Annotated in this window: 59 protein-coding genes and 2 tRNA genes (1 of these 61 cut by a window edge); 21 read left to right on the plus strand and 40 right to left on the minus strand. The window is 50.0% G+C overall.

The window, feature by feature from the left end:
* The first annotated feature begins 50 nt into the window (after positions 1-50).
* Positions 51-127, plus strand: a tRNA-Asp gene (locus tag WBJ47_RS10480).
* 88 nt (positions 128-215) lie between these two features.
* On the opposite strand, the gene WBJ47_RS10485 is transcribed toward WBJ47_RS10480, so the two are convergent.
* From WBJ47_RS10485 to WBJ47_RS10520, 8 genes are all read right to left on the minus strand, one after another.
* Positions 216-1,349 carry an ATP-binding protein gene (locus WBJ47_RS10485; RefSeq protein WP_422243020.1) on the minus strand — a complete coding sequence of 378 codons (1,134 nt, stop codon included), beginning with the start codon at positions 1,347-1,349 and terminating at the stop codon, positions 216-218.
* Positions 1,350-1,435: 86 nt separating this feature from the next.
* On the minus strand, positions 1,436-2,677 hold the full coding sequence (locus WBJ47_RS10490; protein WP_422243021.1) for an MFS transporter: 1,242 nt from the start codon (positions 2,675-2,677) through the stop codon (positions 1,436-1,438).
* Positions 2,649-3,809 (minus strand): metal-dependent hydrolase, encoded by a 1,161-nt coding sequence (locus WBJ47_RS10495; protein WP_422243022.1) that lies wholly within the window; start codon positions 3,807-3,809, stop codon positions 2,649-2,651. The genes WBJ47_RS10490 and WBJ47_RS10495 overlap by 29 nt, the downstream gene beginning before the upstream one ends.
* On the minus strand, positions 3,797-4,933 hold the full coding sequence (locus WBJ47_RS10500) for an MFS transporter (RefSeq protein WP_422243023.1): 1,137 nt from the start codon (positions 4,931-4,933) through the stop codon (positions 3,797-3,799). Before WBJ47_RS10500 ends, WBJ47_RS10495 begins: the two co-directional genes overlap by 13 nt.
* A gap of 126 nt (positions 4,934-5,059) precedes the next feature.
* The gene (locus WBJ47_RS10505) at positions 5,060-5,563 is read right to left on the minus strand and encodes a peroxiredoxin (RefSeq protein ID WP_422243024.1); all 504 of its coding nucleotides are present in this window, start codon (positions 5,561-5,563) and stop codon (positions 5,060-5,062) included.
* Positions 5,564-5,732: 169 nt separating this feature from the next.
* Positions 5,733-6,206 (minus strand): universal stress protein, encoded by a 474-nt coding sequence (locus tag WBJ47_RS10510; protein ID WP_422243069.1) that lies wholly within the window; start codon positions 6,204-6,206, stop codon positions 5,733-5,735.
* A 92-nt stretch (positions 6,207-6,298) separates the two neighbouring features.
* On the minus strand, positions 6,299-6,643 hold the full coding sequence (locus tag WBJ47_RS10515; protein WP_422243025.1) for a TIGR01244 family sulfur transferase: 345 nt from the start codon (positions 6,641-6,643) through the stop codon (positions 6,299-6,301).
* Positions 6,644-6,681: 38 nt separating this feature from the next.
* Positions 6,682-7,419 carry a formylglycine-generating enzyme family protein gene (locus WBJ47_RS10520; protein ID WP_422243026.1) on the minus strand — a complete coding sequence of 246 codons (738 nt, stop codon included), beginning with the start codon at positions 7,417-7,419 and terminating at the stop codon, positions 6,682-6,684.
* A 99-nt stretch (positions 7,420-7,518) separates the two neighbouring features.
* Here WBJ47_RS10520 and WBJ47_RS10525 point away from each other — a divergent pair, with 99 nt between their 5' ends.
* The 4 genes from WBJ47_RS10525 to WBJ47_RS10540 are packed head-to-tail and all read left to right on the plus strand — an operon-like array spanning position 7,519 to position 10,487.
* Complete coding sequence (locus WBJ47_RS10525) at positions 7,519-8,130, plus strand: glutathione S-transferase family protein (protein ID WP_422243027.1); 612 nt, start codon at positions 7,519-7,521, stop codon at positions 8,128-8,130.
* A 4-nt stretch (positions 8,131-8,134) separates the two neighbouring features.
* Positions 8,135-9,382 carry an MFS transporter gene (locus tag WBJ47_RS10530; protein WP_422243028.1) on the plus strand — a complete coding sequence of 416 codons (1,248 nt, stop codon included), beginning with the start codon at positions 8,135-8,137 and terminating at the stop codon, positions 9,380-9,382.
* Positions 9,379-10,245, plus strand: coding sequence for an alpha/beta fold hydrolase (locus WBJ47_RS10535; protein WP_422243029.1), 867 nt, complete (start codon positions 9,379-9,381; stop codon positions 10,243-10,245). The genes WBJ47_RS10530 and WBJ47_RS10535 overlap by 4 nt, the downstream gene beginning before the upstream one ends.
* A gap of 23 nt (positions 10,246-10,268) precedes the next feature.
* Positions 10,269-10,487, plus strand: coding sequence for a SlyX family protein (locus tag WBJ47_RS10540; RefSeq protein ID WP_422243030.1), 219 nt, complete (start codon positions 10,269-10,271; stop codon positions 10,485-10,487).
* Here WBJ47_RS10540 and WBJ47_RS10545 read toward each other — a convergent pair whose 3' ends face one another.
* The 7 genes from WBJ47_RS10545 to WBJ47_RS10575 form a co-directional block, all read right to left on the minus strand.
* Positions 10,488-11,096 (minus strand): glutathione S-transferase, encoded by a 609-nt coding sequence (locus tag WBJ47_RS10545; RefSeq protein ID WP_422243031.1) that lies wholly within the window; start codon positions 11,094-11,096, stop codon positions 10,488-10,490.
* A 15-nt stretch (positions 11,097-11,111) separates the two neighbouring features.
* Positions 11,112-12,194 carry an amidohydrolase family protein gene (locus WBJ47_RS10550; protein ID WP_422243032.1) on the minus strand — a complete coding sequence of 361 codons (1,083 nt, stop codon included), beginning with the start codon at positions 12,192-12,194 and terminating at the stop codon, positions 11,112-11,114.
* 50 nt (positions 12,195-12,244) lie between these two features.
* Positions 12,245-12,721 (minus strand): ureidoglycolate lyase, encoded by a 477-nt coding sequence (locus WBJ47_RS10555; protein WP_422243033.1) that lies wholly within the window; start codon positions 12,719-12,721, stop codon positions 12,245-12,247.
* Positions 12,718-13,980 carry a PrpF domain-containing protein gene (locus tag WBJ47_RS10560; protein ID WP_422243034.1) on the minus strand — a complete coding sequence of 421 codons (1,263 nt, stop codon included), beginning with the start codon at positions 13,978-13,980 and terminating at the stop codon, positions 12,718-12,720. Before WBJ47_RS10560 ends, WBJ47_RS10555 begins: the two co-directional genes overlap by 4 nt.
* A gap of 96 nt (positions 13,981-14,076) precedes the next feature.
* Complete coding sequence (locus tag WBJ47_RS10565; RefSeq protein WP_422243035.1) at positions 14,077-14,352, minus strand: EF-hand domain-containing protein; 276 nt, start codon at positions 14,350-14,352, stop codon at positions 14,077-14,079.
* Between the two features lie 112 nt (positions 14,353-14,464).
* A complete protein-coding gene (locus tag WBJ47_RS10570) occupies positions 14,465-15,163 on the minus strand; it encodes an alpha/beta fold hydrolase (RefSeq protein ID WP_422243036.1) in 699 nt (232 codons plus the stop codon).
* The gene (locus WBJ47_RS10575) at positions 15,160-16,383 is read right to left on the minus strand and encodes a pyridoxal phosphate-dependent decarboxylase family protein (RefSeq protein WP_422243037.1); all 1,224 of its coding nucleotides are present in this window, start codon (positions 16,381-16,383) and stop codon (positions 15,160-15,162) included. Before WBJ47_RS10575 ends, WBJ47_RS10570 begins: the two co-directional genes overlap by 4 nt.
* Positions 16,384-16,512: 129 nt before the next feature.
* Between WBJ47_RS10575 and WBJ47_RS10580 the strand changes: the two genes are divergently transcribed.
* Positions 16,513-17,565, plus strand: coding sequence for a glycosyltransferase family 4 protein (locus WBJ47_RS10580; RefSeq protein ID WP_422243038.1), 1,053 nt, complete (start codon positions 16,513-16,515; stop codon positions 17,563-17,565).
* On the opposite strand, the gene trxC is transcribed toward WBJ47_RS10580, so the two are convergent.
* From trxC to WBJ47_RS10595, 3 genes are all read right to left on the minus strand, one after another.
* A complete protein-coding gene (gene trxC / locus WBJ47_RS10585) occupies positions 17,554-17,979 on the minus strand; it encodes a thioredoxin TrxC (protein WP_422243039.1) in 426 nt (141 codons plus the stop codon). The genes WBJ47_RS10580 and trxC overlap by 12 nt on opposite strands.
* A gap of 61 nt (positions 17,980-18,040) precedes the next feature.
* Positions 18,041-18,946 (minus strand): DUF2950 domain-containing protein, encoded by a 906-nt coding sequence (locus tag WBJ47_RS10590; protein WP_422243040.1) that lies wholly within the window; start codon positions 18,944-18,946, stop codon positions 18,041-18,043.
* A 47-nt stretch (positions 18,947-18,993) separates the two neighbouring features.
* On the minus strand, positions 18,994-20,277 hold the full coding sequence (locus WBJ47_RS10595; protein WP_422243041.1) for a DUF3300 domain-containing protein: 1,284 nt from the start codon (positions 20,275-20,277) through the stop codon (positions 18,994-18,996).
* 214 nt (positions 20,278-20,491) lie between these two features.
* Here WBJ47_RS10595 and WBJ47_RS10600 point away from each other — a divergent pair, with 214 nt between their 5' ends.
* Together WBJ47_RS10600 and WBJ47_RS10605 are read left to right on the plus strand one after the other, a co-directional pair.
* Positions 20,492-21,442 (plus strand): hypothetical protein, encoded by a 951-nt coding sequence (locus WBJ47_RS10600; protein WP_422243042.1) that lies wholly within the window; start codon positions 20,492-20,494, stop codon positions 21,440-21,442.
* 70 nt (positions 21,443-21,512) lie between these two features.
* Positions 21,513-22,895: a TAXI family TRAP transporter solute-binding subunit gene (locus WBJ47_RS10605; RefSeq protein ID WP_422243043.1), complete on the plus strand. Its 1,383-nt coding sequence runs from the start codon at positions 21,513-21,515 to the stop codon at positions 22,893-22,895.
* A 31-nt stretch (positions 22,896-22,926) separates the two neighbouring features.
* Here the strand turns inward: WBJ47_RS10605 and WBJ47_RS10610 are convergent, their stop codons facing one another.
* From WBJ47_RS10610 to WBJ47_RS10620, 3 genes are read right to left on the minus strand one after another with little or no spacing between them, the layout of a single operon-like run.
* Positions 22,927-23,682, minus strand: coding sequence for a YdcF family protein (locus WBJ47_RS10610; RefSeq protein ID WP_422243044.1), 756 nt, complete (start codon positions 23,680-23,682; stop codon positions 22,927-22,929).
* A gap of 43 nt (positions 23,683-23,725) precedes the next feature.
* Positions 23,726-24,634 (minus strand): cyanophycinase, encoded by a 909-nt coding sequence (locus tag WBJ47_RS10615; protein ID WP_422243045.1) that lies wholly within the window; start codon positions 24,632-24,634, stop codon positions 23,726-23,728.
* A gap of 8 nt (positions 24,635-24,642) precedes the next feature.
* Positions 24,643-25,539 carry a LysR family transcriptional regulator gene (locus WBJ47_RS10620; protein ID WP_422243046.1) on the minus strand — a complete coding sequence of 299 codons (897 nt, stop codon included), beginning with the start codon at positions 25,537-25,539 and terminating at the stop codon, positions 24,643-24,645.
* A gap of 83 nt (positions 25,540-25,622) precedes the next feature.
* On the opposite strand from WBJ47_RS10620, the gene WBJ47_RS10625 reads away from it, so the two are divergent.
* The 3 genes from WBJ47_RS10625 to WBJ47_RS10635 all read left to right on the plus strand — a co-directional run bounded on the left by WBJ47_RS10625 (position 25,623) and on the right by WBJ47_RS10635 (position 28,461).
* The gene (locus tag WBJ47_RS10625; RefSeq protein ID WP_422243047.1) at positions 25,623-26,567 is read left to right on the plus strand and encodes a sodium-dependent bicarbonate transport family permease; all 945 of its coding nucleotides are present in this window, start codon (positions 25,623-25,625) and stop codon (positions 26,565-26,567) included.
* Positions 26,568-26,625: 58 nt separating this feature from the next.
* A complete protein-coding gene (locus WBJ47_RS10630; protein ID WP_422243048.1) occupies positions 26,626-27,204 on the plus strand; it encodes a TMEM165/GDT1 family protein in 579 nt (192 codons plus the stop codon).
* A 78-nt stretch (positions 27,205-27,282) separates the two neighbouring features.
* Entirely contained in the window at positions 27,283-28,461 is a 1,179-nt protein-coding gene (locus WBJ47_RS10635) for an ATP-binding protein (protein ID WP_422243049.1), read from the plus strand.
* Here the strand turns inward: WBJ47_RS10635 and WBJ47_RS10640 are convergent.
* From WBJ47_RS10640 to WBJ47_RS10655, 4 genes are all read right to left on the minus strand, one after another.
* Complete coding sequence (locus tag WBJ47_RS10640) at positions 28,438-29,583, minus strand: MbnH family di-heme enzyme (RefSeq protein ID WP_422243050.1); 1,146 nt, start codon at positions 29,581-29,583, stop codon at positions 28,438-28,440. The genes WBJ47_RS10635 and WBJ47_RS10640 overlap by 24 nt on opposite strands.
* A 4-nt stretch (positions 29,584-29,587) precedes the next feature.
* Positions 29,588-30,475: an MbnP family copper-binding protein gene (locus WBJ47_RS10645; protein WP_422243051.1), complete on the minus strand. Its 888-nt coding sequence runs from the start codon at positions 30,473-30,475 to the stop codon at positions 29,588-29,590.
* A gap of 9 nt (positions 30,476-30,484) precedes the next feature.
* Positions 30,485-30,991, minus strand: a complete 507-nt coding sequence (locus WBJ47_RS10650; protein WP_422243052.1) for a copper chaperone PCu(A)C — start codon at positions 30,989-30,991, stop codon at positions 30,485-30,487.
* A 66-nt stretch (positions 30,992-31,057) separates the two neighbouring features.
* The gene (locus tag WBJ47_RS10655; protein ID WP_422243053.1) at positions 31,058-31,444 is read right to left on the minus strand and encodes a DUF2946 domain-containing protein; all 387 of its coding nucleotides are present in this window, start codon (positions 31,442-31,444) and stop codon (positions 31,058-31,060) included.
* 119 nt (positions 31,445-31,563) lie between these two features.
* Here WBJ47_RS10655 and WBJ47_RS10660 point away from each other — a divergent pair, with 119 nt between their 5' ends.
* Entirely contained in the window at positions 31,564-32,547 is a 984-nt protein-coding gene (locus WBJ47_RS10660; protein ID WP_422243054.1) for a Bug family tripartite tricarboxylate transporter substrate binding protein, read from the plus strand.
* A gap of 126 nt (positions 32,548-32,673) precedes the next feature.
* Here WBJ47_RS10660 and WBJ47_RS10665 read toward each other — a convergent pair whose 3' ends face one another.
* Positions 32,674-33,327, minus strand: coding sequence for a glycosyltransferase family 2 protein (locus WBJ47_RS10665; protein WP_422243055.1), 654 nt, complete (start codon positions 33,325-33,327; stop codon positions 32,674-32,676).
* A gap of 149 nt (positions 33,328-33,476) precedes the next feature.
* Between WBJ47_RS10665 and WBJ47_RS10670 the strand changes: the two genes are divergently transcribed.
* The 6 genes from WBJ47_RS10670 to WBJ47_RS10695 all read left to right on the plus strand — a co-directional run bounded on the left by WBJ47_RS10670 (position 33,477) and on the right by WBJ47_RS10695 (position 38,709).
* Positions 33,477-34,832 (plus strand): acyclic terpene utilization AtuA family protein, encoded by a 1,356-nt coding sequence (locus WBJ47_RS10670; protein ID WP_422243056.1) that lies wholly within the window; start codon positions 33,477-33,479, stop codon positions 34,830-34,832.
* A 3-nt stretch (positions 34,833-34,835) separates the two neighbouring features.
* Positions 34,836-35,192 carry an AtuA-related protein gene (locus tag WBJ47_RS10675; RefSeq protein ID WP_422243057.1) on the plus strand — a complete coding sequence of 119 codons (357 nt, stop codon included), beginning with the start codon at positions 34,836-34,838 and terminating at the stop codon, positions 35,190-35,192.
* Positions 35,193-35,265: 73 nt separating this feature from the next.
* Complete coding sequence (locus WBJ47_RS10680) at positions 35,266-36,258, plus strand: Bug family tripartite tricarboxylate transporter substrate binding protein (protein WP_422243058.1); 993 nt, start codon at positions 35,266-35,268, stop codon at positions 36,256-36,258.
* 102 nt (positions 36,259-36,360) lie between these two features.
* Positions 36,361-37,311 (plus strand): amidohydrolase family protein, encoded by a 951-nt coding sequence (locus tag WBJ47_RS10685; RefSeq protein ID WP_422243059.1) that lies wholly within the window; start codon positions 36,361-36,363, stop codon positions 37,309-37,311.
* 76 nt (positions 37,312-37,387) lie between these two features.
* Positions 37,388-37,984: a YecA family protein gene (locus tag WBJ47_RS10690; RefSeq protein WP_422243060.1), complete on the plus strand. Its 597-nt coding sequence runs from the start codon at positions 37,388-37,390 to the stop codon at positions 37,982-37,984.
* Positions 37,981-38,709, plus strand: a complete 729-nt coding sequence (locus WBJ47_RS10695; protein WP_422243061.1) for an aspartate/glutamate racemase family protein — start codon at positions 37,981-37,983, stop codon at positions 38,707-38,709. The genes WBJ47_RS10690 and WBJ47_RS10695 overlap by 4 nt, the downstream gene beginning before the upstream one ends.
* Positions 38,710-38,719: 10 nt before the next feature.
* On the opposite strand, the gene WBJ47_RS10700 is transcribed toward WBJ47_RS10695, so the two are convergent.
* The 3 genes from WBJ47_RS10700 to WBJ47_RS10710 all read right to left on the minus strand — a co-directional run bounded on the left by WBJ47_RS10700 (position 38,720) and on the right by WBJ47_RS10710 (position 43,100).
* On the minus strand, positions 38,720-39,313 hold the full coding sequence (locus WBJ47_RS10700; protein ID WP_422243062.1) for a DUF4136 domain-containing protein: 594 nt from the start codon (positions 39,311-39,313) through the stop codon (positions 38,720-38,722).
* A gap of 31 nt (positions 39,314-39,344) precedes the next feature.
* The gene (locus WBJ47_RS10705) at positions 39,345-40,127 is read right to left on the minus strand and encodes a hypothetical protein (protein ID WP_422243063.1); all 783 of its coding nucleotides are present in this window, start codon (positions 40,125-40,127) and stop codon (positions 39,345-39,347) included.
* 174 nt (positions 40,128-40,301) lie between these two features.
* Positions 40,302-43,100, minus strand: a complete 2,799-nt coding sequence (locus WBJ47_RS10710) for an autotransporter outer membrane beta-barrel domain-containing protein (RefSeq protein ID WP_422243064.1) — start codon at positions 43,098-43,100, stop codon at positions 40,302-40,304.
* Positions 43,101-43,128: 28 nt separating this feature from the next.
* Between WBJ47_RS10710 and WBJ47_RS10715 the strand changes: the two genes are divergently transcribed.
* Positions 43,129-43,362, plus strand: a complete 234-nt coding sequence (locus tag WBJ47_RS10715; RefSeq protein WP_422243065.1) for a hypothetical protein — start codon at positions 43,129-43,131, stop codon at positions 43,360-43,362.
* A gap of 591 nt (positions 43,363-43,953) precedes the next feature.
* On the opposite strand, the gene WBJ47_RS10720 is transcribed toward WBJ47_RS10715, so the two are convergent.
* From WBJ47_RS10720 to WBJ47_RS10745, 6 genes are all read right to left on the minus strand, one after another.
* Complete coding sequence (locus WBJ47_RS10720) at positions 43,954-44,985, minus strand: hypothetical protein (protein ID WP_422243066.1); 1,032 nt, start codon at positions 44,983-44,985, stop codon at positions 43,954-43,956.
* 203 nt (positions 44,986-45,188) lie between these two features.
* The gene (locus WBJ47_RS10725) at positions 45,189-45,929 is read right to left on the minus strand and encodes a PaeR7I family type II restriction endonuclease (RefSeq protein ID WP_422243067.1); all 741 of its coding nucleotides are present in this window, start codon (positions 45,927-45,929) and stop codon (positions 45,189-45,191) included.
* Positions 45,930-47,630 carry an Eco57I restriction-modification methylase domain-containing protein gene (locus tag WBJ47_RS10730; RefSeq protein WP_424585360.1) on the minus strand — a complete coding sequence of 567 codons (1,701 nt, stop codon included), beginning with the start codon at positions 47,628-47,630 and terminating at the stop codon, positions 45,930-45,932.
* A gap of 409 nt (positions 47,631-48,039) precedes the next feature.
* A complete protein-coding gene (locus tag WBJ47_RS10735; RefSeq protein ID WP_422243456.1) occupies positions 48,040-48,462 on the minus strand; it encodes a hypothetical protein in 423 nt (140 codons plus the stop codon).
* A gap of 212 nt (positions 48,463-48,674) precedes the next feature.
* On the minus strand, positions 48,675-49,247 hold the full coding sequence (locus tag WBJ47_RS10740; protein WP_422243455.1) for a hypothetical protein: 573 nt from the start codon (positions 49,245-49,247) through the stop codon (positions 48,675-48,677).
* Positions 49,248-49,557: 310 nt separating this feature from the next.
* On the minus strand, positions 49,558-49,767 hold the full coding sequence (locus tag WBJ47_RS10745) for a hypothetical protein (RefSeq protein WP_422243454.1): 210 nt from the start codon (positions 49,765-49,767) through the stop codon (positions 49,558-49,560).
* Positions 49,768-50,230: 463 nt separating this feature from the next.
* Between WBJ47_RS10745 and WBJ47_RS10750 the strand changes: the two genes are divergently transcribed.
* Together WBJ47_RS10750 and WBJ47_RS10755 are read left to right on the plus strand one after the other, a co-directional pair.
* Positions 50,231-50,464 carry a helix-turn-helix domain-containing protein gene (locus WBJ47_RS10750; protein WP_422243453.1) on the plus strand — a complete coding sequence of 78 codons (234 nt, stop codon included), beginning with the start codon at positions 50,231-50,233 and terminating at the stop codon, positions 50,462-50,464.
* A 366-nt stretch (positions 50,465-50,830) separates the two neighbouring features.
* Complete coding sequence (locus tag WBJ47_RS10755; RefSeq protein WP_422243452.1) at positions 50,831-51,832, plus strand: hypothetical protein; 1,002 nt, start codon at positions 50,831-50,833, stop codon at positions 51,830-51,832.
* Positions 51,833-52,396: 564 nt separating this feature from the next.
* Here WBJ47_RS10755 and WBJ47_RS10760 read toward each other — a convergent pair.
* The 5 genes from WBJ47_RS10760 to WBJ47_RS10780 all read right to left on the minus strand — a co-directional run.
* Entirely contained in the window at positions 52,397-53,521 is a 1,125-nt protein-coding gene (locus tag WBJ47_RS10760; RefSeq protein WP_422243451.1) for a hypothetical protein, read from the minus strand.
* Positions 53,522-53,852: 331 nt separating this feature from the next.
* Positions 53,853-54,080, minus strand: coding sequence for a helix-turn-helix transcriptional regulator (locus tag WBJ47_RS10765; protein ID WP_422243450.1), 228 nt, complete (start codon positions 54,078-54,080; stop codon positions 53,853-53,855).
* A 75-nt stretch (positions 54,081-54,155) separates the two neighbouring features.
* Complete coding sequence (locus WBJ47_RS10770; protein WP_422243449.1) at positions 54,156-54,914, minus strand: hypothetical protein; 759 nt, start codon at positions 54,912-54,914, stop codon at positions 54,156-54,158.
* Entirely contained in the window at positions 54,911-56,104 is a 1,194-nt protein-coding gene (locus tag WBJ47_RS10775) for a tyrosine-type recombinase/integrase (RefSeq protein WP_422243448.1), read from the minus strand. Before WBJ47_RS10775 ends, WBJ47_RS10770 begins: the two co-directional genes overlap by 4 nt.
* Positions 56,105-56,266: 162 nt before the next feature.
* Positions 56,267-56,356, minus strand: a tRNA-Ser gene (locus WBJ47_RS10780); it runs 1 nt beyond the window's last position.

Here is a 56,356-nt window from a genome sequence, read left to right on the forward strand (position 1 = left end):
AGGGGACGCCAGTTTTTTTGGCATCACGTAGTTTTAGTTTTTACCGCTGCGGAGCGGTAGTTCAGTTGGTTAGAATACCGGCCTGTCACGCCGGGGGTCGCGGGTTCGAGTCCCGTCCGCTCCGCCAAGCACTCAATGATTAAGCGCCTCGAGAGGCGCTTTTTTGTTGTCTGTTAAAAAAGTTGTCCGTTAAAAACAATCGCTTGATCCCAAGCTCACGCCGACAACTCTGCGAGCCACGCCGCAGCTCCCGTCACGAGCACACCCTGTCTAGACTGAGCTTGCCTCAACTGTCCCACTAGCTGAACGGCAGTCGCCTCTGGAAACTCCCCTGCAAACCTTGCCAGTGCTGGATGCACACGATCATCCGTTGCTTTGCACTCAATCAAATGCGTCAACGCACGATCCTCGCTGATCGCAAAGTCCACTTCGGCACCGTCCTTGGTTCGAACATAATGCAGCTCTAGTTCACGCCCTGAACGATCTTGCAAAAAATGCACATGCTTTTGCAGCATCGTCGCCATTGCATTTTCAAGACGTACCCCCGCATCCCCTCTCACCAAGCCCGTGTCATAAAAATAAACCTTTGGAGTTTTGAGCAACCCTCTAGCTATATTTTTATGCCAAGGGCGGATCGTGAACACAATAAACAGGGCTTCCAAAATTTCCAGATAGGTCGCCAGTGTCGCAGGTGAAATCGCGAGATCACGTGCGATGGATGCCAGCGATAGGGGCGAGCCAACACGGTCACGCAAAAGTTCAACGAAAAGCCGCATGGCACCAACTTCTCGCAAACGCGAAAACTCGAGTACGTCGTCGCGAATCAAGCCAGTCAAATATTGTGAGCGCCAACGATTGGCATCCTCAATTGACTCGGCCATGCACGGCTCGGGAAATCCACCCCGCTCGATCAGATGAGAAAGCGCCACTGAAGGCTCCATACCCATCGTTGAGCAACATTCCTTGACGGAAAACGGATGCAAGCGATATGAATAAAAACGACCTGCCAAAGACTCTCCAGCATGTCGAAAAGTATCCATGCGCGCACTACCCGTCACCAATAAGGATTGCGTCTCAGGTCGACCATCCACGACGCCCTTGAGCCAGTTTTTCCAGAGATGCATTTTGTGAATCTCGTCCAGGATGAGTAGGCCGGCATCCTGTCGCCAGGCTTGATCGACCAACACGCGACGATCTTGAGCCACATCCCAGTTTAAATACTGTGCCAGCTCGAACTGCGGCATCAACTGCTTGGAAAGTGTCGTCTTGCCGACCTGACGTGGTCCAGTCACGATCACCATCTTGCGATGGAGATCCTTGAGAATGAGGTCGTCTAGGTAGCGTTTCATTCGACTATTTTACAGTGAATTGCAAAAAAGTCGCGACTATTTTGCAATTAACTGAATAAAAGTCGGAGTTTATAAAAGGCCTTCCTTTACCCGCGCACCGCATTCTTAGGCAACGTCATCGACACCAACGCCACCACAATCAGCAACCCACCCGACATGCCAAACGCGACCCAGTGCGTCCCAAAAGTCTCGAACCCCCAGCCGCCAAGCCAGGAGCTAAACGTCGCGCCAAACTGGTGACCGAGATACGCTAGGCCATACAACACGCCCACCAGCCTCACGCCATAGGTATCGGCCAATATCGCCGAGGACATCGCGATACTGCCCGCCCACACCAAGCCGCCAACAAAGGAGGCTGCGAAGAGCTCGACGTGTGTGCCCACCATCACCAACGCAAAAAAGCCCAGCCCGCGGACAAAATAAATCACGGCCAAAATACTGCGGCGCTCGAGCTTGTCTGCCACGCGTCCCAACAGCAACGTACCAAAAATCGCCACAATCCCGATGATGCTAATGCCCAGCGCGCTGGTTGCCGAATCAAATCCATGATCCATCAGCATTGGCATGCCGTGCGTACCCAAAAGATTCATACTAAAGCCGCAGGCAAATAGTCCAAGGCAGATTTTCCAGAACACGACTGTACGCACTGCATGAGAGAAAGTCATCGCAGAGGCCGCAGCGGCTCTTTGTTTGTTTTCAGCCGTAATCTGAGAAGGCAAAAGATCCGTATTTTCAGGTGCGGCATCATTAATAATGAAAAGTGCAGACGGGATGGTCAACAAGGCAAATACGATCGCAAAGCCCAGCAAGGTCATCTGCCAGCTATAGGTCTCAATCGCCCAGGTCATCAAGGGGGTCATGATGGCGATACCGGCCATCGAACCAGTAGAGAGATAAAACAGCGCCATGCCACGCTGGCGTGTAAACCAACGGCTAATCACGGGCGTCAACGCAACTGGACTGGTAAAGGCCAAACCAATCGACAGCAGTACGCCAAAAGACAACATGAACGACCAAGGTTCACGCGCCACGATGGCCCAAAGCACCGAGCCCATCACAATCACCGTCCCGAGCAATAGCACAACACGCGTGCCGAAACGCGCGATCAACATTCCCGCGACTGGCATGCCGATGCCATAAAAAACCATCCCCACAGCAATAATCGTCGCAAGCAAGGTCCGACTAAAACCAAGGTCCTCGGCCATAGGGATAAAAAATGGTCCGATGCCCAGCCTCATCCCGACCGTCAGCAGCGTGATAAACGTCGCGGCGGCGACAATATTCCAACCGAAATACCACTTACCTGGTCTTGCCTGCACCTGAGTCAAACTCGTCCCCTTTATTTTTTATTGGATACCCACAACGCTCTAACTGTATGTCTTGCTTGGATCGACCTGACAAGTCAGCCGCAGGCAGGGCCACATCATCGCCCTTTAGACGTGCCCACAACCAAGGCAAGGCGGTGGCGACATCAGGTCTTTGCCCAATCGCTCGCGACACAACCGCCCCTCCCTGACCTGCCACACGCTCGCCCGTTGCAACACCTGCGGTATCCCCCACAGGCCCCACATCAAAGCGGAAAAAATAATACGGCTCCTGGCCCATGCGTAAATCCATCACCGTCAAGCGTCCGTCTTGCTGACCCAAGCTATAAAAGCCATGGCTAAATTTAGCAATCGCCAACACACCGGCATTACTCAGAGCTGCCTGATTCAAGGCATCGCATCTTGGATACTGCCTCCAAGTAATCTGAGACTTATCATCCAGCAGGGAGCGAAACCCTTCGTAGTAGTACTCAGGCGTCATCGCCACCAAGCGCCACAAAATTGAATTAAACGCTGTGGGATTGATTAACAAGCGCTCAGCTTGAATGCCAGACTCTTTAAGAGAGGCTTCAGCGCTTTTAGTCATGTAAACCTGAACACCCAAACCCCAAGCCAGATAAAAAGCACTGAACACGAGACCGATTGCGTTCCATCTCAAGCCCCGTGCAGACTTCAACACGAGCGCAGCACCCAGCCCAATTAATAGGGGCAAGGTAAAGAGCGGATCGATAATAAACACACTGCCCAGACCAAAGGGGTGATCCGTAAACGGCAGCAACAGTCTCGTGCCGTACACGGTCATCAAATCCAGCAGCGGATGGGTAAAGAGCGCCAGCCACAGCGCAAAGGTCCATCTTCGCCACAACGCAGAATGCACCTCTGGACCGCGAACCTGTAGACGCGCCAAGCCCCAACCCAACAGAGGTGCCAGCAAGCTCAGATACAGCAGTGAATGGCTCTCAGCCCGATGATTCACCATATTCAAAATGGCATCACCGTGATTGATTACGACATCCAGGTCCGGCAACGTCCCTGCCAAGCCACCCCAAAGAGCAGCTTTCCAGACCGCTGTGCGTCGCCCCATGACGCTCACACTCAGTGCCGCCCCCAAAGCAAACTGACTTACCGAATCCATTTAGGCCGCCACATCAACAATACCAAGAGCAACGCACAGCTCGAGCTAAAGACATACAGCATGTTGGGTCCACCCGCACGCATCAACGCCCCGGCAATCATCGGTCCGATCGTGGCGCCTACGCCATAGGTCATCAATACGACAGCAGCCAAGCCCACGCGTTTTTCAGCACTCACACGATCATTCGCGAGATTAGAAGCGAGGGTATAAAAGGTGAACTGAATCACACCAAAGCCCGCCGCAAAAATCAGCATCACCCAATATGGCCAGCTCATCCAGCCCCACATCATCACGGCGATCACGGTAAAAATGACTGCGTTGTTGCGAATCAATTTTGCGCGATCCGTGCGGTCGGAGAGCCAACCCATCGGCCACTGCGCCACGAGGCCTGCAATCACACTCGTCGCCGTATACAAGGCGATCTGTGGCGTGCTCAAGCCTTGGCCTAGTGCGAAGACTGCGGCCAAGCCGTAAAACGATGCAGAAATATTGCCCGCTAAAAATACCGTAAACATCGCTTGCGGCGCGGCTTTGAAAAAATAGGGGAAATCGATGGGGGCAGGCAGCTGAGGGATGGGCAGCTTGCGTTGCGTCAACACAATCGGCAACAAGCTTAACGCCTGACAAAACGCGACAAAAATCAGTGGACGCAAATCGAGTGTCGGATACAGCGTGATCGCCATTTGTCCAAGTGCAGTCCCAGAACCGGACATCACCATATAAACCGACATGACGCGACCGCGATGACTATTTTCAGTTTGCTCGTTGAGCCAACTTTCAATCACGATGTACTGAATGGACATCGCCACACCCACGATCAGGCGCAACCCGATCCAGACAGGCAAAGAGTCAAACAAGCTCTGTGAAAGAACTGCGCAAATCGACACGATCGCGGCCGTTGCACAGGCGCGGACATGCCCCACACGGATAATCAGGCGATGCCCGATTCGAGCGCCAAACACCAAGCCCAGGTAATACGCTGAGATGAGCGTCCCAATCCAAAAGGCACTCACCGACTCTGCGGACAATTTCAATGCGATATACGTATTGAATAGCCCGGTACTTGCCAACATCAACAGAGTAGCAAGATACAGCGAGGGAAACGAACCGAGGGTTGAGATCATCAGAATATGAAAACATCCCGCCACCAAAAGACACAGTCCTAAGAAGGCGGGATGAGAGGCAACAAGAGCATGACAAAAAAGTCGGCCATGCTCAGCCTAAAACAATACCAGCAAAAAAACGCTGGCTTAGATCGCCTTGAGCATCGAAGCTGCGTCGCTGACTTCGTACTTGCCAGGACCTTCAACGTGCAGGACTTTGACCACACCGTCAACGATGTAGGCTGCGTAGCGGGTTGAACGAACGCCCATGCCGCGTGCAATCAGATCAAGTTCCAGACCGAGTGCTTTGGTCCACTCAGCCGAGCCGTCACCCATCATGCGAACCTTGCCCGCGACTTTCTGCTCACGGCCCCAGGCACCCATCACAAATGCATCATTGACCGAGACGCACCAGACTTCGTCAACGCCTTTGGCTTTGATGGCATCGAAATGCTCAACATAGCTCGGGACGTGCTTGGCAGAACATGTAGGAGTAAAGGCACCAGGCAAAGCAAACATCAAAATCTTTTTGCCCTTGACCAGATCGGAGACTTTGAAAGAGTTGGGGCCGACGGTGCAGCCTGCTGTTTCAGTTTCGATAAATTCTGTGAGTGTGGCATCGGGTACTCGATCGCCGACTTTGATCGTCATATTCGCTCTCCTGAGGCGTCACGGGCAGCGACGGCTGCCACACTTGAGCCTAGCGTGTGCTCTATCATAAGCCAGCCAGGAGACAAGCGGGAGGGTAAATCTTCAGCAACCACATGCTCTGGTGAGAATCTCCCCACAGAGCATATGGTCTTACGCGCTCAAGGAAGCATTACTTCACTGCTTTTGGTTCTTCTTTGACGCGATATACCAATACGGAGGTATGCGTCAGCGCCAACACCTTGGTCGTCACACTACCGAGCAACAGTCGCGACAAACCGCTGCGTCCATGGCTACCAATAAAAATCATGTCGCACTGATAATCCGTGGCGGCCTGAACAATGCCGTCAGCGATATTGAAGTTCGACACGGCATGCGCAGTCGCCTTCACACCTGCAGTCTCGGCGCGATCCACAACACCTTTCAGGTACTTTTTAGCCTGATCCGCATTGGCCTTGTCATAATCCTCGTCCGTGATCGCGTAAGCCGCCGACATCCCGTCAAAACCCATCGTCGCGGCAAAAGGTTGCGACACATGTAGCGCCACAACCTCGGCACCCGTTGAACGAGCAAATGAAATCCCGGCATTGGCAGATTGAGCTGACAAAGCGGAACCGTCAGTTGGAATCAATATCTTTTTAAACATCATGGCATTCACTCCAAAGAGAACTACATGACCGCATACTAGACCTTAATCTGCGACAGCCAAACAGACTTTGAGCAAATCATTGATCCAGATCAAGAATTTCCAGTCGCCGCGCGATACAACACGGTACAACGGGTGCCAGAGCGGCAATACGCCAAAATTGGCTTAGGCAAGGTCGCCAACAATTCAGTAAACCGGGCAACGTCCTGAGCCGTCATGCCGCCACTCACCACAGGCTGATACTCGACAGCTAGTCCGGCGGCCTGTGCCGCAGCGATGACCTCAGCCGCGGTGGGCTGATTGGGGCCCGACTCGTAATCGGGGCGGTTGATAATGACACTTTTGAACCCTGCGGCAGCGACGGCAGCCATGTCGCTCGGCTGCAATTGAGGGGCAACTGCAAAATCAGGATTCAAGGCACTAATGGGCGTGGACACGGACATCTCCTAAATATTCAAACAAGCTTAGATAAAGCTTAGTATACGCAGCGAAAACCAATATAAACCACGTAGACATCCTCAGGCTTGTATTGCATACCCTCCAAACGCATCTGCGAGGGGCCGTACCACCAAGAGCCCCCTGCCGTTAAATGGGTCTTGCCCTGCGTGTCTAATAACCACTCCCAAGCATTGGCCCCCATATCGAACAGTCCGTTGACTCCTGCGCGGGTGCGACCAACCGGGGCATGACGCACCCAACCATCCGCGTCACCCTTCACATTGGCCCCCTCCCCAGTGTCTCCAGTCGGATACTCGTAGGTTTTACCCTTTACAAAGGGCGCGGGAGGATTGTCACGCTGTTCTGTATAGGCCGCACGCTGCCATTGCGCCTTGGTGGGTAAATCCCCCCCCGCATCCTGGCAAAAGGCGCGCGCCTCGGACCACTTCACTTGCACCGCGGGCTCATCAGGTTGTGCGGGCTCACCAAAAGGCGAGCGCCAGTTCCAGCCTTTGCGCTTTTGCCAACCCATGACATATTCAAAACCTCCACCGCTGCGCTCGGCCTCCGTCACGATACCTTTGCGCTTTGCGTATTCGGCAAAACGACCAATACTGACCTCCGTCAGATCAATCTTGAAGTCTCCTAGGTCGACTCTCGGGCTCTGCGCAGTGGGTTGAGCGAACGCAACAGAAGAGGTAACCAATGCAATCGCCATGGCCAACCGGTTCAACTGTGTGCGAACAGCGAGTTTCTGGGGCATATTCTGTGACATAAATAGGATCTCTTGGTGCAAGGACAAATTTGAGCGATACTCGACTGTAAATCAACACAACCCAGCAGTACATAACATCCATATAAACCGGAGATAAAAATGATTTTGGTTGGCCGCTACGTTTCCCCCTTTGTCCGCCGCGTAGGCGTGGTTCTTCAAACGCTTGGTATTCCTTACGAGCACAAAAGCCTGTCAACCGCAAAAGACGTCGAGGCCATCAAGGCATTTAATCCAATCGCCAAGGTGCCCGTCTTGGTCTTGGAAAATGGCGAACATTTGGTGGAAAGCTCCGCCATCATAGACACCCTGCTTGAAATGAGCCCCGGTCAGACACTGCTGCCCGCGAGCGGAGCGCAGCGTCGCCACATCCTCCAGCATTGCGCCGTGATGACGAGTGGTCTCGACAAGGCGATTCAGATTTTGTACGAACCCCTCAAGCGTCCCGCAGAAAAAGTGCATCAGCCCTTCATCGACGGTCTGGGTGCACAAGTCCGCGCCAGCTTGGTCATGCTCGAAGCACTCGCAGCAAAAAATACCTTCCCCGGTGGCGACAAGGCACGTCTCGATTGCCTGACCGTCGCAGTCGGCTGGTTCTTCCTCAATAAAATGCTTCCAAAAGTTGCCGTTGCAGCCGACTTCCCTCACCTCGTGGCCCTCACGGCACGTTGTGAAGCCTTACCATCATTCAAAGCCTGCCAACTCGAGGCTTAAACCCATGCAGTGGGCAACATCAGCCATGAAATCAAACGTTTTTCATGGCTGGTGGATGGTCGCGGGCTGTATGGCAATCGCGACCGTTGCATGGTCCTTTGGGCTTTACGGACCCAGCGTTTATCTGCACACCATTAGCGACATGCACGACTGGTCGATTGGCCTGGTGTCATCTGCCCTGACTCTCGCCTTTCTTGTGAATGCCTCAGTCTTGAGCTTCGTTGGAAGCGCAATCTCCAAATACGGCCCGCAACGCGTCATGGCACTGGGTGCCACCGTCATGGCGAGCGGCTTTATCGCCATGGGTGGCATCTCACAAGTCTGGCATGTCTATGCGTGCTTTGCCTTGATGGGACTGGGCTGGTCTTGCCTGTCCACCACCGCTATCACCTCCTCGCTTGCCCCTTGGTTTGATCGCCATCAGGGACGTGCTGTCTCTACAGCCATGCTGGGTGCGAGCATCGGCGGAATGGTGGGGGTCCCTGTCTTACTGCTCCTGATCGGCTGGCTGGGCTTTTCTCATGCCATGCTGATCGTCGCACTGATTGTCCTCGCAACCGTCTGGCCCATCAGCTTTTTCATTTTGCGCCGCCGCCCTCAAGATCTGGGACTCCTCCCTGACGGCATTGCCGCAGCAGACTCAACACGCCCCACAACCGCCCGCACCTGGACACGCTCAGCAGCGCTGAGCACCACTGCTTTACGCACCGTCACGTTGGCCTTTGGCTTTGCGCTGATGGTGCAGATCGGCTTTCTAACACATCAAGTGTCACTACTACTCCCCGCCATTGGCGCCTCCGCCACTGCGCTATGCGTCACGATCGCCGCCGTCCTGGCTTTTTTCGGGCGGATTTTGCTGGCACGCTTTTCAGACCATCTGGACGTCCGACTCATCGCCTGTGGCGTCCTGATCAATGCTGCGATCAGCTTGAGTCTAGGCGCGCTGTTTCATGACTACACCTGGGCACTCATCATCGCCGTCTTAGGTTTTGGACTATCTGCGGGCAATATCACCACACTGCCACCTCTCATTGTGCGGCGCGAGTTTGGCGCCGCCTCCTTTGGAATCATCTTTGGCATTGCCGCAATGTTGATGCAGCTCATGTCCTCGCTAGGACCCGCATTTTTCGGCGTGTTATATGACCTCAGTGGCGGCTATCAACTCCCACTTGGCTTGGCCGCAGGCCTCAACTTTTTTGCCGCCTTCGTCATCATGCGCGGCCGTCACACATCCATCAAGGAGATTTCATGAGCTGGGCTATCACCAAAGACAATATTCGCCTGCACTACGAAGAAGCGGGTCAAGGCACTCCCATCGTATTCGTGCACGAATTCGCCGGCGATTGGCGCGCTTGGGAGCCACAGATGCGGCATTTTTCACGCCGCCATCGTTGCCTCACCTATTCCGCGCGTGGGTACACTCCCTCTGATGTGCCCAAGGACGTCAGCGCCTACTCTCAAGAAAACGCAGTACAAGACATCCTGGCAGTGATGGATGCCGCCAAGATTGAACGTGCGCACATCGTCGGCTTGTCGATGGGTGGTTTTGCAACCCTGCATTTTGGACTCACGGCTCCCGAGCGCGCCTTGTCCCTGACCGTTGCAGGCGCAGGCTACGCCGCTGAAAAATCGACCCAAGAACAGATGCGCGCCAAGTCACGCGCTACGGCGGATCAGTTTGAAAAAATCGGGGCCAAAGAGCTCTCCAAAACCTACGCCCTCGGCGCGACCCGCGTTCAGCTTCAAAATAAAAGTCCACGCGGCTGGCAAGAGTTTGCCACCCAACTCGGTGAGCACGATAGCCTAGGGGCTGCCAACACGATGCGCGGTGTGCAGGCTGCTCGCCCATCGATCTACGACTTTGAAGCGCAACTCAAAAACATGCATGTTCCTACGCTCGTCATCAACGGTGACGAAGACGACCAATGCATCGCACCTGGTATCTTTCTCAAAAAGACCCTCCCGGCCTGTGGTCTGCTCATGCTGCCCAAGACTGGTCACACCATCAATCTTGAAGAGCCCGACTGGTTTAATCTGTTTTTAGCGGACTTTATCGCAACGGTCGAAGCCAATCGTTGGACCGTCCGTGACCCTCGCTCCATGCCTCATGCCTGAGTGCACACCACGATGAGAAACCCATGAACACTCAGCCCTCCCTCGAGCAGCGCCTCACAGATCTGGAAATCAAAACTGGACTCGCTGACGATATGCTCGATCAACTCAACCAAACCATTTTTCGTCAACAGCAATTGATCGATGCCTTGGCGCGCGAGGTGAACGCCTTGCGCCAACAGTTACCCCAAGATCGCAATTCGGGCTTACAAAACCTGCGTGACGAACTGCCGCCGCATTATTAATTATTTGGCCATGATGCGTTTGAATAAATCGCTTTCCACCCAGCCGCGCAGCCATCGCCGCGTTGCTGGGTAGGGACTTGTCTCAAACCACGCCGCATCGACCGCAGCAAACTGTCGGACAAACGGAAACAGCGCCACATCACTCAACGCAGCCGTTTCTCCACCTAAAAAAGCGTGTTGAGACAATTGCTGCTCCAGCACCTCTATCTGACACGACAAAGCCTGCCCACGATAATAGGCCGCATCAAACTCTGGGTAACGCTCTGCGTATTTATAGCGATCGAGCCAGTGTTTAAACGTCGTGTCATTGCACGCAATTAAAGTCTCTTGTTGCGCATACGCCTCAGAGCCAGGCTGACAGCGCAACCAATGCAAAGGATCATTTTGCGCAAGCGCCCAACGCATGATGTCCAAACTCTGATCGATTACACGACCATCCGCACAATGCAACACGGGCACCGTCCCTTTAGGAGAAATCTCCAGCATCTCGGGCGGTTTATCGCGCAAACTAATCTCACGCACCTCGACGGCAATTTCCGCACAACGCAGCGCCATCCGCGCGCGCATGGCATACGGACAACGTCGATACGAATATAAAACAGCTGTCAAAATCAGAGCCCTTTTTTAAGACGAGACAGACAGTCGATATGCCTTGGCTGCCGTACCAAAAAACAACGCATGCTTTTCTGCAGCTGAATAAGGTGATGCGATACGTTTAAAGGCATTCCACAAGACGTGATAGTCGACCGAGTCTCGATCTGGAGGAAAGTTACTTTCAAACATACAACGCTCAGGCCCAAAGGTTTCAATACAAAAATTAAAGAGAGGGCCCCATGCCTCAGCCAACAGCTGAGAAGTTGACGGCCGCTCAAGCGCATCCATCCCAAAACCCAGATATGGCATGCCCAAACCACCGAGCTTGACGTATACATTGGGGCAGCGCGCCAACACGCGCATGGAGTCTTGCCAATGCGCAGTGGCTTTGGCTTCGTGCCCAAGATAGGTCCGAGTCTTGGCGATCAAGCCACCAATGTGATTGAGATTGATCGTCGTCTCAGGGAAAGCAGCCGCGAGATCGGCCAGCTCCGAAAGTTGAGGGTGATACACCATCGCATCAAAACTCAATTCACGCGCGGCCAATAGGGCAAAGCCCGCACGAAATTGCGGGTGACTCAACAAACCTGGTGGAATCACATACCGGCTATTGTTGAGCGCCTCATCCGCATCCCACTTCGTGATCAAACGAATCCCACGATAGCGCTTGGGTGCTGTCGCAAGCTGCGCATCAAGCAGCTCTGCGATCTCTGCACCAAAGGTCAAATCTGCCCCACCCACAATCCCCGCCGCCACAAGCGTGTTGCCATAGGCCTGACTGTCCGCAACAGCCGCCATCCCATTGGCAAACTCAACCTCACCGAGATGCTTCATCATCTCCGGCACACTTTTTCCGTAATAAGACCCGCCCTCGATATACACCGTGCCGCGAATATTGTGACCAGACTGCGCATCCGCAAAAAACTCACGGATCAAATACGTCTGACCCGGCTTGTCCCATAGATGGTGATGGGCATCAGTGATCGGACGTTCAGGATCGATGATCTCTTCGCGCAGCATGCCCCGCCAAGCAGAGTTGTCCTTGAGAACATGCACGGCTGCAGGAGAGCCGTCAGGATTTTTATTTTGTCTCACCTTCAATGCGGATGGCATGACTGAGCTCCTCTTGTAAAAGTGACGATTGATACAGCAAACGCGGCACTTCAGGCGCGCGACACCAGAAAAGGCGGCACCGTCACAAACTCCTCATCACCCGAGGTATTGTCCCGCCACATAAAAATATTAAATTTTCCAGGCGCATCAAAAACAGTCAGACCATGATGCCAGACGTTGGGCTTATACGTAATCCCCTGCGAGTCATTGGCCAGAAAAGCTTGCACGCGTTCCATGTCCGGCTTGCCCTGCGCATCATGAGGCGCAACCACAATCATCCAGACAGACACTTCCGCAGGCATAAAACTTTGTGATGAAAACTCGTGGCGCTCCAGAACCTCGACTTGAAAAGGCAAAGCAGGACTCGGCTCTTTAAAGGTCGTGGACAGAGATGCTGAGGCGTGGGGACGCAAGTTACCCAGCGCCTCTTGAAAATACACCCGGCTCGGCACCTTGGGCATATCTAACACGTCACCAAACGGCGCGAAATCTTTTGCATTTAAAGGTTTGGCAATAATGGTTTTCACTTCGACGCTCCCAAGAAAAAGTTCATCAACTCAGCTGAAGGTGTATAGATTGGCACATATCCACGCATAAACACCTGCGTATTACGCGTATAAGCTGCCCAAGGAATCGACGCACCCTCGCCTGACAAGGCTCCGCAAATGCGGGCCCGCAACACCCCGGCTGGATTTTCCATCTCGACGACGATTTCTCTTTCTTCTTTTGAAAACTCGGAAAGATGCTGCGCCATATCGTGCGCAACAGTTCCAGGTAATAAACAGGCCGTTGCCAGACAGCAGCCACCCGTGACGGCGAGAGAATTATGTGCCGACTGAGGCGTAAAGTATCTCACCGTGATGTGTCCAGAGTGCTTAGGTGGAGAGACCATGCAAATCTTGGGCACGGTTTCGCTGTTTTCCAGTTCTGTGCGCGTCATCAAGTCACCGCTGCGCTTCTTGAGTCCCATTTTCAGACCCGCTTCGACCCATATCTCACGTAGACGCGCAAGGAGAACAAGATCGCGATTCAGGACATCCGGCGTCTCATCGCCTTGCTGCCCCAACTCCGCAGCACTCACAATCACCATCGGCACTGCGACATCCAGACAGCTCGCGGTGACACCCGCAAAAACATCCTTGCGATTGCCCGTGGGAAAGAGCTTTCCCGTCTTGGCGCCAATCGGCGCTCTGAGACTGAGTTCAACGCCCGGAAATTCACCCATCACACCGGGAATCTCGGTGTCGGCGGGCACCATGGCATTCCCCTCGAGCGTACTCAACCGCGCATCGGTAATGACTTTGGTATTGGTATTGAATATACGCAGCTGCGTGAGAGGTTTTTGCGCCTGAATCAAACCCGTCTCTAAAGCGTAAATAGGCAACGCAGACGACATATTGCCGCAATTCACACTCCAGTCGATCGCCGACTTGTCCGCAGCAAGCTGTGCCAGCGTGCTGCTTAAGTCGGCCTCAGGACCTTCATGCATATTGAGCATAAACACTTTGTTACTCGTCGCCGGCCCACGGCCAAGGCCGTTAATTTGCTTATTACCTTTGGTTTCACCCGTGACTGGGACACCCATGACGCGTCGGATTAATTCTTCTTTTAATTCCAGCGATTGGGGTAAATGTGGCTCCCAAAGGACGATACCGGTGGACGTACCGCCACGCATGTAGTAAAGGGGAAAGTGTGCCACTCCGTTAAAAAGTCTAGGTGAAAAACTTTCAAAACCGGGTGGCTTGGGCGCGTGCTTGTTGGCATTGGACGCCTGGGTATTCGACATTTTCAGCTCTTTATGTGGGCGAATTCGGAAGAAAACTTTTGCCCATCATAGCTGCTGGTCGAGGCCAGCGCTATTGCGCCAGCCTAGAAAAACACTTTACTTGAGAATCATGACCTTGATTTCTTCAATTGTCACGAAACCATCGTTATTTGTGTCGATTTTCTTGAAATTTGAAGCAATGCGCGGCATACCTGCTTTGGCTTCCTCAAGCGTGAGCTTGCCATCAGCATTCTTATCTGTAGAGGCGAAGCGCTCCTCAGCATCTTTGATCTGTTTTTCCTGACTGGCAGTGGGGGTCTGTGCACTGGCCACTGTCGCAAAAACCAAAGCGGTTACAGTGAAAATGCTTGAAATCAGTTGACGAATAGTCATGAGATACATCCTGGTGAATCAATCCGCAAAAGTGCGGATCTGATGGGACTTTAGCACTAGCACCCTCTCTTGACCCCTCGACATACTGGCAAATACTGACACCTCACCAAATCTACCGCGATTGCCCGAGCGCACTAGAAATCCAAGGCAACACCATTTCAGCCAACTGCTCTGGCTCTTCCATTGGCATCATGTGACCACAATGCTCAAGGACCATAAGAGGTGCCTTCGCGGCTTCGGCCATTTCCTGGGCCTCTTGCATGGTCCGCAACCGATCCTGATCCGCAGTCACCACGAGCACCGGACATGGAATCGTGTGCATCTTCTCAAGATCTGACTTTCGCTGGAGTGCAGATAATCTAGCGAACACCTCTGCGCCAAGGCGTTCGCCCATGTCTTTGAGGCGCGCGATCAGGACCTCATCATTTTCTCGCTCAACGTGCACCGCACGCTTTAACGCGCTTCGACTCATGCCCCGGAACATTTTGGCGGCAGGTCCGTCCGTCACTGGCGGCACAGTCGGTCTGGTGGATGTTCCAATCAATATCAGCGCCTCTACACGCTCAGGCGCCTGATACACCATGTGTCGAGCGATATAACCTCCGAGCGAAAAACCCATCAGAATGAAACGCTCCGGACAACGCTGCAGATTACTCGCGGCCAACTCCTGCAACGTGGCGCCCTCTCTAAAGTCCGCATAGATGACGTTGTAATCTTTTAAAAAAGGAACAAAGTCACTCCACATATCGTAATCAGTCATAAAACCGGGTGCCAACACAATGGTGGGTCTAGTCGTTGTGTTCAAGTTCATGCCTCGTTCAATACCTTTCGAATTGTTTCAATCATCAGTGGCATATCCGCATTTGGATTGGCTGCAGTGTTGCGTAGCCACTTGTCTTGTCCAATGGTCACTGTGGACGTCATCCCGACTGGCAAGGCTTTTAATAAGTGCTCAAAGACAGGCTGACTGCGCGCACGCCACACAACGATACCTGTTGTTGGCAAAGCAAACAGTTCCAGCCGCGCCTCATTGCCAATATATTCAGCCAACTGATCTGCCATGTCCATGCAATGCTCGATACGTTGAGCCACGCCCTCGCGGCCCCAACTCATTAACATCGCGAGTAACGGAATCGCGGTCGCGCCATGCGAACCCAGCAGACCCACGTTTGGCTCAGTTAAATATGCACCACCAAAACTAATCGCTTCAGTCGCTTGAGCGGAATTGCGGAAAAACACCAACGCAGACTCTTTTGGCTGAAACAACCATTTATGAGAAGACACGGCTACAGAATCCGCCCGTACAATACCCGCTAAATGATCTGCATAGCGGGTCAGCCGCAACGGCCCTCCCCAGGCTGCATCCACATGCGTCCAAGCGGCTTGACCGATCAGCGTCAGTGGATCGAGCGCACCAACGCTCGTCGTACCCGATGTCAAGACCAAGGCAGCGCGGCTGAGGTCTTTGGGCAACGCCTCCACATTCAACACACCGCGTTCGTCTGTTGGAATCATCGTAAAACGCAAACCTAGAATATGCGCTGATTTTTTAATCGACAGATGCGCCGAATCAGAAGCCACCACTTCGGTCACGCCCGCACATTCGCGCGCAGCCCACAGCGCGGTGAGATTCGCCGCGGATGAGCCGGGCGTCATATGACCGCCTGTCATACCAAAATACGGGCACAGCCACTCAACTACTTTTTCTTCAAGCTGGCGCGCAACCGGTGCCGTAGCAGGATGTAACAGGTTTTGATTGAGCGATGCATTCCAAAGTGTGGTGGCCCATGTGATCCATGGCGTCGGAGGATCTTTGTGCGCAAACGCGACTGGCGATCCTAAGCGTGCTGCTTGGCCGAGCACGAGGGGAGCAAGCTGATCCAAGGTCGCCATCGACCCTAATCCTCTCTCTGGCAAATTTAAACCAAGGGAAAAAGCATCGCCCGAAACAAAGAACTGCTTCATCAACGCAACAGCATGCTCTAGCGCCTGGGCGTCAAGCAAAAATTCCTGATCAAGCTCACGCGACACGTGTTATCCACCTTGAAAATCAATTTATGTTTAAACATATTCAACTTTAATATTATCGCCGAGTCCGGTCAGAGATCGCTCTGCCCTATTTCTTGGCGTTGCTTCTGTGACCTCTGTTATCCTTTCTGTATGGAAATTCTTCAAATCAACCTTGAAAAAGGCTGGCGTGGCGGTGAGCGACAAACGCTTTTAACCGCTTGCGCGCAACGCGATCTCGGCCACAATGTCAAACTTGTTTGTCGGGCAGGTGCTGAACTTTCTCTCAAGGCTCGCGAGGCCGGCTTCACTGTGCACCACGCCCGCAGTGCCCTCTCCCTTGCAGGTTGGCTCGCGTTATATGGCGCACGTTTTGATATTTTGCATGCACAGACAGCGGGTAGCGTGACCGGAGCCGTTTTAAGCAAACCGTTTCATCGACGCCCTATTGTCTTTTCAAGACGGACAGACTTTCCTATCAAAACAGGCCAGTTTTTTACCCGACTCAAATGGCAATGTGTGGATCAACTCGTGGCAATCAGCCAGGCTGCAGCCTCTGAACCACGCAGATTAGGCATCACGCCCATTATCATTCCGAGCGCAACACTCACCATCACCCTCGATACTCACAGAATCAACAGCTTTCTTTCCACCCACGCACTTGCAGGCAAACGACTCATTGGTACCAGTGCAGTGCTCAAGCCTGAAAAAGATCCTCTCACCCTTATCGAAGCCGCCGCTCGCGTCTGTCAAAAGCATCCGGATGTTGTTTTTGTTCATTGGGGTGCCGACGGCCCATCCTCTATGGCTGCGCGTGCCCGCATCATCGAACTTGTACTTGAGAAAAAATATCTTCTTTTAGGTTTTCAAAAAAATCCCGAACAACTCTATCCGGTTCTAAGCGCCTTCGTTCTGTGCTCAATTTCTGAAGCACTGGGAAGCAGCATCCTAGATGCCATGTCCTTAGGTGTTCCCGTGATTGGCACGCGTACGGGCGGAATCAAAGAGGTCTTGGCTGAAGGTCGAGGCTTACTCGCACCAGTCGGTGACGCAGCTGCGATAGCTCAGCACATCGAATGGTTACTCAGTCATCCAGATTCTGCCCAAGAAATGGCTGCCAATGCCAAGCAGTATGTTAAGACCGAACATGATATGCACCAGATGGCTCAAAAATATCTAACGCTTTACGCTAAATTAAGTCGTTAGTGCTTGTTGGATAAACTGCTCAAGCGACTGAGCCGGCAGCGCACCGCTGACACGATTGACTTCCTTGCCACTCTTGTAGGTCGCGAGTGTCGGGATCGAACGAATATTGAGACGTTGCGATAAAGCCTGATTTTCTTCGGTATTGATTTTGATGTGCAATACCCGATTGGCGTGTTTAGCAGCACTTGCTTTAAAGGTCGGTGCAAACATCTGGCAAGGCCCGCACCAGACCGCCCAAAAATCTACCACGATGGGTAGGGGAGACTGTGACAACAGCTCATTAAAAGTCTGCTCATTCACATCTACAGGCGCCGTCAAAAGATCTTGCTTGCAGGCGCCACAAATCGGCGCGTTCGCGAGTCGGTCAACGGGGAGTTGATTGGTTTTCTGGCAGTGGGGGCAGGTCATCTTCATGTGTTTCTCCAAGACCGGTCACAACGTCGACCCCTACCTCACCACTTTGAATGATAGTGACTTAGAGATCGTCCTTCGATACCTTTTGCCATGAGCCATCTGGATTAAAAGATGTGATCTGTTTCGCCAATCGTTCCGTTGCTGGACCCAGATTCTTTTGATAAACCTGACCCGCTTGATTGACTATAAACGTCATGACACCAGATTGACCGTAGGTCACAGGCCATGCCAATAGGGCATATCCGCCAATCATACGTCCATTTGCCACATAGTTGAGTGCGCCGCCTAGTGCTGATGCACCTTGTGACGTTAGAACGCGAAACAAGTACCCATGAAAACCTCGCTCGTCGATGCCATCAACCGACTTGGACTCTGCGAAATACTCACCAATCGGGCTGCGCGGCTCATCTGCATTGGTCGGCCAGTACAAACCATCTTTGGTGCCAGGGGTACTTTGCAAGCGTTGCGCATATTGCAAGACACCATCACCCATGCGATCTTTCTCAGCATATTCCATCTGCGCATCACCGTAGGCTAGCATCGCTTTAATCGCAGCGATTTCATTCACACCGACCGTGCGCTGCTTCATCTCCTGTGCCGCCAGATCTAAATCAAAGCGCCAATCTGCTCCTTGTTTCACAAGAGGAATCGGTAAAGTCCAACCTTTTTCACCCACGCCAATGTGCGCGAGCTGTGGATTGTCCATCACGATTGAGTGAGACTTTTCCCATGCCGCCACAAAGCGTTGGTAGTCTTCTTTTGAAGGCGCAGGAATGTATGACTTGTAATCTTCTCCGAGCATCAGACGAAATAACAAATCATCTTTATTTTTTACCGCATAACCGAACTCCTCCATCGCAGCCTGCGGTGTTTTAAATACTTGCTGAATACGTTGTGCGTGGGTAGTGGCGGATGCCATCAACAACCCAAATGTCACAATCAATACCGAACCAATGCGTGCAATCATGATGATCTCAATCTAAGTCTAAGAAAGTTCGAACCCAACATGCGGCCTTAGCCGCGACCGTGGCCACGTCCACCACCGCCGCCACCTCCACCGCCTCCGAGTCGACCACCTCCACCACCGCCATGACCAACATTGGGTCGAGACGCTGCAGCCACACTTGCGCGTCCCCGATCAATTGACTGCCTTCCCGCATCGACACCTTTGAACGCATCACCGCGTGCGGCAGGGGCAGCCTGCGCCGCGCGATTTTGAACCGCATCACGTTGAGGAGCGGGTCGATTTTGCTCAATGTTTCTAGCAGGGGCTGCGGCAGCAGCATTTCGTACCGGAGCAGGTGCATTGCCAATATTGGCCGCGTTTCTAACGGGGGCATTGCCTGCATTGGCCGCACGTGCCGGCGCATGTCCACGTAAATCATTACGCGCACTCACCGCACCCGCATCGCGATTCGAATAACGCTGGCGTGATCCATTATCCCGGTATGCGACAGCACCACGATGCTGAGGATTATGTTTCCAACTGCTATTGCCTTGGCCTGAGTAAAAATTATTTCGGTTAATACGATTAAAGTTATTAACGTTGATGTTCACATCACGGTTATTCCAGTTAAAGCCACCAAATATTGCACCAGCTGCTGCAACGCCCGCTCCCCACATCAAGCCATTGACCACCGCCTGACCTGGATACCAGCTCATCACGCCTGGGTAGTACATAGGCGGATAGGCCGGGTAGGCCCACGCACCATACACAACACTTGGGTTGTAGGCTGGGACATAGATCACACTAGGCTGCGCAGGCGCGATAATGATTGTTTGACCTTCTGTCGAAACATTCTGCTGCGCATTTGAACTTAAATTCCCTGCCTTTTGAGCTTGAGCACGCAAACGCTGGACAGAGTCCATGACATCGCCCTGCTGCGCCAGAAATGCATCGCCAATTTTTTGTGTCCAATCGAGCTGGTCACTCATCATCGTCAATAATTTTGGAAATGCCACAAGCGATTGCACACTAGGATCCCAAGTCTGATCACTGACTTTGCTCAGCGCAGCATCTCCGCCTGTATTACCGGTGGATTTTGACCATCTTGCAGCTTGAACAATTTCTAGCGGATAAGTCGCTGCCATCAAGACTTGAGAAAGTAATGCATCGGGATAGAGCGCGATTGGCGCCACCATTGCATCAATTTCTTGCGCTGAAAATACCGGTGCATTGCTATTTTGAGTTTGAGCTGAGCCAGCACCTTCGCTGTCAGCTGACTGACCCATAGTGGGCGCCGCCCACGCAACGGTGAGCGCAACAAAAATCATCGACAAACGATAGGGGGTCTGCATAAGCCATCCAGAAAGGAATCAATTCTGAGAAATAGTGCAACGATCAAATCAAACGCCGCACCTTAATTTTGTAAATATTACAATTGTTGTCGATCGCATCCTGACTCGGAAAAAATTATTCTATTGATTGACTAAACAACCTCACTCAAAACAGATCCGGCGTATCCCAATTGGGCTAAAAAGTTGGCCAATACTGAAGTTTTTTAACAACATTATGCGCAGAATTTTTCTCCTCGCTCCTTCACTTGCTTTCACTTTATTGCTGCTCTGCTATCCCTATAGTCAGTCGCATGCACAAGGTCGAGGTCTGCTACCTGCTGCAAAAATTAAACAAAGTGCTGACGAAGTGCTGGCCATGATGTCCTATTCCGTTGTGCCCGACTTAACGAGTAGCTTTCTCTCAATCAGGGATGATCAAGTCGGACAAAACAAATTGTTTATGACACAGTTTGCTGGCGGAGAAACGGTCAGTAAAAGTGTGCCGGTTTATCTTGAAGGATCAGCGGCATTCATGCGCTTTGATCCAACCTTTGTGACCGAGGGTGACTCTCGCAGAGTGCCTTCACGGTGGAACTCGGTTGCACTATCCGGTGGCGTTGGCTACGACTTTCCGATCGCAAAAAACCTTGTACTACGCCCGATCTTCAATTTCTCACTTGCGCACCTTGAATCGGACGCCTCTCTGGCCGGCCGCTTGATCGATGATCGATTCGACACATCGCTGGACTTTCTAAAAAGAGGTCGCCTCAATGCCTATGGCCTAGGTGGCTCCATCATGCTTGATTACACTCTGGTTAAACCAGAGCACGAAATCGATCTAGAGTTGCGCTACACCAATATTCGGCTACGCACCTTTGACGCCTCAGCAACTGTCGGTGGCTCGGCCTCTGCCGAAGCCGCCAGTCTCTATGCACGCTATCGAGCCCCAACAGGTCTACAAATCATGGAGCGTCCGCTGCGCTATGTTTTAGAGGCCGCCAATACTGTCTACTTAGGTGACCAGCGTGGCTTACTCGGTTTTAACAACCTTTCCTCTGTGGGTGCTGGCATTGAATTTGACTCCAGCAAATATAAAGCTGTTGTGACACGCACGCGACTGGTTGCCCGTTACGCTTTTGGACAAAACGTTCGTGGCTTTGCCATTGGTTTAGCCGTGAGTTTTTAACCTTTAAGAGATATCATCGCCTAAATTGGCGCATAATGACCGATATGGCAATCATCTCGACACGGCTTTCATGACGTTTAGAAAAAATAAGAATCAAGATCCCTCCATCATTGTCCACTCCCTCAAGTCGCTGATTCAAGAGATCAGTGACTGGCGAAATTTATTCCGAACAGAATGGCCAATGCTGTTGCTACTGATCGGTGGGATCACCATACTTTTGTTTGCGTCAGAGCCCTTTCCACCTCGTAATATTTACCTTGCAGTCGGTCAAGAAGGTTCGAGTTTTGAACAACTTGGGAAAAAGTTCAAACCCTATTTCGCAGATGAAGGCATCACACTTAATTTGGTCAACACGAGTGGCTATACAGCGAGTATGCAAGCCATTAGCAGTCCAGAATCGACGTTGAATGCTGCATTTTCACTCGCAGGGATTGCACCCAAAGGACGCTATCCTAACCTGCAAACACTCGGCAGTATCGAGTACGTCCCCCTCTGGTTATTTCACCGCGGTATCAAACTTGATACCAGCACCGTCATGACCGCTTTTAAAAATGAAAAAATTGCGATAGGACCCGAGGGTAGCGGTACAGATATTTTAAGTAGTCGCTTGCTATCCCTCACAGAATTGAATGCAGATGACAATCCAAACTTTTTACACCTCAGCAATTTAGAGGCAACGGACAAGTTAATCAATGGTGAAATTTTTGGGATGTTTATTGCCGACGCAGAAAATAGTCCCAGCCTCAAGAAACTACTTAAACAAGATGACCTCAAAATTTTTAATTTTGAATACGCACAGGCGATTTCAAAAAAAATGCCTATCTTGAGCCCTGTCGTTTTACCAAAAGGCTCGCTTGACTTGCGGCATCAACGTCCCGCTCAGGACATCAACATGCTCGCCACCACTGCCACACTGATTATTAAAAAAGACACACATCCAGCCATTCAGCACATCTTCATGTCTGCAGCGGAACGTATCAGCCGAGACCTTGATCCTCTTTTTAGCAATCCAGATTTCTTCCCTGTTTATCTCGATCACAACCTCCCCTTGAGTCCGATTGCCTCGCGCTATTACGACAAAGGTGCGCCCGCGCTTGAAGGTAAAATGCCCTTGTGGGTTGTGAGTTACCTCGATAAAATTTGGTTGTTGTTAGTGGGTGCATTTGCGGTGATATTTCCGCTATTCAAGCTCTTTCCCAACTACAGACATACACGCGCCATCCTGCTCATTTCGAACGCCTACGAGGACCTTTTGCAAATCGAACGCGAAGCGCAAGAGACAACAGAAAGTCAAAAGCTTCTGACGCTGCTTGAGCGCTTACAAGAAGTTAACCTCGACACACTCAAAATTTCGATTCCTGCCGATGAGATGAATCGCTTGTATTCATTCAGGGGATCACTCAACACTGTCCGTCAACTCATTGCCAACAAAATCAAGGAGAATGAAAAATGAAAGAAGACACCTCCGGCACCTCAAGCAAGCGCTAATCTCCGCTGGGGCGCATCCAAGCGCTCAGTTGATAATAAAGCCGACCGATCCACTCGCGCACCACTACATCCGTTAACCCGAGCGCGCGTGGATCGGGCATTAAATCCATAGGTGTGAACGCATTCGCGCGCACTTTAAAGTCCACAGGAAATGCACTGACCTCAAAACCCTGACGTTCAAACTGTTGCTTGGCGCGAAGCATGTGAAAGGCTGAAGTGACTAGCAATATCTTTGAATCAGTCAGCATTGCTCTGACAGCAACCGCTTCTTGCGCTGTGTTTTGTGCATCCCCCGATACGCTAATACTTGCCTCAGGAATACCAAAACGTTGCGCATGCGCTTTAAGCACAGCCCCCTCACTTTGCGAGGTTTTTTCCCAAGGCAACACGCCGCCTGTAAAAATCAATCGAGGCGCTTTGCCCGCTTGATACAGATCAATACCCGCAAAAAATCGATCCGCATCACTCCATTCGGTCACCGGACCTGCAGCACCTTGCACGGGACTCATCATCCCGCTGAGCACAACAATCGCATCAGCGCGAGGGGCATCTTTAGCATCAGCTTTTAAACCTTTGCCTTCCAATTTTTCGAATAAAAAATCTGCTACGACAAACGTACTGGAGGCATATAACAATATCAAGCCTGCAACGCTGTAGCGCTTTTTATTTCTGAAGACCCCATAGACCACCAACAAGAGTGTGATGACAAGTGGTGAAAACAAAAAAGGCAAAATTTTATGCAAATAAATCATGTGTTCAATCACGCCTCCGATTGGAGCGCAAGCGCAGTGAGGGCTAATTTCGCCACGAACCTAACTGACCTAATTTTGGATCAAAGCGAGACCCGCGCGGCAACACATGCATTCTGATGCCTGATGCCCCGACCATGTCATTATCCTCATTCACAATATAGGCACGCCTCGCATCGTATATTTTGACGTGACCATTGCCCAATACGTCCCAACGCCCATCAGGACGGACAACCAAAGCGGTTTCCTCATCGATGCCCACGCCTAATAATTGCGGATGATCCAACACCGCACTCACTAGACGATTGTCGCGTGAGCGCCGACTAAAGTGTTGATCAATAATCGCGCCAGGCAACAGACCAAAGCCTAGTGTGACCTCAGTGCTACGTAACGCAACGGCATTGGGATCCTCGTTGATACGACCACTTGCTGTGCGACGCTCACCCGTCAGCATCGTTGCTGTCATCACCGCAGCTCCCGCTGAAGTCCCTCCGACCACCGCACCTTTTTCGTACTGAAATTCAATTGTTCTAAGCGCTCTCGTACCGAGCAATGACGCGGCCAATACGTTTTGGTCACCCCCTAAAAACCAATAGCCCGTAAAACCAGATAGCGTGGCATCCATTGAGCTCGATTGCGCTTGCTCTCGATTCATATTCAAAATAACGGTCTCTGCACCTAACCATGTGAATTCGGCAAGCACTTCGTCGGCCTCTTCATCATACTCAGTTGCAGCCATCGGAAAAATTGCAATGCGTGCGCGACCGGCTCCGCCTGCCAGCTCGACAAAACGCTTTTGAATCGTATACGGTGTATCTCCACCACCGACAATAATGAGCGAACCGCGTTTATGTTTCTCTATGTTAGCTTCGGCGTTCACTGCCGGTGCAACGAACGCCACAATGCAAAGCATTACACAAGCGAATAAAGCTTGCACATATTTATGCGTCGTCACTCTTTTTCTCATACGTAATGCCTTAATTCCTTGCGCATATGAAGCTTGAACTCAGTCGCAATCGGCGACAACTTTTTACTGGCAGGATGCACGATATGCCAATTAGAGAGAATCGGAAAGTCCAAGACATCGACCACTGCAACACCATGTTCTTTTTGCTGACCGTGCAAGGAATGACGAGAAACAATGCCAATCCCCAGACCTCCCGCCACGGCCTCCTTGATCGCCTCGTTACTCCCTAACTCCATCCTGATATCTGGTCTGAACTTATTTTTCTTGAAATACTGATCGACACCCATTCTCGTTCCAGAGCCCTGTTCCCGCAATATAAAGCGCTGCTCAGCGAGATTTTTTAATTCAACCCCTGCTTGCTTGACCAATATTGAGCGCGTTTCAGCAATCACGACGAGAGGATTTGCCATAAAAATCTCATCATTTAAATCCAAATCACTAGGCGGCTGAGACATGATGTAAATATCATCCAAATTTTCGCGCATACGCTGCACTACACCATCACGATTCAAGATTTCAAGCGACACATCGATTTCTGGGTATTTTTTGCAAAACGATCCGATCAAACGCGGCATAAAGTATTTGGCAGTACTCACCACAGCGACTCTGAGCTTGCCACGGGCGAGCCCCTTGACGCTATCCACGCCCTGTTCAAAAGCCTCCCATGTCTGAACGATCGCCCTTGCTGTCTGTGCGAGCTCACGTCCCATATCGGTGAGATGTACCTTTTTCGAAATCACCTCGAATAGTGAGACCCCTACGGACTGCGAGATCTCCTTGAGTTGCATTGAAGCAGTGGGCTGCGTCACATGCATCACCCTTGCCGCAGCACTCACACTCCCCGTCTCAGCAAGTGCGAGAAAAAGCTTGAGTTGTCGAAAAGTGATATTCATAGATTTTTATCTATATATTTATATATAAGAATCGATTTTACAACGAGCGGTCAGTCACACTAAGATTGCATGAAAGGACGCACATGCAAAATCTTCTCGACCCTGCCATTTTGTTTTTTATCTTCGGCGTACTAGCGGGTTTCGTCCGCTCCAATCTAGAAATCCCTCCCGCTATTTCCAGGTTTTTGTCTCTGTATCTATTGATGGCGCTTGGTCTCAAAGGCGGCTTTGCACTCGCGCAATCTGGACTCACTGCCGAAGTGGCCACGAGTTTGGGCGCTGCGATTCTGTTGGCTATCATTGTTCCGGCCCTAGGCTATTGGATACTCAAGCGCTTTCTCTCAGGGTTTGATGCGGCAGCCATTGCTGCCACCTATGGCTCTGTCAGCGCGGTCACCTTTGTCACAGCGATCCAGTTTCTAGAAAACCAAGAGATCGCATATGGCGGTCACATGGCTGCAGCCATGGCACTGATGGAGTCGCCCGCGATTATTTTGGCCGTCATCCTCGCCAACTCATTACGTCAACAAAAAGCGATTCCGATTGGAAAAATTCTGCATGAATCTTTTACGGATGGTGCACAACTGCTTTTACTCGGCGCCATGTTGGTGGGCCTCCTGACAGGTGACGCAGGCCAAGCCGACATGCAACCTTTTTCAGGCGATCTTTTTAAAGGCATGCTGGCGTTTTTCTTGCTGGATATGGGACTGATGACGGCACGCAACTTGCCTCAACTAAAGGGCATCTCACCCGCACTGATTCTCTACGCAGTGATTGGGCCACTTGTGCATGCCTCGATTGCACTTGGTCTAGCACTTCTACTCAATTTATCACCCGGAAATGCCACACTGCTGATGGTGCTGGCTGCCAGCGCCTCCTACATTGCCGTTCCAGCCGTACTGCGCTACGCCGTTCCCGAGGCCAACCCATGCTTGTATTTTGGTTTATCGCTCGGGCTGACCTTTCCGTTTAATTTGATAGTTGGAATTCCGCTTTACGCAAGGCTGGCTGAATATATCTTGGGCTGACACAAGTCCCTGTTAAGATTATGGTCTCTTCATTAGCAGCCGACTGACTCACCAACACATGGAATCCCTTCTCGTCTCAACAGGCGTTGTCGCGCTCGCCGAAATCGGCGATAAAACGCAGCTCTTAGCGTTCATCCTCGCCGCTCGTTTTAAAAAACCTGTACCCATCATTCTTGGCATCTTGGTGGCGACCCTGATCAACCACGGCCTCGCAGGAGCCCTCGGTGCTTGGATCACCTCAGCCGTGACGCCCGAAATCTTGCGCTGGGTGTTAGGTCTCTCCTTTATCGGCATGGCAATCTGGACCATGATTCCCGACAAGATCGAAGAGGAGGAAACCAAAGTTGCTCAAAAATTTGGCGTGTTTGGTGCCACACTCATCACTTTTTTCCTCGCCGAAATGGGCGATAAAACACAGATCGCCACCGTTGCCATGGCTGCCCACTACGCCGCTCCCCTCATGGTAGTGATCGGCACAACGCTCGGCATGCTCATCGCGGATGTACCGGCGGTCTTTCTTGGGGATAAATTAGCCAACAAGATCCCGATGAAGCTTGTGCACTCCATCGCCGCTGCGATCTTTGCCATACTAGGTATTGCGACCTTGTTTGGAGCCGGTGCGGGGTTTGGGTTTTAGAAAAACCATTTAAATCAAACATCTAAATCACTTTTGCCCTATAATTTACAAATCTAAAGTTGAAACTTGGATTTGTAAATGATCCCTCGTGATGCAGCACATACCCTGACTCGCCTCGCCAAGGGATTCCCTGTGATTGCGATTACCGGACCTCGTCAAGCGGGGAAAACTACGCTTGCACGCAATCTTTTCAAAAACAAACCTTATATTTCTCTGGAAAACCCAGATGAGCGGGATTTTGCGCTCACGGATCCAAAGCGGTTTTTGGCGCGCTTTCCTCAGGGTGCGATTCTGGATGAAGTTCAACGCTGCCCTCAATTACTGTCCTGGTTACAAGGTCTGGTCGATGAGCGACAACGCATGGGCGATTTTGTCCTGACAGGTTCGGCGCAATTCAGTTTGATCGAAAGCATCACACAAACTCTCGCAGGTCGTGTTGCGCGCGTTGAATTACTTCCCTTGAGCGCCTCTGAACTCGGACAAGTCAACAAGCTCCCAGAGACACTCACTCAAACGCTTTTTCAAGGGGGCTATCCGACACTGTATGACCGTCCTGTTAGCCCGCAAGACTGGTTCAGCAATTACGTCGCGACCTATGTAGAGCGCGACGTGCGTCAGTTGATCGCAGTGCGTGATCTAGGTCAGTTTCAAACCTTCGTCAAAATGTGCGCGGCCCGGACGGGGCAACTCCTCAACCTCACTGCACTAGGCGCAGACTGTGGCATTAGTGCCGTCACAGCCAAACAGTGGCTGACCGTACTCGAAACCAGTTATATCGTCACCTTGCTGCGGCCACACTTTCGCAACTACGGCAAACGACTCGTCAAAACGCCAAAACTTTACTTCTTAGATTCGGGTTTAGCGGCATGGCTCATGGGCATACGCGATGCCCAAACCTTAGAGACACACGCAGCGCGAGGCGCACTATTTGAAACATGGGTTGTCAGCGAGCTTTACAAACAACGTCTAAACGCGGGTCTCGCACCCGATCTCTATTTTTGGCGAGACAACTCAGGCCAGGAAATTGATGTCTTGTGCGAAACAACGCAAGGGCTTCAAGCCATCGAAATCAAATCAGGCAGCACCTACGCTTCAGACTGGGCACAGAGTCTCAAAAAGTGGCAATCACTCGCAGGCACAGAGTCCCTCGACTCGACCATACTGTATGGTGGAACAAACAACTTCGAACGCGACGCAATCACAGTATGGGGCTGGAAAGATGTCGCTCAAGCCTCACCGCTTCCACGGATCGCTTAATCGCTCATCCTGCAAAAAACCTTCATCCGTGAGGGCATGTAAAAACGCGATCAGGTCTTGCACCTCTTGTTCGTTTACCTGAAACCCCACTAATAATTCGCTTCGCTTCGGGCTCGGACCCGAGGGCTGTCCACCGGCACGCCCCCCGCGCGCGTAATGCGTGCGAATCACTGTCGCCAGATCCGGCACAGAGCCATCATGCATATAGGGCGCAGTTTTAGCAATATTTCGCAGAGTCGGTGTGCGAAACTTGCCCATATCCGAGGCTGCTCCCGTGAACTCTTCGATCCCCGTCTGACCTGTCGGATACGCGCCTTTTCCATCTACGTTGTAGAGACCCGTATTGTGAAAGCCAAGCTCCGGAAATGGCAGGCGTGCATGCTTGATATTGTCAGTAAAGTTCAGACCGCCATGGCAGTGATAACACTCCATTTTTTCACCAAAAAACAAAGCCTCGCCACGCTTAGCCTGTGGACTCAGTGCGGCCTGATCGCCTCCATAGCGAAACCGATCGTAGGGACTATCAAAGGACAGCAGTCTGCGTTGAAAACTCGCGAGCGCCTTGGTGACTGTTGAAAGGGAGTACAGCTGAGTCTCCCCGCCCTGCGCCTCTTTTGGAAAAGCGTCACGAAATAAACGCTGATAGACCGGCTCTGTTTTCAGCCGCTCAAACAAAAGTGCTTCCTTGCCCGCCATACCCATTTCAACCGGGTGCTCGCCGAAAAGCGGGATCAGCGCCTGGGCTTCCATGGAAGTCAACATCGGATTGGACCATGTCAACACAGGCAGATACGCAACATTTGTCAGTGACATTGCATTGCGAATCGCCGACTGCCCACTAATCCCTTTTGCAAACCGACGGCCATCTGTAAACGCCTTGTCTTGGTGATGACAGGTCGCACAAGACATCGTTTGATCTGCCGACAAACGTTGATCATAAAAAAGATGACGCCCTAATTCGACTTTTTTATCCGTCATAGGATTGTCGTCTGGCACCACAGGCACAGGGACCCATTGTGGAATATCCCACTGATAGGTCTGTGCAGCGACATTAAACTGTGCAGCACTTGCCATGATGCCTAAAAAAGACACCATGGCCAGGCGTAATAAACGCAATTTCATCGGCTTACCGTTTTATGATGAACTGCTGAGGACCCGAGGCAGCCTTGCCATCGTAGGGCAGACCCAGCACACTCATGATCGGCGGACAATCCGCATCCTTTGGAAAACTCATGCAGCCGGGCGAGGTTTTCGGTGCATTCACATCCACATTGGAACCGGCCAGGACTCGACCAATGTCCACCACCACCTGATTTTTCTTTAAGTCAAAGTCAGTCAGTGTCACGTCAATCCGGTTGGGATTCTGACAGGCGGTCGGTGCCTGCGTCCGTGATGGAGAGACACACATCGTGCTACCCAAGTGCACCGAAAAACCCGAGGCATTTCCACCACCGTGGGCGGCGGGCTTGGCAGACTGAATTGGGCGACCCGAGGTTGCCGTATCAAACTTGAGGAACTTGTAGCCGCCCTGCCAAATCCAGAACATGGCTGTCGAGCTCAACGGTGCAGGTGCAACTGTCGGGTCGCCATGGTTGCGCTCAAAGGGGACGCCCACGGTGAATTTGACCCCCGTATATTGTCCCGCAGGCGCGGTGCCTCGGACAACAGTATTCATCGGAGGCGTACCATTTCTGCAAGGACCCTGACCATTCTCAAAGTCCAGCAAAGCAATGCCTTCTAACTGCCAAGTATTGTCCTGAACCAACTGCACTGGGACAGCCTTTCCTTCTGCCGTCATCAAGTGCACTTGACTGACAAACATCCGAAAATCCGTCGGTGTCATCGTTGAGCGTGTCGTGCCAATATTTTTATAGGATTGACCACATTCAAACGACTGTCCGTTGACCTCTGCGACAAAGCGCAACTCAACGGGCCGAGTGGCAGTCTGTTGTGAAGGGACAGTCGAACATGCAACTAACAATGATGTTCCGACTAAAGCTAAATAATTTTTCATCTTTATTCCTTAATGTTTGTGATCGTGCTGAGGCGCTTGCGAGCCTCTGGGTGTCTGCACCCAGACCATGACTTTCTTTTCCCCTGCGTGACGAAACGTCAGCCAGATCGGAAAGCGATCGCCGTTTTTCAAAGGGGCGTTGAGATTGACCAATAACAAGTGATAACCACTTGCCGCATCGTGTCGAAAAGAAGGTCCTTTGCCACTCGGCAAATTCACTTCCTTGATGACTAGATCTTCCGGAACTGCGCTCCCCGGCTCAGTACGTCGGATATCAACACGTCCAGCAACATCGGCACGCGCGCCAATCAGCGCATCAGCATTTTTCCCGCCATTCTCAAGGGAGCGAAAATACACAGCACTATTTTTCTCGCCAGATGGAGTGGGCGTCGCATAGGGGTGATCGACTTTTAAACCGTCGGCTTTATAGGTGTGACCATGGACCACACCCATCGCAAAGGGCAGCGCCGCGACGCTTGCCAACAATGCGCGACGCACGAGTTGAACTCGGCTCATGACTTCTCCAAATATATAAACGCAGCTCCCCGCGCCTAAAGGCGAGAGGCTCTCTGGATTTAGAACTTAGGAGAGTACGGGTGGCGCTCTGGCGAGCTGAGGTGCCCAGACAAACTGGGACTGAGGTGCTTGATAAAAAAGCGGTGGGAAAAACGCAAGGACTCGGACATTCAGAAAAGTCTGCGCTGCAGGGGGTGCGAAGGGGGTGAGCTGAAGATGACAATAAGGACAGTCCTCAGCATGTGCATGGTGCTCCCCTGAAGAGTCTTGCGAAATCAACCCCGACTCCGAAAAACTGATTCGTTTGACACCCTCAGTCGTACAAATCTCAATCAACGCAGACTGCGCCCCCTCCATCACGATCACTTTGGAAATCGTGGGCGCAGAAACGGCCAACAACATCACCGCGAGGAGAGTTGTAGCAAGGCGTTTAAGTTGAGTGAGGCTAAACATAAGAAATAATTCTACTGCAATTGAACACTCATGACTTTCCCTTGATCGGCTTGCCTGACAGCCAAAAGTCAGAGTCATGCTGTATAAAAGCATTTCTTACAAAAATACCGGAGATTGACATGCGCATTATTTCGACCATGACCCGCGCCCTCGTCGCAGGCGCCGCCCTCGTCGCACTGGCGCATGGCACCGCCTCGGCACAAGCTGATTATCCAACGCGTCCCGTAAACGTGATCGTGCCCCAAGGCGCAGGTGGCGCTAACGACACCATTGCCCGCATTATTTCCGCCAAGCTCAGCGAGGTTCTAGGCCAACAATTTGTAGTTGAAAACCGTACAGGCGCGGGTGGCAACATCGGCACCGCCGCCGCCGCAAAAGCTAAACCAGACGGTTACACACTGATGCTGACGACCAACGGCGCTCAGGTCATCAACCCTTGGCTCTATAAAACCACAGGCTTTGACCCCATCAAAGACTTCACACCTGTTGGCCTCGTGGCCAGCGCTGGTTATGTGCTTGTCGCCAACGCCGCTTTTCCAGCCAACAATGTCAACGAACTGATTGCTCAACTCAAAGCTAACCCGGGCAAATACAACTATGCCTCGGCAGGCAATGGCACGCTCAATCACCTGATCATGGAAATGTTCAAACAGCAGGTCGGCCTCAACATACAACATGTGCCCTATAAAACTGCTTCTGCAGCAGCAGCAGATGTGGCAGGTGGAATCGTTCCCGTCTCAGTACAAAGTGCGCCCTCCTCCCTGGGTTTAATTAAAGCCGGAAAAATCAAAGCCTTGGCTGTCACGAACGAAAAACGTATCGGTGCACTGCCTGACGTGCCTTCCATCAGCGAAACAATCCCAGGCTTTGGCTCGACCCCCTGGTACGGCATTTTGGCCCCCGCAGGCACACCTGTCGCCATCGTCAACAAGCTCAACGCAGCCATTAAGACTGCCTTGGCTGACAAAGATGTCCAAGAGCGTTTGCTCAAGCAAGGCTGTGAGGCGCTTGAGAGCACACCTCAACAGTTCGCCACACTCATCAAAGATGATCTGGCCAACTGGCAGAAAATCGTTAAAAGCTCGGGCGCAAGCGTAGACTAAAGGACGCACAAGTTGGCTTGATCAGCTCTTGATCGAGCAATAAAAATGAGGCGGCTTCCCAAAAGGATTGCAGCCTCATTTGCATTTAAAACAGTCGCCTCTAGACTCAAACACTCACTCAAAGACTTACTGAGACATTTCCACATCTGGCGAAACAATTTGCTCACCATATTTCAAAAAGTTTTCTCGATGTCTTCTGTAAAACAATAAGCCTTCTTTGAGGCTTGCGACCGTCGCCCCTTGCTCCAGCATTTTGTCCCAGAGATTCCAATCCTCTTGCGGATGCCCAACGTGTTCGAATCTCCTCTGGTATCCCACACGTTGACCGAAATCAGTGCGATACATCATTGAGCCGTGGTGCTGCGCTTGGCGATCCCAATACAAGTCACCCAAATGCGGGCGCGTTTCGCCAGGCACGCGTGTCAAGATTTCTTCTTTGAGCTCACCGGTTACTACGATGTCATAGGTCACGATGTCCGTTGTCGCCATTGACAACAGCTCAATCGAATCAGACCTGAGCCAATTGTCTGCGCCAATAAAAAGCACATACTCAGTTTCTACCCTTGAGAGCATGTCTTGAAAGTTATTCACTGTGCCTAAATTTTTAGGCCTGAGAATATATTCAATATCCGGGTACAAGCTGGGGAGATGGCCGCAATCCATCCCGCCATCATCGACAAATAAAATTCTCGAAGGGGGGCTGGTTTGGGATAACAAAGACTCGATGCAATGTGCAGCAAGGTGTCCGTATCGATACGAAGCAATCACGACAGTAATCATAGTGGTGCGCAGTAGATCATGAAAGTATTCCCAAACCCGTGAAGACCACACCAAAGATGTGTGTGGTGCGCGCCATATATGTTGACGCAAGCGACTTTTACGTCAATGATTCATAGATAACAGTTAAAAAACCAAAGAGGAGCGAGACAATGAAAGAAACCATTCGCATCGGTTCAGGTGCTGCGTGGTGGGGGGATCGTGTCGAACCCGCCGCACAAAACGCAGCGCAAGGCGATCTAGACTACCTATGCTTTGAAACCATGGCAGAGGCTACTGTCTCAGCCGCACAAGTCAGGGCCAGACGCGACAAGTCCTTTCCGGGCTACGACACCTACCTGGATGACCGCATGAAGGCTGTCCTACCCGCCTGCATGAAACGCGGCACCAAAATCATTACCAATCAGGGATGGATTAACCCAGACGCCGCTGCGAGGCGTGTTGCTGTACTTTTACAAGAATTAGGTTACAGCGGTGTGAAAATCGCCTCGGTCAATGGCAGCCTCATCACAGAGCATGTGCTTGAGCTAACCGATACCATCATGGAAACGGGAGAAAAAACCTCTACGCTTAAGTCCACCTTGATCTCTGCCGAGGCCTATCTCGGGGCGGAGCCCATCGTCGAGGCCCTGAAAGCAGGCGCCCAAATCGTCATCACCGGACGGGTGGCAGACCCTTCGATCTTTATGGCGCCCATGATGTTCGAGTTTGGCTGGGATCCCTTAGATCACGTCAAGCTTGGCCAAGGTACTGGCATCGGCCACCTGATGGAGTGCGGCGCACAAGTCACCGGCGGTTATTTTATGGATCCAGGTTTTAAAGACGTACCTGAACCCTGGAAATTTGGCTTCCCCATCGCAATAGTGAGCCGTGACGGCAGCGCCATCATCACCAAAGTTGCCGGCACAGGTGGTGCGGTCACGTTACAGACTGTCAAAGAGCAACTCCTGTACGAAGTCCACGACCCTGCCAACTACCTCACCCCCGATGTCGTGGTGGACTTCACCGCGGTCAAACTCGAACAAGTCGGGCCAGATCGCGTGCGTGTGAGCCACATCAGCGGCAAGCCCCGCACACCCACACTCAAAGTCTCGATCGGTTGCACCGAAGGGCATATCGGCGAGGACATGTTTTTTTATGCTGGCCCTGGCGCTCTGCGTCGTGCCCAGATTGCCAAAAAAGTACTCGAAGAACGCTTCAAAATCGTCAAACTACAAGCCGAAGATCTCCGCATTGATTTTCTGGGCTTGAATGCCATCCATGGCGATGCCACCCCAGCAGATGCTCCTGAGCCCTACGAAATTGCGGTGCGCGTTGCTGCACGAACCAAAACGAAAGAAGAAGCCGCCAAGGTTGGACGCGAAATTGATGGCATGGCCGTTTCAGGCATTGCACATACGGGCAAGCGCGTGCCGCACCAGGACCGCACACGCGAAGTCATTGGCGTATGGTCCTCACTCGTCCCGCGCGAAAAAGTCCCTGCGTCTGTCACCTACATTGAGAGCTAAGCCATGAAAGTCAAACTACAACACGTCGCGCACACGCGCTCGGGCGACAAAGGCAACACATCCAATATTGCAGTCTTTGCTTACGCACCAGAGCTTTATCCACTGCTCAAAGAACAACTCACCGAAGAACGCTTCAAAAAATTCTATGGTGGCGCCATTACGGGTACCGTGACGCGCTATGACGTTGACAATATTCATGCGATGAACTTTGTCTGTCAGGGCGCTCTCGGTGGTGGCGTCTCCAGAAGCCTGTGTCTGGACAACTATGGCAAAGCACTTTCTGCCGCAGTGCTAGGCTTTGAGATCGAAGTGCCCGAGCATTTAAAAGCATTTCTTCAGGCCCCAGAGTTGATTACCTGATAGTGAGGCAATCCCTACTGACCTGACTAGACCGATCATGTAACAAAAAACCTCATAATAATTAGGAGACATCATGACTCATCCCACTCGTACTCACACACGTCGCACCACCCTCAAAGGTCTCGCACTCACCACGATCATCGCATGGTCTGCCCTCGCCTCTGCACAAACGACCGACAAGACCTTGCGTATCGTCGTGCCCTACCCTCCAGGCGGTACAACAGACCTCTTGGCACGCAACCTCGCGCCTGGCCTACAGCAACGCACCGGCATGACCGTCGTCATTGAAAACAAAGCGGGCGCAGGCGGCGTGATCGGTTCACAACAAGTCTCTAAAGCCGCCCCCGATGGTAAAACACTTGTCATGGGCACGATCGCCTCCCACGGCATTATTCCTGCGCTCCAATCACCACCTCCTTACGATCCCACCAAAGATTTTGTGCCTGTGACGCTTGTCGCCAGTACGCCCAACGTTTTATTGGCGAGCCCCGCGTTTCCTGCCAAGGACGTCAAAGAGCTCATCGCGATGGCAAAAGCAAAACCAGGCTCGATTAATTTTGGTTCAACCAGCCATGGTGGCTCGCCACATATGAGCGGCGAACTGCTCAAAACACTCGCACAAATCGATATCGCCCATATCCCTTACAAAGGCGGCTCGCCTATGTTGACCGACCTGATGGGTGGACAAGTCCAAATCGGCTTTGACAACCTGCCGTCATCAATGAGTCTGATTAAAGCAGGCAAAGTACGCGCGCTAGCCGTTACCACGAATACCCGTTGGCCTGCCGCGCCAGAGATTCCCACCTTGGCCGAAGCAGGTGTGCCTGGTTATGAAATGTCAGCATGGTTTGGCTTGTTTGCGCCGGCAGGAACGCCCAAACCACTCGTGGATGACTTAAACAAACACATCGTGGCAATTTTAAATACGCCTGAGATGCAAAAGAAACTACTAGAGCTGGGCGCGCAACCGGTCGGCGATACGCCTGAACAGTTTGCCGCCTATGTCCGAGCCGATAACAAAAAATGGCAGGATGTCGGCAAGGCCAACAATATCAAGCTCAATTAATCAAGGTAACCGTCGACGTCCTTTTGGTGGATACGTAGCTTGTCATCTCAGCACGTATCCACCGAGCATGTATTGACTAGTTCAGCATACAAAAAGAAGGTAATGAAATATTTAAAAGTAGTATCCGTATGTGGCTTGATTTTGTTTGCCTCCTTCAGTTTTGCTCAATCGCCTGACCCAAAGTCTGTCGCACTCGCAAAAACAGTTCCCATCGCAGACGTGCATTTGCACACATACTCCCGCAATGGGCCCGTAAGTGCGGACATTGTTCAAAGAATGAATGCCAACGGTGTCCGCTGGGGGGGTGGCGTCGGTGACCTGCGTCAAGATATTGCTGAAGCCTTAGGCAACCGACATATTCCTGCAGCAGGTCAACGAGAATTCGCCGAAAGTTTTTTTCGACAAGGACCTTCAACACTCGTTGCGACAGAAAACATCTATTTCCGTGATCTGTTTATGAATGCCCGTGGCATGTTTGCGTCTGGGACCATCAAAGGTTTTGGTGAATTACATACCAACAACGAGTCGAGCGGCCCGCAGCCCTTTCGCCGAAAAATAAAAACTGATAATCCTGCGATGCGAAAGTTTTATGAGATCGCGAACGATTATGGTGGCTTTATACAAATTCATTCTCAGCACAATCCAGAGTTCACCGAAGACCTCCTGCGCCTCTCTGCTGACTTTCCAAACACCATCACGATTCTTTCGCACTGCTTGCCGCTCGCGCAACCAGATGATCTCGTCAACCTCTTTAAGCAGCGCAAAAACATCATGTGTGAAATGTCGGCTTCGGGCGAACTGCATAATCGTTTAGCAAAAATCAATCGACCCGGTCGCGCCTATACAGCAGAGGGACTGCGTCCGAAATGGAAAGCACTGATCGAAGCCTACCCAGATCGCATCATGCTGGGCTCAGACACGTGCTGCGGCTGGGATGCCCATTATGACGAGGCCATCGCTGAAATTCGGACCAATCTGCTGCCCTATCTACGACCAGATGTGATCGAACAAGTCGCATATAAAAATGCTTTAAGGGTTTTTACACTTCAATAGCGTAGCGCCCTATAAACCATTGATATAGAAATACTTGCTAAAGTGTCGTCTACGCATTCAGTCTTAGGATATCAGCATGGCTCAGCACCTCAAGAACAATCCATTAACGCCGACAGAGATCGAAGCCTTTGATGAGTTTTTGTCCGAGTGTCACGGCTCAATCCAAAGCTTCGAAGCGCTTGATGGACTGTTTTGTGCCTTGATTTGTGCGCCCCACTTGGTGCCAATCGATCAATACCTCGCAGTCATCATGGATCAGACGGACACATTCAAGACTGAACAACAGTCCCGTGAGGTGCTGGAATGGATGATGCGTCACGGCAATACCATCGAGGACGAGCTCCGGAGCACCGTCAAGACAGATAATATTTACGTGCCTCCACTCATCATGGACGAAGAAGGCGTGACGCTAGGCAATGAGTGGGCCGCAGGCTTTATGTTGGGCGTGTCTCTGAGCGACGACGGGAGTTGGTCAGACCTCATGGATCATGAAACACTTAGCCAACTACTCGTGCCAATGATGATGCTCGCCCATGAGCATCACCCTGACCCCGAGATACGTTCCCCAGCCATACTCGCCGAAGCCCGTGAGGAGTTGCTCGAATCGATGTTCGAGGGCTTGGCTAATCTGTTCGCATACTTTCAAAAACGCCGTCGTGGAACCGGAATATGACCACTCCCAACGCATTCGCACAATTACCTCCTGGCTGGCTAGGCGTCATAGGCGGCATGGGGCCGCTCGCCACTTCAGACTTTCTGCGCAAACTCACTCTTTCCACAACAGCGCAAACCGACCAGCAACATATTCCTGTTCTTTTATACGGTGACTGCACGACCCCCGACCGAACGGCATCCGTGCTGGGTGAGGGTCCAAGTCCCCTCCCACAACTGCTCGCAGCGGTCGACTTCCTGAACGCGGCGAACGTGCAAGTCATCGCGATGCCTTGCAACAGCGCGCATTGCTGGTACGAGGACTTGGCTAAACGAGCGAACATGCCTTTTCTGCATATCGTGGATGCGAGTGCCCAACAAGTTCTGGCTCGCAACCCGAATGCCACTTCCATCGGTGTACTTTCAACTGAGGGCACTGCACACATGGGCATTTACAGTCAACGTCTGACTGCACTGGGTCTCAAGCCTTTAGTACCGAGTGAGGATGATTTTCGTGTGCTGGTGTCGCCCGGCATCGCTTTTGTTAAGGCTGGCGATCTAGAAGCAGGAGGCGCTCTGTTGAGACAGGCCGCCAATCGGCTGTTCGATAGAGGAGCGGAGTCCGTCATTCTTGGATGCACTGAGATTCCGCTTGGCATGATCCACGAACTGGAAAATGACCCGCTGCGATTTATCGACTCCACCCAGTCTTTGGTGGATGCAACGCTGTTGCATCTGAGGAGCTAAGTAAAAGTATCTACTTTCGAGGCGACACCGCCCCTGATCCCGCCAAGAACGGATAGCGCGCAAAGAGCGAAGACATCATGTTCTGGACCTGCTCATCAGACGCTGTCTGCTGGGCATTGCCTACAAGCGTGGTGCCGACACCTTCCCAGACCATCTGCTTGCGCTTGGCGTCGATCAGGTCCACCTTCATCGTACCCTCGTTGTACTGAATGACATCCGGACCAAACGCATAGCCCGGCCAGCCACCGTAAAAGCCGGCGCCATAGCCATAGCCAAAACCACCACCCCACATCATCGGTGGTGGCCCCACATACTCAGTGCGACTTTGTACATGCGTCTGAAAATTTATCAACAAATCAGGATTTTTTTCATCAAAGGCATACCCCCTTGATTCCATCTGCATGGCTGCAGCGCGCTTGAGTCGTTCGGTTAGCAGTGTTGTGTAACCAGCGCGATCGGTACCGAGCGGCTCCATAAACGCAAACGTTCGATAAGAGGCGAAATCAGCACGTGGATCGTAATCACTCCGCACGATGGGTGCATTGCTGCAAGCCGCTAGTAAACCAAGCAGTGCGAGTGTTGCGATAAGACGGATGGTAGACATGATGGGGACCTCCAAAATTTTGAATACTTCCCTATTTGTGAATATTACTTACGACCGCCTGCAGAGGACTATTAGAAATAGAAATCATACCGACATAGGGATTGCTGAGCGTCACGGCGATGGTGCACATCGGCAGCAATATTGTCAGCGTTGTCACGCCCATCACCAGCGGCAAAACCTGCGGCCTAGGGATATGCACCAACGCCACCACCAACTGAACCAATACAGCCAAAATAATCGAGGCGTACCAACGGAGCGGATGAATATCAAAAGAAACAAACGAAAGTCTGGTTTTACGCGAGTCGTTCACAAGCTGAAAAGCATTCGTCAAGACCTTGGCCTGCGCATTGTTATCTAGCGCATCAATCGCTGCAAAGGTCGCATTTCTGAGTATTTCAAAATGTTTTTTGGTGACAGCGGCAGGTGAACCGTGCGTTGACAACGTGACCCACTCATCATTGATAATTGAGCGCGCATAATCTTTGGCATAGCTTGCTAAGGGCCCTTCTTTTAGACTTGGAACACTTTCTGCGAGCTCAACAATCGTCTCAAGCCCAAGACTTTCGCTACGGACAGATTTGTTGGCCATGCTGTAATTTTCCCAAATCGATGTCGCCATCAAAGCAACCGTCAAAGAAAATAACACCGCTGGCAAACTTAAAAATGGAGGGACAATACCTTCGTACCGTTCAAAAAATGGCCGCGTCTGTTTGCTGATCAATAACCAAGAAATACCAACGGCGATCGCGGTAAAGAAAAACACGATCGAGGCAACCATGATCCACTCATGGTCTTCAGCAAAAGTCTGCAACATTTGTATGAATCCTATATTGTGATCACTACATTCACTTCATTCAGACTAGTGTACGATTTTAACTGTCCCTCCAAGAGGCACCATTGATGCACTGCATTCCCGCTCTTACCTTCGAGTGATTGTTTAGTTTGCAGACAAATGTCTCGGGAAATACTGGCTATGCTGTCACACACATTAAAACTGCACTCGCAATCCCACGTTGACCGTACCCAGTGTTTGCCCACTTCGCGCTTCGCCCGAAATCCCTGCATAAGCAAAGGTATTTTCAGAGAGCTTGGCTGTGCCATACAAACCAGCCTGCATAAAAGCCTGGCCTGCATTGGGAGTGGTGATGCGCGTATTCATCCCCGCAAGTGATGCGTTGAGCGTTGGATTCAACAGACCCGGCGAGTCCACACCGACCCCGACATAAGCACGGTAGGTGTATTTTTCCGTATTTGGATTGTTGGCTTTTGATCCAAGTGCCACACCCAACACACCGCGCACACCATTTCCCGCAAAACTGTTGACATCGAGCGCTGCGGCCGTCGACCCTTCGTTGACGCCAGACTGCATCACCATCTGCCAAGTGACGCGAGCATAAGGCGTGATGCGAAGACTGTCGGTATCAAAAGGACGACTCAAGCCAACGCTGACCATGGCATCATTGCCCATGACTGTTTTACTTCTGAAGCCATTGCTCAAACCAGATCCATCTACACGCGAGAGATCGCTGGAGTTCAAGCCAACGCTGGCCATTGCATCGACCACATACGCATCCAGAGACTTCTTTCCATAGACAAAGACAGAGCCCTGCTGAATCGTACCTGCCCCATAGACAGGGTTTAAGGTTGTGTTGGAGAGCGCAACACCACCACCTAATTTAAAACCATCAGAGACATAAAAATCTGAACCGAACACCAACTGATAAAGGCTACTGTTCCAGCCTCCGGATTGACTATCACTGCTACGTTGACCCTTTTGATAAGCAAGGTCACCCCAGACTTTACCGTTGGAAAGGGTCTTGTATTCGGTGTTTGGCAGACGAAGACCTCTGGTATTGTCCAGCCTGGTTGCGACAGCCTGTTGAACACGTTGTGTCGTCTGCGCGATGACAGCAACGGCGGCTGCGTAAACCTCACCAGCCAAGCTTTGCGCATAGGAGACCAGGCTCGCGGCACTATTGGCAGAAGTCACATATAGCAACTGATCCTGTAAGTCGCTTGAGGTCCCAGCTTGTGCTGCCACAACCATGGCATCCAAAGCCTCACCGACAGACTGCGCGTTTTTGTTGCCCGCACTCGCGGAGATCGTATGTTTATATGAAGTCGGGATGACAGCCAGATCGATACTGTTGCTGCCGTTCATGTTGTAGAAAGGCAAGAACTGCGTCCCTGCACTTAATTCAGCTGGTTGCGTGACCGAGGCAAACTTGCCTGCAATACCACCCTCAGCCGTCACAAATCTAAAGCGATCACCTAGCAGCGGGGTATAAGGCGTAGTGCCGTAACCTGACTCCAGCTCATTAAACAAATTCGACAAAGCAGGAGTTAGTGTCACGCCCGGGCTGATGACGAACTGACCGCTTGTAATGTGGATATACGAATAGAACCCCGTTGTCCCAACGGGTGAAGAAGCAGAGGCCTGAGTCGTTCCCGCAATATCTTGTTGATAGATCGAACCGCTGACCATCGAAATACTGGATGCAGAGGAAATATATCCCGGTGAGTTACCAGGCTTCAATAAACCCGCGACGGTGAGAGCACCCGCAATGCTTCCTGTTCCCATCAACTGAGCCCCTGCCGCGACATACACATCACCCGTGCCAAGTGTGCCCCCCAGCAAGGTCAGCGTCCCTTCACTGACGGTTGTGCCGCCCTCATAGGTGTTGGCACCCGAAACCACTGTTGTACCTGCACCGCTAAAGTTTAATTTGCCGACACCAGACAACACACCGGAAAGCTGTGCGGCGCCCGACGTGGGTGCGACAAGCGTTCCGCCCTCGGTGAGGACAGAGATCGCTTGGCTGGAGCGCTCACCCTTTGCCAGCAATAACGAGCCTCCCGCTAGCACAGGACTAGAGGTTGTACTGAGACTATTCAAGCTAACCGATGAGCCGGTATTAATGCTGGTTGGGGCAGGAGCAGGCGGAGATGGAGGTGGCGGTGGGGGCGTAGGTGTGGGCTCCACACACACACTGCATCCAGTGATCGTGAGATTCCAGATGTTTGTACCCACACCCGTCATTGCCAAAGTAAAGGTGTAACCGCTTGAAGTCCCACTCCATGAAGGCACATTGTTGACGGTGCTGTAAGTGCCACCATTCACGTTGATACCAGAAGTACTGATGTTCGACAGCACTGAAGGCAAAGGGGTGTTGAGAATCGACGAATTAGTCGTGGATAAAGAAGAAATTCCGAAATTTGTTGTACCTGAGATAGCAACAACCGACAATTTGCCGTAGTGAGTATCACTAGAAACAATGATGTTGTAATGAGTGGGTAGATTACCCTTGTAATTTAAAGCGGTACTACTCGCACCCTGCAGGTTATTGAGCGTAGTGATGGCAGTCATGTTATTGATACCATTGCCTGCGCTGCCAGACGATCCACTCCTTCCCGGAGTTGTTGTAGCTGATCCACGGACCCCTCCTGCGCCCCCAGCGCCTCCGAGAATCGAACCCGTATTGGTCAACGTTGTGATGGTGCCTGTGTTGTAGAGACCAGAACCACCCTGCCCACCCGCACCGCCGTTTCCCGATCGACCAGGGCTACCGGTTGCATTGCCGCCTCTTCCACCACTCGCGCCTGCGCCACCTGTGACGAAACTAGAGTTATTTAAAGTACTCAACGTGCCAGAGTTGTTGATACCATTCCCGCCCGCGCCACCCGCACCGCCTGCGCCACCCGTGCCACCGTTGCGAGTCGTCGCCCCTCCTGCTCCCCCACTACCACCTGTGCCACCCGAAACGGCTGGCGAAAAATCACTCGACACACTAAACAAAACTGCTGAACCTGATACCGTGACAGCATTGGACCCAGCGATACCTGATCCACCTGACACTGCTGTTAAAAGTGATCCATTGGTTCCGCTCAATCCATTCGATCCATTCGATCCAATCACTGAACCAGCGGTTTCAACTGATGCTGATCCAGAAGGCAAAGTACAGGATAAAACGAGCGAGGTAATGACTGATGGACAGTCAGCGGCAATTGCTGAAAAGCTAAAAGTAATCAAACACAACAAAAATATGTGAAGCGCTGACTTTAAACACCGGTTAAATTTTTTAATAGTATGTGTCGTGTCAATAAAGTGAAATTTGCTGCTATTCATCTGTTCTGTGTGAAGCCTTCCAAATTGGATAGAAAGTATCCAATTTGGGCTACCCCATTTTACTCTTTGAGTACTTTAGAAAAAGCGCGTGCATATCAAATCAAGGGGTAAATTCCCGAATGAATGATTAATGTGAGGCTTTGTGAGAATGACCGGAGAAAGGACTGCGTCCAGTGCGGTTAGAACGGCGTATTTTTGCCGTGTTTGATCAGTACTACTATTTGATGAACAGTGCTCATCCCCCGTTAATGGGGTAGAGCCGGGATAGAGCCAATTTGGGATAGAGCCAATTGTTCGAACGACTTGGAATCAGTTCGAAATAGTTTTGGCGGCAGAGGGGGAGTCACACTGACATAATAATTACTTTTAAATCATATACATAAATTAATATAAAAATCAAAATACCGTCATAAATACCGTCTTGGATATACTGCTGAATAATAATTTGCAATAGTCTTGCCTAATGAGATGTGTCAGATTAAAGCGGTAGAGATTAGTACATTGAAGAAGGTATTTATTTTGGCTTTGCTGAGCTAACAGCCATTTCAAATATTTCTGGGAGTAAATGCTGTTGGTGTGTTTGGAAACCGCCAGGCAACCACCTTAGCAAAGATACTAGTGGCCCTTTATTCTCAGGAGAAATCAAGAATGAGTAGTGCAAGAATGGATTCAACCACGTAGGCTCAAAAAACTGTTGGTTAAAGGTGCTTTCCCTTGCCCAGGCTTTGGCATGACTTTTTTCTGGCGCCAACTCTAATAGACTCTTAATGCACTGAAGAGTGAAATACGGCATTGCTCTTGCTAACTCCCTAACTGATGCAACTAAAGGAAGGTTATTTAATTCTGCATCAAAGGCTAACAAAGAGCCATCTTCAAGCCAGTTGACACAGAACCCTTTATCCATCAACTCGGGTGAAGATGCCCTATGAGCAATGGCATTACGAAGGCAATCTTTTGTGATTGAATCAGAAATAATTGTCCTACTAAATATAGGAATCACCTCTTCAATCAACTCCAGAATTGATTTATGTGGTGACCTATCCTCGTGACTTTTAAGTAGCTCAGCCACTCCTTTGAAGTAGCGTACACCACCAAGTTGGCATTGAAAGTTGACTAACTGTGCAATACGCTCAAGTGTTCCTGTTGCTTTTAAAAGTAATGTTTCAACTTCGATTTCCAATCTTTGAGAAGAAATGCCTATCAAAGCCGGCGGATGATGCATAGGTTCCGAGTGTCCTTCCTGTTTGACTATAATCTTTGGAAATAAAGGGCACGGACTCGGTGAAAGAAGATTATTCTGTAGGTAATTAAGTTGATCCACAATGGACTCAACCGCTAACAAAACCCCGTCAAGATGGTGAAGAGCTCCAAGGTAATGCTGGATCCAATAGTGGTTTTCTTGATCAACTGCATCTGCAAGTAAAGCTTTTGTCAGATTTAATCGAGCCAATATTGCATTTTCAGGCATATAGCCACTAATTCCATGCGCCATATCCTGTCTGTAAGCAGTGTAGGCCACGCCGTCTTTATTGTAGTTAGCCATCATCACTACTCCAGATCTGCTTAATCAAACGCTAAAGATTCATAGATTTTTCCTAATCTATTAAACCCTATTGGGCATCGTAGCAATCATGTTCGGTGTCCAGAGATGAAAATCTTCTTTCAAAAGTGTTTCAATTAGACGCTATAAAAACATAGCAAGTACTTATGACTCACATTACCTAATCAGATGTACTAGAGCTAGTATTTTCAAGAGAGCCTTGCAGACTCAGCGGCAATATGTCCAGCCAGTGAGGTCACAAATGTTTTGAGTCCAGTCATAGATGACAGATCTGCGTATTCCCCGCTGTCAACTGCGCTACGTGGCGTCGATAATACGGTCGCGGTTGTGTAAAGCTGTTCTTTCATTAGCTTTTGGCAAAGCAAATCATATCGTCTGAGGTAAGACGCTCCTTGAAACTCTGGAAATATCGAGAAATGCGGGGATCTATCTCGCACTGGTGAGTTCGACTCAGGAGCATCTTCGACCATCATCAACCAGCCTACAAAAGGCCTGGGTTGCTCCCCAAACGCGCCTTCCCGATACGCTGTCCAGAGGTCTAACGCAGTGCCAAGCGCCTCTTCCGTGCGATTATTAAAATTATTGCCAAAGGAGGGGCCAACTTGGCTCTTGAGTTCGATGGCGGCAATTAGTTGGCCCTTATGAAGAATCAATAAATCCCAAAGTTTCGTGGGACGGAAGAATCCAGGCAGGCTCAGTGTTGCTTTGCTTTGATGGATGTCAGCATGCGCAAGCCCATTCGCTTTGATAACATCTAGTATTAGATCTAGGAATGCGTCCATATTCTTTCCGGCCGTTACTCCAGATCTTTCACCTTGATCTGCGTTGCCAGCGGCAGCCTGTCTATCAATTGCAGCTTTCCTCGCACCCCAAAACGACTTTACGGCAACTTGAGCTTTTTGTTCATAATTGACAAGATCCAGTGTCATTCAATCTCCATTACCCCCAAGGGCAGCTTGTTCTTCGTTGTTTAAATTGTAAAGTTTGAATGTTGCTATATTGCAAGCGTTTATGTTGCGATTAACCGCGGCATTTGATAGTTCTGATCTTAACGATATTGGTACTTCCGACCATTTAGGCATTCTGATTCTGCGTAGATATTGGGCTTGGAATCGCAGAAAACCGCCGCGCATTTTGGTAGAGTAAGTAGCAACAAAAAGACGTGTTACTGATGAAAGTAGGACGGCCTGCAAAGCGCGCAAGTCCCACTCTGTCGATGTTACATAATATAGATTGTGGTGAGGATATAGCTTACCTTCTTCGTATACCACGTGGGCTTCGCCTTTTATGTCTGGAAGCAGAAGTTTAGGCTTTAAAGCTAAGGATGGAGTAATACGATCAATAGTTCGGTACCAATTCTCAGGTGATTTTTGTGCACAATGACGCTTTGAGATTATTTCTCTTCTAGTCTCTAAGTAATCACGCAATTTGGGATAAGTATTAAGATCTACGAGCCCACCAATGTCCGCATATGGATTTATGACTCCAAGGCCTGTCCAGACAACTTCCCCTGAAACTATATCTTTCGTTGTGACCAGCGGAACTTTGCGGTCAGCCTCAACATTCAACTCGTCAAATTTTCCGATGAATGCCTGGTCGGAACCAGTGGCAACACCAATGCCGATTTTGCATCCAACGTCCTCAATGTTCGGAAAAGTTTGTTCTAGACGACGAATTAATTTCATTTGATCGACAGATTCTAGTAACCACGGTTCTGAACCTTTTACAACGCCAGCAACGTCACGCACCAATAAACTGTCGGTTTCAACTGCTTTATTAGTTAAAGCAACGGAGAGGCGCTTTAGTTCGCCATTTTCTATCGCTGGCCGGTGAGCGATTCTAGTCATTGCTGACTTTTCACGTGTAAATATCGTTATCGCCGGGTAAGCAATTACATTTGTGTTGAAGGCGGGTGTGTCCGTCATGTCAACGTAAATCTGAAGATGAAACTTATCTGCGACCAATTTGCGGAGAGGTCCGCCGTACTTGTTTTTCATCCAGCGATCAGCACAAATGAAACCGAGCTTTCCTTGGGGCTTAAGCACTGTCAAGGATTTTTCTATAAATGGAATGTATAGATCAGCACGGTCGTAAAGCGTCGAGTAGCGCCTACGATATTCATTCAAAAGTGCTTCAGGTATCAGTTCTTGGCGAACATATGGTGGATTACCAACAACAAAGTCAAAATCACCAACCAAGGAAGTGAGCAAGTAGTCACCTTGAACAAGCCATTTGTTAGCTAGCCCCAATGCAATTTCAGATGCTATACCAGCATTAGTTAGCAACATAACAACTGCTGTGTGCGTTGTTTTGTATGTTTCTTTATGTAGCTCAACTGCCAAAATCGCGTTGCCCAGCTCTTCCAGCGGGTTACTGTTGGATTTAGTCATACTCCACGCGTTGAGGAGCCTAGCGATTATCGGTAGTATGAAATCTCCCGCACCGAATGATGGTTCCAGAACTCGCTTCTTATGCAGGGGCTGATCCTCTGTGTAACCCGCGATGTCAAGGATAAAGTTGACTACTTCAACACGCGTGAATATCGCTCCCAACTCTCGTACGCCCCCTTGGGCAAGCATAGCTGTGTCGTCCTTAATGGCATCAGAATAATGAAAATCAAGCAAAGGCATATGTGTAAGTCAATTAAATTCAGTTAAGACTGCTTGATCATAGTAGCGTGAGTTTGTGCGATCTATTAGTTAAGTTACTACCAATGGATTGATTGAAATTATTAGGCAGTAAAAGGGAGTAAACCGATCGTGAATCGATTGCAATTGCTCTAGAAATTTTGCACAGAAGAAACAGAAGCTCGACAACACCAAAAATTTTTTGATTAAGAACTAAAAGTCTGGGATTAACTAGCAAGTGAAAGGCTTCATCAAACCGGGGGATGTCCATGCTCTAATTTATACGCTATTTCTCACGCAATTAGCTGCAGAAAGTCCAGATTAGGGCAGGTCAAGATGACATTTAGTTAGTTTTAGGATGTGCAAATCAGGTTAACTTAGCATTGAAAATGAATGATGCCAGCGCTTAACTTTAGCCAAAATATTCAGAAACTAGCTGCAAACAACCCCCGAGGAAGATGAAAAAAACACCCCATGCCGCTCTTCTAGAAGCAATTTTTAGCATATTTGGGATGATCTCCTTGTTTGGGTCCTTGCCTATGTAGCGGCCCGCCATACCACTAGTCGATGCACGATCTAGTGCAATCAAGTCGGCACTACGCAATACAACACCAGCAGCAATCCAACACGCCCCAAGAAAATTTAGAAGAATTGAATTAACTGTAAGTAACCGCTTTATATTTACTTGACCGGTATTTGTAAATTCGAGCCAGCCTGAAACAGTAACAGCAATCGCTAAAGCACCTAGAAGAAAACTAAATATGATTAATGGATGTGTTTTAACTTTTTGTAATAACAATTGGATGTCCTTGCTAATACCAAGATAGTTGTTCATTGCGATGGATCGAGCGATTCAACTAGCAGTCGATTTTACCCCTTGAATATTCCAGCATATTTTATCTGTGATTCGAAGATACTAGGACCTGGCCCACAGTAATGCCTCGTGGTGGCTGAACATGCTGATGCCGGGGAAGCACTCTTGCTGATTAATGGGTCGATTGCTACATGCTCTAATCCAAAAAAGTGAAAATATTTATTTTTTAACGATTAAACACCGGCATTTTTTAAGTCATTGATCAGCATGCTGAGAGATCCCGAAAGGGTCTCACAGAGATCATTCCATTCATTTATATCGTTGAGATGAACTCCCGTTCGAGCAAGAAATAAGTTGATTAATAGTTCTGGTTGCTTTTCTGGACTTTGTTCAATAACTATATTTGTGTATTCAAGTGGACCGTCAGATAGCACGAGTGCAAGCTTAGCAGCGTAGCTAGTAGCATCTATTTTCCCCTGTGTAATTTTCTCTAGATTTACAGCGTACGCCATCAAAACTGTTGTCGTAAGCTTTGCAATGATCCTGAGAGGTTTGCGTCTGCGTAGACTGACAAACGCGTTGACTACTGACACAGCGAATATCAGCAGCTCCATTTGAAGAGAAATTGCATCTAAGTCTTTTACGTTAAGGATGGGCCGTAAAGATTTATAGATACGACTTCCGAACGCGAGTGTTGCGTTTGCAAGTTCCCTATCGTTAACACGATTAAATAAGGAAATTAAATAATTGAACATGTAGGGCTCACAATCATTGTGATCTCTTTTAAAAGTGGCGGTTCTTTTCAATCATCCTCAGGTGCGGTTTGCTGCTCAAAGTGCTCTCTAAGAGTGGGCCAGCAGACGGCACCGTCGAATACTCTTAAAGCGTTCTCTGCAGCGGTAATGTAATTTTCTTGAATATATGCCTCAGTGCTTAGACAGAGGAAAGGGAAGCTTCCTAAGTCGTGATCATGCCAATGAATTTCGATTTTGCACCCAGTTAGCATTTCTCCGCACGCAAACTTTACGTAGTCTTTTGCTAGGTTTAAAGCAAAAAGAATCCAGGTTTCGTCCTCTGGCATTGATCCCGTGCTAACACTCCCCAAATTTTCACATCTCATTTCTTTACTTCCGGGTAAAGATCGAAGCAAAAGCCGATTGCCCATTTTGTCTTGGCATGTATGGCGCACTCCTCTGCGCTGCTGTAGCCAAAAAGTTTAGGGTAAATGTATGGGCTTACAAAAAAACCAATAAAAAATGCAATCAAAATACTGAGCCAGTATTTGCGGTTACTTAGAAAAATCTTTAAATCCTTTGCTGTACTCATATGTCCTCCATCTTTGATCGTTTTTATTTTTTTATAAGTATTAATACCTAGTGTTGAAGATACGCACACAGACATTCATAATTTTTATCGACAATCAAAAAAGTAAGTGGACTCTGCAACGTTTGCTCTAACTGTCTGATTCAATCTGGCAGATTTGCTGAATTTCTTGCATTCAGCATCTGCCATGACTTGTGCTTCCCCAGCATAGTCATTGTGTGCCTTGATCACCACATTATTCATCGAGGAGTTCAGCAGACTTGGGGCACATCCTGATAACAAGACACAACCGATGATGATGATTAATCGATTTTTCATATTTTTATATGGGTCACTTTTAATGAGATGAGGTTAGGAGTTGTTAGGAGCCTTAGCTCGATAACAATATGCTTAAGCATAATGAGATTTAAAAGCAGTAGAGTTATATACTGTAGAGTGATTGGGTACACTGCGTCAAGCTTGACGCATGATGAGTGTTAAAAAATCAAGTAACTTCCTTCGACAGCGTATCGCTTTGAACATTAAGCGATTACGATCTGAAAAGGGCTTAAGCCAAGAAAAACTTGCTGAAATAGCAGATTTTCATAGGACCTACATCTCCCAACTGGAACGTTGCGTCACAAATATCAGTGTTGATGGGTTAGAGCGTGTTGCCCATGCTTTGGAGGTTGATGTTTTGGAATTGTTCCGACCAACATAAATTCATAGGCTTTAGGTGTGTTGACCCAGATTTGATCTGACAGATGCTGACTGATTTATCGAATAGAAAACGACTCTGATTAGCTTCTCAGAGCAAAGCCCCAAGGCCTTCATCCGATAAGTAAGGAATCAACGTTATGACACGGATCCTTTCGCAAGCTATAGCGTTGATAGAAACGAATGCGCTCACGGCACTTATGCAATGAGCGAGATGTGCACAGGAGCAGAGGTGTGTACAGAATCCGCAGTAGAAATTAAAATTGAAGAATCGCGACACAGAAATGAATCGCTAAGTGCTGCCAATTCATCATCTCAGTCTCCGCGGCTAAGTGGTTCGGCTTAATTGAGGCGTTAGTTATAAATAATCATGGACCTTGTTGACACACTGCAAAAGAAGATCAATGTACTGGAGGCCGGCGAGCACGTCCCTGGATTAGAGGCAGTGCTACTGCATATTGAAACTGCCTTTCGACACCTATCACGCGGACAAGAGTCCGACGACGATACAGCCTTCACTGACGCCATCTATCGAACAAACCAAGCGTTTGAAGGTAGTGTCAAAGAAGCCTATCGAGTTCTAGCGGGTCAAGATCCTGCGAAGAAGCGCCCTTTTGAGATTGAGAACTATCTAGAGCAAAACAACATCTTCCGAAATAGGGTGTTGAGCCAGCTAACAATTTACCGCAAGGAGTGGCGGAATCCTTCGGCGCACGATTACAAATTGGTCTTTGACGAAAGCGAAGCCTTTTTAGCCATCATTTCTGTATCTGCTTTCGCTTGCCTCCTCCTCGATCAAATCGCTGAACGACTCGCCTTCACAAGGTCACAAACAGAAGCCGAAGCACAAAAAGCAACCCTTGAGTCGAGCCTTGCGCAAACATTAAACGCCGACCTACTGGTTAGATCTACAGAACTATTAAACCAGTTCTGTGCAATTCACTTGCCTTCGGTCTCGTCTTCAGGAAAGGTAACTGAGCCACAACTTATCGGCGCACTTCATGGCTTTCTGTCATCGGCCGCACCCGAGCTGAACGTTCAGACCGAAGTTCGCCTGAATGTAGAGAAAACATTCCGGGCGGATTTGCTTGTGTCGCGAGGGACAGAGAAGGTCATTATTGAGATCAAACGAAGACTGACCAAGCAAAGCTATGCGAGTGCTGTCTCGCAAGTAGAACATTATTTGCTTATCGGGGGCATCAAGGATGGCATCTTATTGTTCTTGCCTGATGCTCCGTGCGAGATGGAAAGAATTGACACCGTTATTTCAGGCACGGACAAGAGGCTTGTCGTTCTGTCGCCTCTAGGGTCTAACCCACCGCTCAACCGTACGACTTCCGCCCTCCAGCCGCCGGTCATCTCCAACGCTTAACTTCCGAATGTCCATGCACCAACGGCTGCTTGTGGCCGAAAGCGGGGGATGCGAGCCTCAATACAACCCCTCTGACTGTGTATGTCAGATCAGAGCTGAATTAATACACCTTCAGGTTTGTCAGTTTTTTATATAGAAGGCCTTTGCACTGACAATCCAGTATCGCCATCGCGCGCGCGCACTTGTTCACAAAACCTTTAATAAAATTTCAACAAACTAAGTTAGGTGACGAATAGTCATTTTTAAGTCGACCTGTACATATTGAGTTTTTTCTATCTGATAACTTTCTTTGCCTTGTAGTGTGTGTCGGCCTGCATGAGTTGGCGAATTTTCCTGTTGATCTTCTCTTCTGGTGCATAAAATTGAGGCCGTAACCTTGAACTACCAAGCAATATTCGCTCAAGAGTCCGGCCCAGACATTCTCCTTGTTGTCTTAAGTTTTGAAGTTTCAGGACTAGATCACTTGAAATATATGCACTAACTCGTTTAAAACCTGCTTGGTAAAGTCGTTGCCGGTATCTGGTCAATCGCTCATTCTTATTTTTGCGTGGGTTCATATCACACCTATTTTTTAATTAAAGACGAAGAGGGTTGTTGAATTGCCCATCTGTATCTACTGGCTCGATTGCCCGCGCCTTTTTCTACTAAATTAATAACACCATCCGCAACTAAAGCTGAAAGTAGTTTGGCGGCATCAGTGAAGTGAATACCTAGGAGCTCACCTGCTTTGCGAGCACCGATAAAAAAGGGCTCTGCGCCTTGATGTGTAGCTAGTCGCTGGCAAATTCTTGCGATTTCAATGCCGTGATTTCCGTATCCAAGTGTTTGGATTCCTTCAGGTATGGGATCCTGACTTACTCCCGCAAGCACATCGGTCAAGGTCTTGCCTAATGGAAAACGTACTTTTTCCCAGCCACGAATGAAGTCAGCCCAAGTTATACCGAAGTCTTTTGTCCCAATAACCGGTAGTGACAGACGATGCCACTCTAGGACATAGGCGCGTACATCTTTGATTTCTGCATTAATGATAGTTCCCTGAAGGTGCCGTGCTAATTCGAAAAGTTTTTTATTTCGCTGGCCAATACTGTCGGGAATAGTGCTACAAGGAATAACTACAGAAGAATACGGAGGATGACTTATGTCATCTTCTGTAATCCTCCGTACTCCTCTGTGCTCCTCTGTAGGTGCAAGACTATTCGATACAGAAGTAAAACCCGGAAGTTCGTATATGGGGCCTTCGCGCAACACATGGCCGGTCACAGTCAAGTAACGCCCCCTAGAGTAAAGCTCTACCTTGATGCCATCCAAAATACCTTTACGGCGGATTTCAGGTTTGGAATATCCGAAGCTACGTAGTCCCCTTCCTGATGGAGAGATCTCAATGTAGCGGCATCCAATTCGATCAAGTATGGCAATGGCTTTGGGGTCAGGGTTGTCATGATCTACACAGTCATCGAGATCAACCCCCACTAGGCCATCGTTATTTAGAACAAATCCAACACCTTTACGCCCCCCATCTTCATAGGCGGACCTTGCGTTATCAAATGTTCCCCATGTCTGAGGATCTGTCACGCTTGCGAGGCTGTTAGGTAACCTGGGATCGAATGGTATTTTGTTTTTACCCCACGACACCCACCGATGATGTTCTTTTAAAGCGGTGGGGATAGATTCAAATCTAGGTATCAGCATGATGAACCTCCTAGCGATTTGGAGCTTTTCAAGCCAACACTCCAAGTACCGTTTTGATCTAGGCTAGCCCAATGCCTCACGCAGAACATACACGTCGAGGTAGTCCATTTCCCCGTTTCCACGCCGAAAGTGCACCTCTTCGAGTACTGGTTACAGACTAAAACTGCAACAACCTGTACCAAGCCTCTCAGCAGTTGCGTTACACATCGAGAAATATCCCTATGAACGATTACAGAAAAATCATGCCAAACTTCTATTGAACCGATAGCGACAGATACGGCCTGCTTGCAACTTTCGACTTTATGGCTTGTATTTGTACTTAGTTCGATGCTCATTTGTCATCTCCGCTATTAACGGTTTGCCAACCTTGCGGGTCCGACATCCATTTGCGAATATCAGACAGCCGCCACCGAGTACACCGTGAGGACAACCTGATCGGCTCAGGGAATTTACCGTCTTTTACAAGTTTCCAAGGCCAAGAGCGAGATGCGCCTATTAAATGCGCGACATCCTTATCTGTGATGAGCCTATCTTCGGGTTGTGTAGTCTGGTGTGCCATGTCATACCCTCATGTCGTTAGTAAGAGACATGATTCTGTATGCCCGGACATTGCAGCTCCCCGGGAAATTGCAAACTATTTACTTGGATTGTCTGAGAGCACCTTAAAGATAGTGCGATGGCCATATCCTGCCTCGACCTTTTTATCACCATCACCAGAGTGCTTTTGCTCGATCATCTTAGCTACTGCATTGTTGGTGAGCTTTGAATTTTTACGCCTTATTTCGTGCGCTTCAGCGAGAATATTTTGAATCCGAAATTGTTTCTGATCGCTCTTATGACGAGACTGGTTTCCTTTTACACTAGACGCTCTAATTTTTTTCCCAGTAGATATGTTTTCCGCATGTAGCTCCAGACTAGCGAATACAAACCAACTGTTTGCAGTAACACTAAGCGTTTGAGACTTAATAGTCGCTACCTGCAAAGAGGGATCCAAGCCATACGGTTCGGCACAAAGGGAGTCAGCAGCCCTTTTGGTAAAGTGCAAAGATACCGCAGCAACTAATTCCCATTTTTCGGCGCTTAGTTCAGCCAACCTTGGATCATTTACAGTCTGGTTTACTAACCGCCATAAACCCGTCGCATGAAGTTCCCAATTAAATTCAGGTGGCGGGAGTTTGATCTCGGTGAAATCATCTTGATCAGCGTTGATTTCTATAAACCCGGTCATTGTTTCAAGCATTGTTTCGACATCCGAGACTGTACGGTTCGACAATAACTTGCAAACGCCAAAACGTGTCATATCCAACCCAAGCAACCTTCCATGTGGAGGAATGAACCCCACCCATTGCTTTAAGGCGTTAAAACGATGCCATCCACCTGTTTGGGTCATCATGCGCTTCGCAGCTCCACCACATTATTCGAACGCAAGACATCTAGATGATCAGCCCAGGCTTGCATCATCTTGGCACGCTGAGTCAGGTAAAGAGCATGGTTATATGCTGCAGAAACATCGTCTCTCTCCTGGTGAGCCAGTTGCAACTCAATTTGTTCGTGAGGTTGCCCCTGCTCATGCAAGATGGTGGAGGCTACACCTCGGAATCCGTGGCCAGTCATCCGCCCCCGATAACCCATGCGATACAACGCATAGAGAATAGTGTTATTGCTCATATGTGTCGGCTTGCCTGTATCAGCAGGAAAAACAAATTCCCGTCCATAGGACAAGGATTGCAGCTTAGTCAGCACTGCAATAGCCTGTTTGCTCAAGGGCACGATATGTGGGGTCCGCATTTTCATCCGTTCTGCAGGGATATTCCACCGCGATGCATCCAAGTCAAACTCTGCCCACTTAGCACCAATCAACTCGCTTGTACGAACAAAAGTCAGCACCATCAACTGCAAAGCTAGGCGTGTGTGTTCACCGCCAACATAGGCATCTATGTCTCGCAATAGCTCAGGAAGGTCTTTGACATCAACACGTGAGAAATTACGCTTCTTGCGCGCTGGCAATATATCGGATGGCTTTATATCAGCGACCGGATTTCGCTCGGCTAACTCATGCGCAACGGCGTACCGCATGACCTGACTACATTTCTGTAGCTGACGCTTGGCAATATCCAATGCTCCTCGAGCCTCGATCACTTTAATGCAATCACGAATCTGGGTCACCGTCAGAGCATTGACAGGTATGTCACCAAGGGCGGGCAAGATGTCTAGCTCAAGCCTGCGCCAGACTTCTGATGCATGCTTTTCCGTCTTGCCTACCTTCCAGTGCGCGAACCATTTCGTAGAAACGGTATTAAATGTCGTGGAATCAGCATGCTTTTCGATCTTACGCACCGCCATGGGATCGCGCCCTTCGGTCAACCCTCGCTTGACCATCATGTGGACCTCGCGGGCGGCCGACAGTGTTAGGACTGGGTAGACGCCATATGAAATGGTCTTACGCTTCGAATAAAACCGATAGTCATATCGCCAATACTTACCTGCCCGATTCACAAGTAAATACAACCCAGTGCCGTCAACCAGCTTATAGGGCTTCTCTTGGGCTTTTGCCTGCCGGATAGTCACATCAGTCAGCTTCATGACGGTAGTTATCTTTAGTGAGGGGTTGATACCGTCTAAAGTACCGTTCAAATACCGTCTATGTCAATCGACAGTCGTATATGGTTAAAGACATGAAAAAACCCGCAGAACCATTTGGCATGCGGGTTTATATATGGCAGTCTGTTGCTGTAGACAATTTACTGGCGGACAGAGGGGGATTCGAACCCCCGATACGCTTTGAACGTATACACGCTTTCCAGGCGTGCGCCTTCAACCGCTCGGCCACCTGTC

The organism is Zwartia sp., assembly GCF_049655405.1.
Lineage (GTDB): Bacteria > Pseudomonadota > Gammaproteobacteria > Burkholderiales > Burkholderiaceae_B > Zwartia.

Bases quoted from the DNA above. Each gene is read 5' to 3' on its own strand.
- WBJ47_RS10765 (WP_422243450.1), bottom strand. From the start codon at position 54,080: ATGGCACACCAGACTACACAACCCGAAGATAGGCTCATCACAGATAAG.
- WBJ47_RS10600 (WP_422243042.1), top strand. From the start codon at position 20,492: ATGCGCAGAATTTTTCTCCTCGCTCCTTCACTTGCTTTCACTTTATTG.
- WBJ47_RS10645 (WP_422243051.1), bottom strand. From the start codon at position 30,475: ATGAAAAATTATTTAGCTTTAGTCGGAACATCATTGTTAGTTGCATGT.
- WBJ47_RS10540 (WP_422243030.1), top strand. From the start codon at position 10,269: ATGAACACTCAGCCCTCCCTCGAGCAGCGCCTCACAGATCTGGAAATC.
- trxC (WP_422243039.1), bottom strand. From the start codon at position 17,979: ATGAAGATGACCTGCCCCCACTGCCAGAAAACCAATCAACTCCCCGTT.
- WBJ47_RS10640 (WP_422243050.1), bottom strand. From the start codon at position 29,583: ATGAAATTGCGTTTATTACGCCTGGCCATGGTGTCTTTTTTAGGCATC.
- WBJ47_RS10750 (WP_422243453.1), top strand. From the start codon at position 50,231: ATGATGAGTGTTAAAAAATCAAGTAACTTCCTTCGACAGCGTATCGCT.
- WBJ47_RS10495 (WP_422243022.1), bottom strand. From the start codon at position 3,809: ATGGATTCGGTAAGTCAGTTTGCTTTGGGGGCGGCACTGAGTGTGAGC.
- WBJ47_RS10620 (WP_422243046.1), bottom strand. From the start codon at position 25,539: ATGAATATCACTTTTCGACAACTCAAGCTTTTTCTCGCACTTGCTGAG.
- WBJ47_RS10590 (WP_422243040.1), bottom strand. From the start codon at position 18,946: ATGATTGCACGCATTGGTTCGGTATTGATTGTGACATTTGGGTTGTTG.
- WBJ47_RS10565 (WP_422243035.1), bottom strand. From the start codon at position 14,352: ATGACTATTCGTCAACTGATTTCAAGCATTTTCACTGTAACCGCTTTG.
- WBJ47_RS10700 (WP_422243062.1), bottom strand. From the start codon at position 39,313: ATGTCTACCATCCGTCTTATCGCAACACTCGCACTGCTTGGTTTACTA.
- WBJ47_RS10525 (WP_422243027.1), top strand. From the start codon at position 7,519: ATGATTTTGGTTGGCCGCTACGTTTCCCCCTTTGTCCGCCGCGTAGGC.
- WBJ47_RS10560 (WP_422243034.1), bottom strand. From the start codon at position 13,980: ATGTCGAATACCCAGGCGTCCAATGCCAACAAGCACGCGCCCAAGCCA.
- WBJ47_RS10510 (WP_422243069.1), bottom strand. From the start codon at position 6,206: ATGTTTAAAAAGATATTGATTCCAACTGACGGTTCCGCTTTGTCAGCT.
- WBJ47_RS10760 (WP_422243451.1), bottom strand. From the start codon at position 53,521: ATGCTGATACCTAGATTTGAATCTATCCCCACCGCTTTAAAAGAACAT.
- WBJ47_RS10520 (WP_422243026.1), bottom strand. From the start codon at position 7,419: ATGTCACAGAATATGCCCCAGAAACTCGCTGTTCGCACACAGTTGAAC.
- WBJ47_RS10675 (WP_422243057.1), top strand. From the start codon at position 34,836: ATGAAAGTCAAACTACAACACGTCGCGCACACGCGCTCGGGCGACAAA.
- WBJ47_RS10530 (WP_422243028.1), top strand. From the start codon at position 8,135: ATGCAGTGGGCAACATCAGCCATGAAATCAAACGTTTTTCATGGCTGG.
- WBJ47_RS10775 (WP_422243448.1), bottom strand. From the start codon at position 56,104: ATGAAGCTGACTGATGTGACTATCCGGCAGGCAAAAGCCCAAGAGAAG.
- WBJ47_RS10660 (WP_422243054.1), top strand. From the start codon at position 31,564: ATGCGCATTATTTCGACCATGACCCGCGCCCTCGTCGCAGGCGCCGCC.
- WBJ47_RS10680 (WP_422243058.1), top strand. From the start codon at position 35,266: ATGACTCATCCCACTCGTACTCACACACGTCGCACCACCCTCAAAGGT.
- WBJ47_RS10685 (WP_422243059.1), top strand. From the start codon at position 36,361: ATGAAATATTTAAAAGTAGTATCCGTATGTGGCTTGATTTTGTTTGCC.
- WBJ47_RS10690 (WP_422243060.1), top strand. From the start codon at position 37,388: ATGGCTCAGCACCTCAAGAACAATCCATTAACGCCGACAGAGATCGAA.
- WBJ47_RS10695 (WP_422243061.1), top strand. From the start codon at position 37,981: ATGACCACTCCCAACGCATTCGCACAATTACCTCCTGGCTGGCTAGGC.
- WBJ47_RS10770 (WP_422243449.1), bottom strand. From the start codon at position 54,914: ATGATGACCCAAACAGGTGGATGGCATCGTTTTAACGCCTTAAAGCAA.
- WBJ47_RS10730 (WP_424585360.1), bottom strand. From the start codon at position 47,630: ATGCCTTTGCTTGATTTTCATTATTCTGATGCCATTAAGGACGACACA.
- WBJ47_RS10655 (WP_422243053.1), bottom strand. From the start codon at position 31,444: ATGTTTAGCCTCACTCAACTTAAACGCCTTGCTACAACTCTCCTCGCG.
- WBJ47_RS10580 (WP_422243038.1), top strand. From the start codon at position 16,513: ATGGAAATTCTTCAAATCAACCTTGAAAAAGGCTGGCGTGGCGGTGAG.
- WBJ47_RS10630 (WP_422243048.1), top strand. From the start codon at position 26,626: ATGGAATCCCTTCTCGTCTCAACAGGCGTTGTCGCGCTCGCCGAAATC.
- WBJ47_RS10485 (WP_422243020.1), bottom strand. From the start codon at position 1,349: ATGAAACGCTACCTAGACGACCTCATTCTCAAGGATCTCCATCGCAAG.
- WBJ47_RS10595 (WP_422243041.1), bottom strand. From the start codon at position 20,277: ATGCAGACCCCCTATCGTTTGTCGATGATTTTTGTTGCGCTCACCGTT.
- WBJ47_RS10745 (WP_422243454.1), bottom strand. From the start codon at position 49,767: ATGAGTACAGCAAAGGATTTAAAGATTTTTCTAAGTAACCGCAAATAC.
- WBJ47_RS10635 (WP_422243049.1), top strand. From the start codon at position 27,283: ATGATCCCTCGTGATGCAGCACATACCCTGACTCGCCTCGCCAAGGGA.
- WBJ47_RS10570 (WP_422243036.1), bottom strand. From the start codon at position 15,163: ATGAACTTGAACACAACGACTAGACCCACCATTGTGTTGGCACCCGGT.
- WBJ47_RS10725 (WP_422243067.1), bottom strand. From the start codon at position 45,929: ATGACACTGGATCTTGTCAATTATGAACAAAAAGCTCAAGTTGCCGTA.
- WBJ47_RS10735 (WP_422243456.1), bottom strand. From the start codon at position 48,462: ATGAACAACTATCTTGGTATTAGCAAGGACATCCAATTGTTATTACAA.
- WBJ47_RS10605 (WP_422243043.1), top strand. From the start codon at position 21,513: ATGACGTTTAGAAAAAATAAGAATCAAGATCCCTCCATCATTGTCCAC.
- WBJ47_RS10500 (WP_422243023.1), bottom strand. From the start codon at position 4,933: ATGATCTCAACCCTCGGTTCGTTTCCCTCGCTGTATCTTGCTACTCTG.
- WBJ47_RS10550 (WP_422243032.1), bottom strand. From the start codon at position 12,194: ATGCCATCCGCATTGAAGGTGAGACAAAATAAAAATCCTGACGGCTCT.
- WBJ47_RS10720 (WP_422243066.1), bottom strand. From the start codon at position 44,985: ATGATGGCTAACTACAATAAAGACGGCGTGGCCTACACTGCTTACAGA.
- WBJ47_RS10610 (WP_422243044.1), bottom strand. From the start codon at position 23,682: ATGATTTATTTGCATAAAATTTTGCCTTTTTTGTTTTCACCACTTGTC.
- WBJ47_RS10705 (WP_422243063.1), bottom strand. From the start codon at position 40,127: ATGTTGCAGACTTTTGCTGAAGACCATGAGTGGATCATGGTTGCCTCG.
- WBJ47_RS10755 (WP_422243452.1), top strand. From the start codon at position 50,831: ATGGACCTTGTTGACACACTGCAAAAGAAGATCAATGTACTGGAGGCC.
- WBJ47_RS10665 (WP_422243055.1), bottom strand. From the start codon at position 33,327: ATGATTACTGTCGTGATTGCTTCGTATCGATACGGACACCTTGCTGCA.
- WBJ47_RS10670 (WP_422243056.1), top strand. From the start codon at position 33,477: ATGAAAGAAACCATTCGCATCGGTTCAGGTGCTGCGTGGTGGGGGGAT.
- WBJ47_RS10505 (WP_422243024.1), bottom strand. From the start codon at position 5,563: ATGACGATCAAAGTCGGCGATCGAGTACCCGATGCCACACTCACAGAA.
- WBJ47_RS10625 (WP_422243047.1), top strand. From the start codon at position 25,623: ATGCAAAATCTTCTCGACCCTGCCATTTTGTTTTTTATCTTCGGCGTA.
- WBJ47_RS10650 (WP_422243052.1), bottom strand. From the start codon at position 30,991: ATGAGCCGAGTTCAACTCGTGCGTCGCGCATTGTTGGCAAGCGTCGCG.
- WBJ47_RS10535 (WP_422243029.1), top strand. From the start codon at position 9,379: ATGAGCTGGGCTATCACCAAAGACAATATTCGCCTGCACTACGAAGAA.